Origin of the sequence: Streptomyces sp. MMCC 100 (assembly GCF_041538145.2) — a bacterium.
GTDB lineage: Bacteria > Actinomycetota > Actinomycetes > Streptomycetales > Streptomycetaceae > Streptomyces.
In genome coordinates this window covers 3,672,176-3,728,711 of the sequence record NZ_JBGORK020000001.1, presented here as the reverse complement: position 1 = coordinate 3,728,711, position 56,536 = coordinate 3,672,176, and the positions used below count along the sequence as shown (strand labels likewise).

The window sequence follows — 56,536 nt, the reverse complement described above, 5'->3', positions numbered from 1 at the left end:
TCCGGGCAGCGGCCCGTTGAACGAGGCCGGTGCCATGGGCAGGAACGGGTAGCTGTTGAGCAGGCCGCCGCCCACCTCGGTGCCGCCGCTGTAGTTGATGATCGGCCGTCGGCCCTCGCCGACGGTCTCGAACAGCCAGCGCCAGGTCGGCTCGTCCCACGCCTCGCCGGTGGAGACGAACGCCCGCAGGCTCGTGAGGTCGCCGAAGGTCCCGTCACTGGCGGCCATGACGGCGCGCATGGCCGTGGGGGCGACGCCCTGCACGGTGACGCCGTTGCGGTCCACGATCTCCCAGAGCCGCTTCTCGCCGGGGTGGTTGGGCACCCCCTCGGTGAACACGACGGTGGCGCCGAGCTGCAGACCGCCCATGATCATCAGCGGGCCCACCAGCCAGCCCATGTCGCTGATCCAGGCGATGACGTCGTCGCCGTGCACGTCGAACCCGTAGCCGAAGTCCGTGGCGGCCTTGACCGCCAGACCCCCGTGGGAGTGCACGATGCCCTTGGGCGCACCGGTGGTGCCCGAGGTGTAGACGATGGTCAGCGGGTCGTTGGGGTCGGTGGCGACCGTCTCGACCGGCGCCGGGGCCGGCTCCAGTTCGTCCCAGTAGACGTCCCGGCCCGCACGCATGTCGACGCCGTCGGCGAGGTGGCGGACCACCACGGTGTGCCTGACCGTGGGCGCGGTGGCGAGCGCCTCGTCGGCAGTCTGCTTGAGCGGCACGCGCTTGCCGCGCCGGGTGGTGCCGTCGGCGGTGACCAGGAGCACCGCCTCCGAGTCCCGCAGCCGGGTCGCGAGCGCCTCGGCCCCGTACCCGGTGAAGGCGGGAACCGAGATGGCGCCGATCATGGCGCAGGCCAGGAAGGCGACGGTCGCCTCGGGGACGACCGGGAGGAAGAGCACGACCCGGTCCCCGCGCGTGACGCCCAGGCCGGTGAGGTGTGCGGCGAAGCGCCGTACCGCGGAGTCGAGCTGCGCGTAGGTCAGGGTTCGCCGCTGGCCGCCGTCGCCCTCGTAGACCACGGCGGTCTTCCCGGCGAGCGGCCCCCTCGCATGGCGGTGGGAGCACACGTGGGCCGCGTTGAGGGTCCCTCCGGTGAACCAGCGCGGGAACGGCTTGCCGTCGCCGTCGTCCAGGACCCGCTCGAACGGCTCCGTGAAGGTGATGTCGAGGTCCTCCACCACGGCCCGCCAGAACCACTCCGGGTCCTCGACGGATGCCCGGTGCAGGTCCTCCATGGTGTCGTAGCCCCAGCTCCGCATGGCGGTGAGCAAGCGGCTGCGCTCGCGCTCGGCCTCCCCGGGCACCCAGACGGGGTGGGGCGGCCTGCCGAACGGACTCGTGTTTCGCATACCGGCTCCTCTCTGCGGGCCGCGCCCTCAAGAGGCGGCGGACGCCGCCTTCTCGGCGGCGGACCGCTTGAGCATCAGGCCGACTCGGCGCGCGTCGCAGACGACCTCGTCACGCTGGTTGATGCCGAGGTGGCGGAAGGTGACGATCCCGGAGTCGTCGCGGCTCTTGGACTCACGCTTGTCGACGATCTCGGTACGGACGTGGATCGTGTCGCCGTGGAAGACCGGCTTGGGGAACTTGATCTCCTGGAAGCCCAGGTTGCCCAGCGTGGTGCCCTGGGTCGTCTCCGGGACGGTGATGCCCGAGACCAGACCGAGAATGAACAGGCTGTTCACCAGTCGCTGGCCGTGGATGCTGTTCTTGCTGTACTCCGCGTCGAGGTGGAGCGGCGCCAGGTTCAGCGTGAGGGTGCTGAACAGGACGTTGTCGGTCTCGGTCACCGTGCGCCGTGTGGCGTGCTCGATGACGGCACCGGGCTCGAACTCCTCGAAGTAAAGGCCGGCCATGGGAATCCCTTTCGCTGTGAGTACCAAGCCAGGAGAACATACAAAATATATTATGCATAGGCAAGACTGGTCGGCAGCTCACAGAGGGCGCGCGGCGCTCGCGGGCAGTGACGGAGGGTCTCATGGCAACCGACGACGCGACATGGCACCGGGACCGGGCCGGTGGACGCCAGGCCCTGCCCATGGAGGTGGCGAGCCGGGTGCGCGAGCTGATCTTCTCGGGCGAGCTGCGGCCGGGCGCGTTCCTGCGCGTCGAGCGCATCGCCGAGGCCGTCGGGGTCAGCAGCACACCGGCCCGCGAGGGCCTGCTCATCCTGCGCAGCGAGGGACTGGTCCAGCTCGTCCCGCACCGGGGCTTCACGGTCTCGGCGTTCAGCCGGCAGGACGTGCGCGATCTCTTCTGGGTCCAGGCGCAGTTGTCCGCGCAGCTCGCCCACCGGGCGGCGCGGCGGATCACACCGGAGCGGATCGCCCGGCTGGACACCGTGCTCGTCGACTACCAGACGGCCGTCGACGCCCGCGCGGAGCAGCGCATCGCCGACCTCGGGCACGTCTTCCACCGGGAGATCAACCTCGCGGCGGACGCGGGCCGCCTCGCCCTGCTGCTCCGCTCCGCCGTCCGCCATCTGCCGAACCGCTTCTACGCCGCGATCGAAGGGCAGGTCGCCGCGACCCGGACCGAGCACCCCGAGCTTCTCGACGCCCTGCGCCGGCACGATTCCCGCCACGCCGGGGAGCTCATGCGCCACCACATCCTGACGGGCGCCGACCGGCTGATCGAGGTGCTCGAGGACCGCGGCCTGTGGCTCGCACAGGGGGACTCGTCCTGATCGGCTGCGTGTCGGCGGTGCGCGGCTGCGGATTCGCCGGTGATTCGACCGGGAGGGGCATCAAGTAGGCCACATTATATATAGTGTTCACTCAAGAGGGCGGGTGTGGCCGACGCAGCTTCCGTGCGCTCGCCTCGCGCCCGATCGCGCCCTCCGACACCGATCGAGGACAGCCTCCATGACCGCTCCCCTCCCGGCCGGCGAACGCACTCCTCTTCGCACCGCCGCTCTCTCCGTGCCCGTCACCGCGGCGCTGGGCTGCCTGGCCACGACCGCGGCGGTCTGGGCGGCGCCGAGCGAGGTCAGGGTCCCGCTGGCCCTGGCCGGTGGCGCGGCCGCCCTGGTGCTGTGCGCCGCGGTCGCCCTGGCCGTGCACGGCATCCTCTCGGCGCGGCTGACCCGCCGCCGCCTGGAGAGTGCGCGGCAGGACGTGGCCCGTCTGCTCAGGGATCAGCGGCGGGGCGTCGAGGAGTCCACCCGGGAGCGCCACCGGCTGCTGGAGGAGTTCGCGCGGGAACGCGCCCGCGTCGGCGAGGAGCTCGACCGGGAGCGCGCCGAACTCGCCGACGCGATGACGTCCGAACGCTCCGCCCTCACCGGGGAGTTGCTCGTCGAACGCGAGCGCATGTCCGCCGAGTTCGCCCGGATCACGGCGCACCGAGCGCCGGGAGCCGGCGGCAGCGGTCCGCGCTGTCCTCCGGGGCGCTGGGCAGCGTCGGCCTGACCGAGCTGCGGCGTCAGACCGAGCGGCTGGCCGACGAGCTGATCGACGCGGTGTGCGGCTCCGGCGAGGCGGACCTCGTCGCCGACTACGCGATGCAGCTCCCGATGCGGGTCGTGTCGGTTCTGTGCGGTTTTCCCGACGAGCAGGGGCCGGGCCTGGTGACCGCGCTCAATGACCTGATGGACGGCCAGGAGCGGGCGAACGACGGCCTGACGCACCTGATCGCCTCCACCACCGAACTCATGGACGCCCGCAGGACGCGTTCGGCGGACGACATGGTCACGTGGATGGTCGCGCAGAGCGGCGACCTCACCGAGCAGGAAGTGCTGGAGGCCGTTCTGGAGATCGCGGTCGTGGCCCATCAGTCGACCGCCGACTGGATCGGCAACTCGCTGCGGCTCATGCTCACCGACGCGCGCTTCGAGGCCTCCCTGTTCGGCGGCCGCAGCAGTGTCACGGACGCCATGACCGAGGTCCTGTGGGAGGACACGCCACTGCAGATCTGGTCCGGCCGCTGGGCATCGCGCGACACGTACCTGGGCGGCAGGCACATCCGCGCCGGCGACCTGCTGCTGCTCGGCCTCCAGGGTGCCAACCAGGGCCCCCACGTACGGACTCCGGGGGCCGCGCAGCACGGCGGCAACAACGCGCACTTCTCCTTCAGCCACGGCGCGCACCGCTGCCCCTTCCGCGCACAGGAGATCGCGGAGGTCATGGCGGGAACGGCCATCGAGGTGATCCTGGACCGGCTGCCGGACATCGACCTGGCGGTTCCGGCCGAGTCCCTGACGCGGCGCCCGTCCCCGTGGCTGCGCGGGCTGACGGCACTGCCGGTGGTGTTCACGCCCACTCCGTCGCTGCGATCACGCGGCTGAGCGGCCCCGTTCCGTGCCGCCGACAGCGGGAGGCCCGCGCTATATGATGTTGGCTGAGGCATCAGGCTGACAGTGGGGACGGGACCATCCATGGCGCGCGACCGCGACTCCAGGCGGCAGCAGCTCTCCGAGGAGGTGGCGAGCTACGTTCGCGAGCTGATCATCTCCGGTCGGGTACGGCCGGGTGAGTTCCTGCGCATGGAGCCCATCGCCGAGGCCGTCGGGGTGAGCAACACCCCCGTGCGGGAGGGTCTCCTCTCCCTGAGCAGCGAGGGCTTCATCGAGCTGGTCCCGCGCCGCGGCTTCGTCGTCACCGCCTTCTCCCGGCAGGACGTGCGCGACCTCTTCTGGGTGCAGGCCCGGCTCAGCGGCGAGCTGGCGGCCCGTGCGGCGCAGAAGATCACCCCGGAGCAGCTCGACGAGCTGGACAGCATCATCAAGCAGCAGGACGACGCCGCCCAGGCCGGCGACGAGGAAGCCATGGCCGAACACGGCCACGCCTTCCACCGGCTGATCAACCTCGCCGCCGACTCCCAGCGCCTGGCCCTCCTGCTCCGCTCCGTCGTCAAGCACCTGCCGAACCGCTTCTACAGCAGAATCGAGGGCCGTGCGGCCGCCATCCGCGAGGAGCACCCGCTCATCGTCGAGGCCCTGCGCCGGCGCAGCTCTCGCGTGGCCCGGTCGCTGATGGAACAGCACACCCTGGACAGCGCGGATCACCTCATCGAGATGCTGGAGGCCCGCGGTCTGTGGCAGGACTCGGACGAAGAGGCCTCCTGAGCGGCTCGCGCCTCCGCCGGACGCCGCGACTCGACCTCTCCGCCCGAATTCACGATTGAATCGTGAACGAAGGGGGAAATTCCTCCGAGTGAATGGAGCTGTTCCCCCGTCGCTGCAAGACGGGGGAACAGCTGCATTTCATCGACTTCGGGTGAGGAGCGGGGAGGCGTCACCCGTCGAACGGTTCCCGTCAGCCGATGTCGACCCGCGTCGCGGCGCGGGACTTCTCGCCGCCGTTGCAGGAAACGACCTGGCCGTTGAAGACCCGGGTGCTGGAACAGCCCTCGTTGTCCGTGACGGTGACCGTGACCGTCCGCGACCCGGCCTTGGTGAACGTGTGGCTGGTCTCGGGCGTCCTGGTCGTCCTGATGGTGCCGTCGCCGAAGTCCCAGTGGTAGCTGACCACGGAACCGTCGGAGTCGCTGGAGTCGGAGGCGGAGAAGACGCCGGTCAGGTCCGGGGTGTCGACGGTGTCCACCTCGGCGACCGGCCCCTGGTTCGGGGTGATCACGCTGGACGGCCCGTCCGCGAAGAACACCCCGGAGTCCACCGCCCGCTGACCGGTCGGCGCCACCCTGCCGTCGGTCTCGTCGACGTCGTAGGTGTGCACCCTGGCGGACAGGCCCAACTGCAGCACGTCGATCAGGAAGAGCCGTTTCGCGTCCGGGCTGTGCACGACGCGGCCGGGCATGCTGAAGGCCGGGCCCGGGTAGGGCGAGCCGGAGAGCGGGGTCAGCGCACCGTCGCCGGCGATCGAGAAGCCGGCGATCTTGTTGCTGCCGGCCTCGGGGAGGTACATGCGCTTCGAGTCCGGGGTCACCGCTCCGCCGTGCGGCAGGTCGCCGGTCGCGTAGGGGGAGCCGGGGGTCGGGGTGAGCGTGCCGTCCTCGGCGATGGCGTAGCCCGAGGTGTTGGCGCCCTGTTCGTTGGTCGCGTACAGGAAGCGGCCGTCGGGCGTGATGTTCGGCAGGGCCGGGCCCTTGCCGGTGGCGAGCGGTTCCCCGATCCGGGTCGGGGAGCCGTCGGCGCCGATCCGGAAGGCGGTCACGGTGTTCGACGTGAAGCTGGTCGCGTACACGAAGCGCCCGTCCGCGGAGACGACGGGTTGGCTGAGGAAGCTCGTCCCGGGGATCGTGGCCGGGGCGCCGGTCTTCGTCAGGGCACCCGTCGAGCCGACCGCGAGGGTCTGGACGGTGCCGCTCTCCTCGCCGCCAACCGTGGCGAACAGTCTCGAACCGTCCGGGGAGAAGGCCACCCCCACCACCGCCGCGTCGTACTCGGCGTAGGCGCCGGGGATCTCGGTCAGGGCACCGTCGGCGCCGATCGCGTACCCCTTGACCGACTTCTTCGAGAGACTGGCGACGTAGGCCCTCTTGCCGTCGGGGGAGACGACGATCGCGAAGCCCGTGTCCCCGGCGAAGGGCGAGCCCGGCGCCTTGGACAGCGTGCCGTCGCCCGCGACACCGAAGACGCCGATGTTGCCGGTGCCCGTGCCGCCGACGAGCAGGAAGCGGCCCGGGACGGAACCGGACGCGGAGGCCGCCGCCCCGGTGGCGGTCGTCCCGGCGGACGGCGCACCGGCCGCACTGGACGGGACCAGCCCGACGGTGGCGGCCAGCGCAGTCACGGCCGAGGCGGCCAGCGCGGTCGCGTTGACGCCGATGCCCCACATCACCTGGGCGAGCGCCCCGCGCCGAGGGACCGCGTACGCAGCAGGTCCAGGTCCATCAAAGGCTGCGGCGTCCGGCGCTCGGTGACCAGCAGGGCGAGTACGCACAGGGCCGCGCCCGCCAGGCAGTGCGGCACAGGCGGGGCGAGGAACGAATGCTCGCCACCTCGTACGAGTCCGTAGGTGAGCAGCAGCGGAGCCAGCGTCGACAGCACCACGCCCGGGAGGTCCAGCCGGGTGAGCAGGCCGGACGGCGGTCGCTCGCGTGGGGCAGGAACGGCCGCGGTGAGCGCGAGGGCCAGCGCGCCGAACGGCACGTTCAGCAGGAACACCCAGCTCCAGCCCCAGGGCTGGGTGACGAGGCCGCCGACGGCGGGGCCCGAGGCAAGTGCCACGGCGACAGTCGCCGTCCACAGGCCGATGGCCGGCGCGCGGCGTCGCTCGGGCAGGTCCGCGGCGACGACGGCGAGTGTCGCCGGAATGACAAGAGCGGCACCCGAGCCCTGCACGGCGCGGGCCGCGATCAGCGCCCCGCCGCTTTCGGCGAGGGCCGCGGCGGCCGAGGCCGCGGTGAAGCGGCGAGACCGGCGGCGAGGACGCGGCGCCGTCCGAGCAGGTCGCTCAGCCGTCCGCCGGGCAGCAGGAACGCGCCGAACGTGAGGGCGCAGCTGCTGGCCACCCACTCCAAGCCGACGACGGAGAGGCCCAGTTCGCTCTGGGCGGTGGGCAGCGCGACATTGATGACGGTGTTGTCGAGGGTGGTGACGAACCCGGCGACCAGGACAAGCAGTGTGGCAAGGCGTGTGCGGCCCAAGGCCGGCTCCTCGTGTGGATGGGGGCCGCCCGCCCGGGGCACGGGGTCAGGGCGCGGATCCACTGTTTTCGGCCCGCTGGCGCCGCGACGAACGGCCATGTGCGGGGGCCAGGCCCTCGCCTGCCGGTGTGGGTGGGTGAACTGGGCGGGATGGCAGCCCGCCGCCGCTCATTCCGAGCACCGCTCGTGATTGAGGTCGAGGGAAGCTGACGAGTTTTCGGTCATTCCCTGGATCGAATCGACCGAACCTAGCCCTACCGAGGTCAACATATATTATGTTTCCTTTCCCTCTCTCGGAGGCCCCCATCCCCCAACTGCGTCTGGCGGTTGCCCTTCCTCTGCTTCCTCTGCTTCCTCTGCTTCCTCTGCTTCCTCTCGGAACTCCCCCATGTGCCTCACCCACTGGAGCCGTAGCATGTCCGAAGAAGAGCCCCCGCAGACGCCCTGCTCACCGATCACCTCGCGCACTGGGCCGCCGTGAAACCGCACACCCGGGCCTTCACCTTCGCCGACTTCCCCGAGGCCGACTCCCGAGGCCGCCACCACTCCCTCACCTGGCGCGCCACCCACCTGGTCGGGCGGCCGCCGCTGACCTATCCGACCTGGTGGAGGAGGACCACAGCAGCCCGGCTCCTGCGGACCTGTGAAACATCCGTCAACACGATCGCCCAGCGGGTCGGGTACACCTCGCCGTACGCCTTCACCACGCTTTCAAACGCCAGTACGGCACGATCCCGGGCACTTACCGACGCGCCACACCGGCTCAAGAGGATGATCACGCTCTCCCGTACGCATGCTTGACGCTCGGCCGCACTCCAGGCGGGGTGCGGCGAGACGTGCGCCGGCGGACGGGCTATGCACCGTCGTTGCCGTCGCGCAGGGAACGAATCATGCTCTGCAGGCTGCGGAACGCGCTTGACTGCTCGGCCTCGGTCATGCCGGCCAGCATTCTGACCTCGACGGACCGGACCGCCACGGTCGCCTTCTCCAGACTCCGTCGGCCGCGCGGCGTGAGCCGCGCGGGAAGAACCTTCCCGCGCGGCGCCTCCGCGGGCCTGGTCACGTAGCCGTCTCGCTCCAGGGTCTGGAGCAGCACGTTCATCGTCTGCCGTGTCACGAACGCGCCACGCGCAAGCTCGGAGTTCGACAAGCCCGGCCGTTGGGCCAGCAACTCGAGGCAGGAGTAGTGCGTCACGCTCATCCCGAGTGGCCTCAGCACCTCCTCCATCGCCGCGCGCAGGGCGCTCGAAGCCTCCTTCAGCAGGTAGCCCAGTGATTTGTCCAGGTCGACGCCGGCATCGTTTTGACTCATGTCAGTATTCTGACATAGATTGACCTGTGTCAGTAACCTGACACGAAGAAGAGGAGCATCACCATGCCCGCCACCGGCCCCGACTTCATCTCGCTCCAGGTACGCGACCTCGACGCTTCGCAGGCGTTCTACGAGCAGTACCTCGGCCTCGTCCGACCGCAGGCCGGACCTCCGCACGCCGTGGTCTTCGAGACGAAGCCGATCGCGTTCGCAGTCCGCGAGGTCGTGCCCGGCACCGATCTGGCGTCCGTCGCCCAGCCCGGCATCGGTGCCGCGATCTGGCTCCACGCCACCGGCGTCCAGGCCATCCACGACGCTCTCGTCGCCGACGGACACGCCATCGTCTCCGCACCGATCGACGGCCCCTTCGGCCGGACCTTCACCTTCACCGACCCTGACGGCTACCACGTCACTCTCCACGACCGCGCCTGATGCCCGGGTAGCGGGTGGAGGCCGAGGTCGAGGTCTTCCGAGGACGAGGTTTCCAGCCCGCTCGTCCGGAAGACCTCGGCTTGGCAGTGGTCCGCCAGCAGCCTCACCCCGACCACGCGGGATGCTCTTCTCGTCGGCGTCGCCCGGCCAGGGCACCTGTACCAGAGGCCACTTGGACCGGAAAAGCGCAACGTGGACATGGACCGCGGAGGCAGCTACCTTCACCTGGCCTTCGGCGGCCGCCCACGATCAGCGCATCCTGACCAGGGAGAGACGCATGCCCCAGCTCGCTCTGTACACGTTCGGCGTCCTCAAGTCGCCTCTCGCCCATCCCGCACCCCTCACGCGCGAGTTCTACGACATTGGTGAAGCCGTCTACCCGGAGTTCAGTCAGCACCCCGGATACCTCGCGCGTGCCGAAGTGGCAGACGGCGCCCCGGGCGTGCTCTTCGAGGCGGACTGGGGCGCATGGGGAAAGTTCACCGTACCGGCCTGGTACGGCAAGGGCCGTACGTCGGACACCACGGCCCTGGCCGCGACCCTCTCCCTCTGGACCGACCTGGGCTCCGCCTTCGACGCCGTCTACACCGGTCTGCACCGTAAGGCGCTGAACAGGCGTTACGACTGGTTCGAGAGGACAGGGCACCCGAGTCACGTGTTCTGGTGGGTCGCCGACGGCGTGATACCCACCTGGCAGGACGGGGTCTCCAGGCTGGAGCACCTCCACGACCACGACTCCGCGCCCGACGCCTTCACCTTCCACTACTCGTTCGCCCCGGACGGAACTCCAGCCAGCATCAAAGACGTCGGGCTGAAGAACGACCAGGTTCGCTGACGGTGCTTGTCGCGAGGTGCCACGTCGAACCGTTGAACCAGCTCGTCGCGGTGGGGGATTCGGCACCCACGGTTGCCGACCGGCCCGGGGGCACATCTTCGACGACTTCGTTGTCTTCAAACCGGCCCGTGCAGGCCGAGTTCCTCGCCCTGTAGAGGTACGAGGCCACCGAGGCGTGGCGCGGGCGGCTTCAGGGCTCCGTGTCGCTACCTTCAAGGGGAACGAACCGGTGCATACATTACGGATCCGGGCATGGCTCACTGTTGGGAGGCAGGCGTGGCCGTCATGCATCATCTGGCCGCGACGCCGTGGCCGGTCGCCGTACTGGCCGCGGACAAGGTGTCCGAGGGGGACCTCGCCGCAGCCCGGGCACAGATGGGGTTCTCCCTCGCCTGGCATATCGTCGTCGCGTGTCTCGGTGTGGGCCTGCCCGCGCTCACGCTGATCGCCGAGTGGTACGGCATCCGTACGGGAAACCCTGCCCATCGGCTACTGGCACGCAGGTGGGCTCGTGCGATGGGCGTGCTCTTTGCCGTGGGCGCGGTGTCCGGCACGATCCTCAGCTTCGAGATGGGGCTGCTGTGGCCGGGTCTGATGGGAACGTTCGGGCAGGTCATCGGGCTGCCCTTCGCGCTGGAGGGCATCGCCTTCTTCATCGAGGCGATCTTCCTGGGCATCTACCTGTACGCCTGGGACCGGCTGCCGCCCCGACGCCACCTGCTCACCGGGCTGCCGATCGTGGTGGCGGGCGTCGCCTCGGCGTTCTTCGTGGTCTGCGCCAACGCATGGATGAACCAGCCCCGTGGATTCGTGCTGCGCGAGGGGCACGTCGTCGACGTGGACCCTTGGGCCGCCATGCTCAATCCCGCGAGCCCGCCGCAGACCGTGCACATGATCCTCGCCGCGTTCATGGTGGCGTCCTTCCTGACGGCCGCGGTCTATGCGGTCGCACTACTGCGGGGCCGCCGGGACGCCTATCACAAGGCGGGGTTCTACATCCCTTTCACACTGGGGGCGGTGGTGACGCCCTTTCAGCTCGTCGTGGGGGACTGGGCCGCACGGTTCCTGGCGGAGTTCCAGCCGGCGAAACTGGCGGCGATCGAGGGCGTGTTCACCACCGGTTCCCACGTGCCGCTGACCCTCGGCGGCATCGCACGGGACGATGCCCTGCACTACGGGCTGGAGATCCCCAACGGCCTCTCCCTGCTGGTCGGCTACTCCCCCAGCACCGTCGTCCAGGGCCTGGACAAGGTGCCACGCAGCCAGTGGCCGGCGGTGACGGGGGTGCACTGGGCGTTCGACACCATGGTGGGGATCGGATTGTTCCTTCTGGCCCTGGGTGCCTGGCTGTTGCTCTCCTGGTGGCGCGGGCGCCGGACGCGGGGCGAACTGCTCGACCAGCGCGGGTCCCGGCTGTTTCTGACGTTTGCCGCGGTCAGCGGTCCGGCCTCGGTGGTCGCGCTGGAGAGCGGCTGGTGCGTCACCGAACTCGGCCGGCAGCCATGGATCGTCTGGGGAATCATGAGCGTGCGTGATGCCGTCAACCCGGCGCCGGGCCTCATGACCGGACTGTGGCTGGTGCTGATCGTCTATGCCGGTATGACCGTCGCCACGGTCTATGTGCTCCGCCGCCTCGCCAAGGGCACTGCCGTGCCCCTGGCACCGCAGGAGCAGGACGTCGAGAGCTATCCCGTCGTATGACCGGCGCACGGCCTCCCGGAGCTCCGCGCCGCCCTCGTCGTCCACGTCGTCCACGTCGTCCGGGGCGCTCCCCCGCTCGCCGCTTCCACCATCTGAACCGCTTCTCGCGCCGCCCAGTCGGCCAGCACCGGAGGTGACCGTGCTCGCAGACACGGCTCTTGCTGTCATGTGGGTGGGCCTCACCTGCTACGCCCTGTTCGGCGGGGCGGACTTCGGGGCCGGCGTGTGGGACCTGCTCGCCGGCGGATCCCGGCGCGGGCTGCCCCAGCGCCGTCTGATCGAGCACAGCATCGGCCCCATCTGGGAAGCCAACCACGTGTGGCTCATCTTCGTGATCGTGCTGCTGTGGTCCGCGTTCTCCCCCGTGTTCGCCGCCGTCATGTCCACGCTCTACCTGCCGCTGACGCTCGCCGCCCTGGGCATCATCGCGCGCGGGGCCGCCTTCGCCTTCCGCAAGGCGAGCACCGAGCTGTGGCAGCAGCGGCTTTTCGGGGCGTTCTTCGCTCTGTCCTCCCTGGTCACGCCGTTCTTCCTCGGCGCTGTCGCCGGGGCGGTCGCTTCCGGACGGGTACCGCCGGGCCTGGCCGCCGGCAACGTGATCACCAGCTGGCTCAACCCCACGTCCGCCCTCGGCGGCGTCCTGGCGGTCACCACCTGCGCACATCTCGCCGCGGTGTACCTGTGTGCCGACGCCGCCCGCGACGGCGAGCGGGCGCTCGCCTCGGTCTTCGCCCGGCGTGCCGTCATCAGCGGTCTGGTCAGTGGCGCCGTCGCGGGCGCCGGGATCGCCGTGTTGCACGCCGACGCCCCCGAACTCTTCCACGGTCTGACCCATCGCGCGCTGCCGCTCGTCGTCCTGAGCATCGTCGCCGGTCTCCTCGGCCTCGCCCTGCTGCACCGCGACCACTTCGTGCTGGCCCGTCCCGCCTCGGCGCTGGCGGTTGCCGCGATCCTGTGGGCGTGGGGCGCGGCCCAGTACCCCGCGATGCTGGTCGGCGGAACGACGGTCGAGCAGGCCGCCTCGGACGCCGCGGTCCTGGCGGCCTGCCTGGTGGTACTGGCCGCCGGAGCCCTCCTGCTCGTCCCCTCGCTGTGGCTGCTGTACGCCACCTTCCAACGGCGCGCACCTGCCGCCGGGCCCGACTCCTCACCCTCCTAGCCGATGGCGCCGCTCTTGGCGAGCAGGGAACGGCCGAATTCGGTGATCAGGGCGTAGTGGCCGTCGAAGAGGCCGGGTACGGCGGTGCGGAGCTCGGCGACGTGGTCCGCGTACGTCGGGCGGTCGTCGTCGCCGTCGGCGGCGGCGGCGGCCCAGAGCGACCCGAGGACCTCCGACCCGTGGCGCACCGCGACGGCCAGCCGTTCCGCGTACCGGTCGTCGGCGGGCAGCCGTACGACGCCATCGGTGCTCCACAGGTCATCGACGACCTCGACGCCGACGTCATCAGCCTGGAGGCCGCCCGCTCCCACATGCAGGTCGCCCGGGAACTCGCCGCCCACGGCTACCCCCGCGAGGCCGGACCGGGGGTCTACGACATCCACTCCCCGCGCGTGCCGAGCGCTGACGAGGCCGCGGACCTCCTGCGGACCGGCCTCAAGGCCATCCCCGCCGAGCGACTGTGGGTCAATCCCGACTGTGGCCTGAAGACCCGCGCCTGGCCCGAGACCCGGGCCTCCCTGGAGAACCTTGTCGCCGCCGCCCGCACCGTCCGAAGCGAGCTGCCCACCTCCTGACCCAAGAAGGCAGGGGCCGGGACACCCCCGGGTGTCCCGGCCCCTTCCGAGAGCACCGCCACGACCAAGGCAGGACGGCGGCCCATCAGTGCGCGGCAAACCGCGACAGGTGTTCGTGGACGGCAAGCCCATGCTTGCCATGTCCCGCGAATTCGAGAGTCTGCCGGCCATGCGCAGACTGGTGTCGTCTGTGGTCGGCTGGCGCGGTCGTACAGACACGCGTCACCTTCCGTGCACCAGCGCTGGACCCACTTGAACGCTGTGGTGCGGAAAATGCCCATTTCGTCAGCGACGTGGGCGGCGGGGCGGCCGGACCGGCCCGGTCGACCAGGGCCGTCGGCCAATGGATCGTCAGCCGAGCGCTGAGGTGGGGCGCGTACACCTCTGCCATGTGCGGGTGTTGGCTGGATCGGGTGCCCGAGCAAGGTGGTGGCGCACGCCTGCATGCCGCGGCTCCACGCCCACCACCGACTCGCCCCGGGGGAGGGCGGGGAGCGGCGCCCGCGAGTCGGTCGGCCGGGTGGCGCTAATCAGTTCGTGTAGACCTCGGCTCGGTCGATGCTCACGAAGGACGCCCCGGACTGGGAGCCGTGCTCCCCCGTCACCCTGATCCGCAGGGTGTGGCTGCCGTTCGCCAGCCGCGGACTGACGTACTGCACCGCTTCACCGACACGGATCGAGTTGTGGAAGTCCACCCGCTGCTCGGGCCCGCCGTCGATGCTGACGGCCGCGTAGCCGTTGCCGGTGTCCTTGACCGAGAGAAGGGCGACTCGGGTGCCTGTGAAGGAGAAGGTGGCCGTGTTGCCGGCCCGGTCGCTCCAGTGGTCGTCGCCCCAGAAGCACTGGGTGGCGCAGCCGGTGCCGGAGTTCCAGGCGCCGGTGTAGGTGACGCCGCCGGGACCGCTGGAACGGCCGTCGTCGTTGATCCAGTAGTTGCTCGAGCCGGGATCGCCCGAGGGCAGGTCCTGAGTGGCGCCCATCGCCAGCGGACGGCCGAAGTCGGGGCTGCCGTCGGCCCGCCAGGTGAACTTCTGCGCCCGCGTGGTGCGGTTGTCGTAGGTGTAGGCCGACGTGGTCTTGGCGTGGTAGACGATCCAGTCCTCACTCCCGTCGGGGGACGTGAAGAAGGCATGGTGGCCCGGCCCGAACACGCCTCGGTCGTCGGCCCGGGAGAACACCGCGCCCTGGTGCTGCTGCCAGTTCCCCGGCACCAGCGGGTCGGCGTTCAGCGGCATCGACATCATCCAGACTTGGTAGTCCGGCTTGCCCGTGTCGCAGGTGGAGTATGTCATCCAGACCCGGCTGTTGCGGTAGAGGAACTCGGGTCCCTCCCGTACCTCGGGGCAGCCGCCCGCGGCGTTGATCGCGACCGCGTCGCCGGAGACAGTGTAGGGGTTGGACATCGGGGCGATGTTGAGCCCGTTGTGCTGGTACTGGTTGATACCGCTGTAGGCGAGGTAGAGCCTGCCGCCGAGCTGGAGGATGCCCGCGTCGATCGCGAAGTCGTCGGCGTGGTTGGGCGGGGCGAGCTTGGCCTTGAAGTGGTACGGGCCGGCGGGGTCGTCGCGTTCGGACTCCAGGACGTACAACCGGTGGTGGTCGTCGACGCCGTCGTCGGCCGTGTAGTAGAGGTACCAGCGGTCGCCGAAGCGGTAGAACTCCGGAGCCCAGATGTTGCGGTTGCGGGACGGGTCGGCGTCGGTCCACACCGTGACCGGGTCCGCGGTCAGCAGGGTGCCCAGGGAGGGGGAACGCCACATCTTGATGCTGTCGCCCTGGGTCGTGGTGAGGTAGTAGGCGCCCTTCCAGTGCGTCATGAACGGGTCGGGCCCGCTGTTGAGCGGATTGCGGAAGGTGCCCGCCGCGGCGGCTCGCACGGGCGCGGCGTCGGTGTCCGCCGCGGCGGTCGCCGACACGGACAACAGGCCGGCCAGGACAGCCAGGAGGGCGGCCAGCACGGCGACCGTACGGTGCGAGGCCGGGCCCCGGCCGAATGTGCCGGATGCGCCGGATGTGGGGGTGGCACGCATGGACAGCTCCTTGGGTCAGGAGGGCTTCCCGTGGCTGGGGAAGCGTGACGCGCAGGCACTTACAACGATGTAACAGTGAGGTGACACGGTAGGGAAAGGCCTCTCAGGGTGTCAACGGAGCGCAGGCGAGCGGCATATGCCGAGGAGGCAGCCATCGCAACGTCGCGATCCACGTATTACGCCCGGCAGGCGAGGCCACCCGGCCCCTGCTGCCCTGGGCCCCGCCAAGCACGCGCCCCGTCGATGCGGGCCTGCCCGTCCTCGAGCACCTCTACGACGACGCCCACCTCTACGGCCGCACCTCCGTGGCCAACCACCTTGGTGACATCGCCGCCGGCCGACCCACCCGCGAGGGCGACACCTTGAACTTGTCCGCCGCTCTCACCACCACTGCGACCGCCCAGGTTCACGTGATGATCACGATCACCACAACGGGGCCGAAAGGCCGACCACGCGAAAAGGTGTCCTTCCTACGTAGCGCCACAGCCGAGCCGGGCCAGACACTGCGGCTCGCCAAGGCGCACCCGCTTCACTCGACCGCACGCTGGAAGTTCTCCCCGGGCTCCTACTCCCTCGCCCTCCAGGTCAACGGCCACCGCTTTCCCTCCGTCGCCTTCACCGTCCTCGACAGCTGACCCACCCCGGCCTCTTCCTGACCCGATCGACCACCCAAGGCCGCCCGCAACACCCCCTGCGGCCGGGGCGGAGCTGTCCGCAACCCCCCACGGGAGTGATTCGCCCCGATCGAACGAGTTTCAGTACCGACGGCCCAGAGCCCGCACGCCTCGCCCCCGGCATTAGAACTTGCGTTCGCCACATGTCCCCTATCGGACCGTGACGGGACCGGATCCAGCGCGTTTTTAGAGCATCAGTGCCCCACCGACGCCCAGACGGAGGAACGCCATGCGCCCTGCCCCCGCCCCCTTGCAGCAGCCTCCCGGAATCGAACGGCGGCCCGGCGTGGCCAGGCCCAGCGTTGACGGCACGCTCACCTCAGCACGTCCGGACACGGGGCGGGCTGCATGAGTGAGTCCACCGATGCGTCATCAGCCGACAATGTTCCGGGACCGCGCACCACCCCCACGGCGCCCGCCACCGCGCCCTCCGCGTCCGTGCCGCCGCCGGCGGGCGCAGCGGCCGCGCCTGCTCTCGAGCCGCAGATGCGGTACGTCGACCTGACCGGCAGCCGCGAGGCAGCCGGCCGCTCGATCCGGATGCGCGACATGGCCCGACGCCTGCCCCAGCTGGTGCGCCGCTCGCTGGCTCTCGCCTGGCGCGTCGACCGCCGGGCGACCGTCGGCCTCCTGCTGTGTCAGGCCGTCACCGGCGTGATGCAGGCCCTGGGACTGGTCGCCATCGCCGGTACCCTGACCGCCCTCCTGCGGGACGGAGACGTCTACCACCGGCTCCTTCAGGCCTGGCCGTCCGTCGCCCTGCTCGCCGGGGCCGCCGGCGTGCGCGCGCTCCTCGGCATCACCGTGAACTGGCTGTCCTCCCGGCTGGGCCCGCTGATGTCCCGCGAAGCCGAGCAGATGCTGCTCACCGGCTGCGCCGAGGTCGAGCTGTGCGCCTACGACGACCCCGACTTCAACCGCGACCGCGAGGCCGCCGACCGCGGTGCCCAGGTCACCGGCGACCTGATCAACGAGGGACAGGACCTGATCGCCTCGGCCGCCGCCTTCCTCGCCGGGGCGATCGTCCTGGCCGGCGTGCACTGGGTCCTTCTCCCCCTCCTCGTCGCAGCCAGCCTGCCGCAGGCCCTGGCCCAGGTCAGCGCCGCGCGCGTCCGCTACCTGGCCAACCTCCGCAGCAACGGCGACAACCGGATGCTGTCGGTGCTGCGCTGGCACATCTACACCAAGGACGCCGCCGACCAGATCCGCGCCGGCACCATGGCCGACTTCCTCTCCGGCCGGTACCGGCACACCGTCGCCCGGATCAACCGCGAGGACCGGGCCGCGGCCGACCGGGGCGCCCGGATGTCCCTGGTCGGCGCGATGTGCGGAGGCCTGGGGTCGGCGGTGGTGTGGGCGGCGGTCGTGTGGCTGCTCGCCACCGGCCGGATCACCGTGGGACATGCCGGCACAGCCGTCTTCGCCCTGCAGACCGTCGGCATATCGGTCCGCGGCCTGGTGGCCGTCGGCGCACGCGCCGTACGGACCGGGCTGTACATGGACGACTGGAGCGGCTTCCTCGACAAGGCCGGCGGCTTCCGCATGCGCCGGGGCCCGCACCGCCCCGAGCCGCCGGAGGCGATCGAGGTCAAGTCGGTCACCCACCGGTACGCCGGCAAGGACCGCGACGCTCTGTCCGACGTCTCCCTCACCCTGCGCCGCGGTGAGGTCACCGCGCTGGTGGGCTTCAACGGCTCGGGCAAGTCGACGCTGTCGAAGCTGGTCAGCGGCCTCTACCTGCCCACCGACGGGCAGGTGCTGTGGGACGGCGTCCCCACGGGCGATGCCGACCCGCAGGCCTTGTGGAAGCAGGTCGCCCTCGTGCCGCAGGACTACGCGCACTGGCCGCTGACCGTGCGCGAGAACGTGACGCAGGGACAGCCCACAGCGCGCGGCGACGTGGCGGTCCGCGAAGCGTGCGAGGCGGCCGACGCCGACGAGGTCGTCGACAAGCTCGGTGCCGGCCTGGACACCCTCCTGGCGCGCGAGTGGCTCAATGGGGAGGAACTCAGCGGCGGGCAGTGGCAGCGCATCGCCCTGGCTCGAGCGTTCTTCCGCCAAGCCGGGCTGCTGGTCCTCGACGAGCCCACCGCGAACCTCGATCCCCGCGCCGAGTACCGCATCTTCCAGCGGCTGCGGACCCTCGCCCGGGACCGGGCGGTGCTGCTGGTGACCCACCGCATCACCAACGTCGCCATCGCCGACCGCATCGTGGTTCTCGACGAAGGCAGGATCGTTCAAGAGGGCACCTACGCCCAGCTCTCCCAACAGCCTGGATTGTTCCAGCAGTTGCTGTCCTACCAGATCGCGTCCGAACCGGACGGTGACAAGCACGAGGCACCCGCGTGAGCGGCGCCGGCGCCACCTCGGCGCGCCCCTTGGAAGCGCTCGCCCCAGCGGCCGCGGACCTCCCGCCCTTCCTCCACCGTCCCGAGGTGATGACGTGTCGCTCACCCGCTCCGCCATCCGCACGACCGCCGAGGCGTACCCGGCCCGGCATCCGCACGAGCGGGGATCCCTCGCCGGGCTGCTGTGGTCCTGGCCGGCGCCGACGACCCGGCCGACCGTGCGACGCTCCCCGGCCACGTCACGTGCAGCGCGGCGGTCATCGACCGTGAACAGCGCGTTCTGCATATCGGTCACAGGGGCACAGGGCTGCTCCTCAACCCGGACGGCCATGTCGAGGACGACCGAACGCTCCTGGCCGCGGCGCTGCGCGAAGTCTGCGCGGAGACCGGCCTCCGGCCGGGCGACCTGTGCCTGAGTCCGCAGTTCCCCGGCGCTCCGATCGACATCGCCGTCCACGACATCGACGCCAATCCCGCCAAGGGCGAAGGTGCACACCAGCACTTCGACTTCCGCTTCGTCTTCTACCTCGTACCCGAGCAGCACCCCCGGCTCGCCTTGCAGGACGAGGAGGTTACCGGCGTCACTCCCGACGGGATGCAGGGCCGCGTGGCCGCGACGATCGCGTTCGTCGGCATGGGGGCGGGCCTCGCTCGGCTCCCTGCTGGGCGGCTTTCTCGCGGCGGAGTGGGGACTGCGCACCGGCCGGGTGTCTGCCTCGTCCGGGTCGCACTACGGAAAAGCCCTCCCCGGGCCCCGCCGTCGCGGCCCGGGGAGGGTGCTTCCGGTCCTCTCGGTCTACGGCTGCCCGTCCGGGCGCGTCGCCGGCGGGTACCCGGTGGGAAGGTCCACGGGCGTGCCGTAGACGCGCATCTCGGCGGCCGCGGCGAACGGTTGGCCGTTGAGCGCGTTCAGCGCCGTGAACCTGACGTAGGTCGCGCGCACCGGGTCGAAGGTGCTCCGCTGCATGACCGCCGAGTCCACGAGGGCTCCACGCGTGACGGTCGTCCAGTGGGTGCCGTCGTCCGAGACGGCGACCTCGTAGTCCTTGACCCGGCCGTTCTGCCCGCCGCTCTGCCGTCCGAGGTAGCCGAAGCCGTCGACCGTGGCCTCCGCGCCCAGCTTGAGCGTCACCCAGTGCGGGTAGGGGGCGTTCGCTTCCGTGTAGTCGGTGTGCCAGATGGTGTCCGCGGCACCGTCGAGGACGTTCGACACCGGGCCCTCCCCCGCCCCCGAGGAGCGGTTCTCCGAGTCGGCGGACGCCGTCATGGAACCGGGTGAGAGGAGGGGGACGTCCGAGACCGCGGCCCTGGAGCCCGCCGCGACGGTCTTCGTGGCGCCGGCGTTGTCGTAGACGGCCGTGGTCCGCCACGTGGCCGTGGTGCCGGCGGCGCCCACCGGGGGTGTGAGCAGCCAGGTCGTGGTGACGGTCCGGCCGGGCTCGACGGTGTCGAAGACGTTGCCGTCCTTCTCCTTCACCTCCGCCTTCCAGCCGGCGGGCAGGCCCTCCATGGTCAGGGCGACGTTCGTCGCGTCGCTCTGCTCGTTGTTGGTGAAGCCGGTCGTGTACTCGCCGGGCACTCCCGGGCTGAGGTCGGTGCCGGCGGGGGTGGTGACGCCGGCGCAGGCCGGGCCGCCCTCCACCGGGCCGAGGTCGGTGACCCGGAAGTCGTCGAGGACGAAGTCCGTGCCGGAGGCGCTGCCGGTCCTGCGCAGGCCGACCCAGGTGTCACCGCAGCCGGCGACGATCTCCTTCGAGTAGGTCGCGGTGTCCAGGGCGGGAGCGAACGTCTCGCGGGTGATGTCCTTCGACACGACCTTGCCGTCGCCGACGGTGTCCGCGCCCGTGACCCAGGCCCACTGGTCCTCCAGGTTGGTCTGGTAGGTGAAGGACACCGCGTACTTGTGGCCCGCGGTGAACGGCACGGTGGCCGGCACCGTGCGGTAGACGAGCCCGCTGTTCTCGCTGTGGGACTTCAGCGAATGCCTGCCGCCGACGACGTCGTCGACCGCCTTGCCCTTGAGGGTTCCGGTGTCGTAGGGCCGGTAGGTGTTCTTCCAGGATTTCTGGCTGTAGGGCTCGTGCAGGTCGCTGATGCTGGTGCGCGGGTCGGTGACGCCGCCCGCGTCGCCCTTCACGAACGGTCCCCAGCCGGGCTGGTTGCCCTCGAAGTCGTCCTGAGCCACCACTCCGCCGGATCGCGGCAGCGGCTTCGTGGTGTCGGCCATGACCCGTACGTCGTCGAGGACGACCGCGGCGTCTCCGGCCGCGGCGGCCAGGGACACGGTGGCCGTGCCGCCGCGGGGCGCGGTGAAGGCGACGGAGGCGCGCTGCGCGTAGGTGTCGCGTTTCTCGTCCGACGCCATCGTGTTGCGGGCCGGTGTGGTGTCGAAGGTCTTCTCGGCCGTCGTGCCGCCGTGGGTGACGCGGAGGGTGGTCGCGCGGCGGTGGCCCGCGGCGATCTCCACGTCGGCGCTCAGGGTGTAGCGCTTGCCGGGAGTGAGGCCGGTGACCTTCTGGGAGACGCCGGACGCGCCGGTGCCGAGACGGGCGACGTTGTCCCCGTTTTCGGCGCGCGCCGTCTCGGCTCCGCCGCGCGGGTTCCAGGCCTTGAGGTCGCCGGCGTTGAAGCCCGGGTCGGTCAGGCCGGTCCCGGCGCCGTACCGGGGCACGGGCTGCGGTGCCTTGCCTCCGTCGGGCACGAGGACGTAGGGGGTGTCCTTGTCGGCGGTCAGGGTCACGCGGCCGTCGTGCGCCGTCACGCGGGCGGTCTTCACCCGGCCCTGGTCGGTGAGCTTGTAGAGGGTGAAGTTCCGTGTGCCGGCGAACTGTTTCGTGAGGTCGAAGGTGTGGGTGCCGCCGGACGCGCTGTAGTGGTACATCTTGTCGGCGCTGCTGGGCGACGTGGCGCCGTCGCGGTTCTGGGTGTCGTCCCAGGGCAGCAGGTAGGTGTCGCCCTGGAGGACGGTCGCGTCGCCCATGGTGACGCGGCGCTGCCCGTCGGTTTTGGTGACCGTCACGCCGCCGGTGAGGCGGGCGCTCTTGCCGAAGTCCCAGTCCAGCACGTCGTAGTGCTGGAGGAACTTGGTGGGCAGGTTGTCGGTCCAGATGGTGCGGTAGAAGGTGTTCCAGTCGTCCTGGCCGGTCCAGCCCTCGAACTCCTTGATGCTGGAGCCGCCGAGCAGCGGGTCGACGTTCCACACGTCGCGGTCGCCGTTGGCGAGGAACCGCACGATGTTGCTGTTGATGCCCTTGTTGGTGGCGCCGCCGTAGTTCTTGTCGCTCGCCCAGTGCGACCAGACGGAGTCGCCCTCGAACTTGTAGGCCCACTCGGTGGCGACTTCGAAGCCCATCTTGCGCAGCTCGGAGGCGAGTTCGTCGGCGAGCCAGCCGCTGGAGTAGTAGACGTCGATGTAGACGCCCTTGAGCTGCGGGTAGTCCTTGCGCAGCTGCCGGAAGCGGTCCAGGACCGCGCCGGTGCCCAGGTCGGTGCGCTGGTCGATCTGGTAGGACTGGTTGAGCCAGTCCCATCCGTTCGCCTGGCCCTTGATGAGGACCTCGCTGAAGTTCTTCGCCTGGGGGTACGCCTCGGTGACGTTGACGTGGACGGCGAAGTCGGCGTTGTAGCGGTCGCCGTCGCGGATGAGCCGGTTGAGGTCGGCGCGGCCGCCCGCCCTCACGTTCTCGTTGCCGCCGTAGTCGGGGTGGGCCGAGTCGTGGCCCTCGCTGGCGTAGCCCTTCTCCAGGACCCACTGGCCGAGGTCGTCCGTCGCCATGGAGATCCGCTTGACGTTGTCGAGGGTCTTCAGGAACGGGTTGGTGGCCTGGCTGGCGAAGTTGAACGGGATGTGCTGGACGACTCGTTCGGGCACCCGGTCGGCGCCCAGGGGACGGGTGGTGGCGGCGCGTTGGGCGATGGCGCCGTCCTGCCAGTCGACCTGGCCGTCGCCGTTGGCGTCGGCCGCGAGTACGACCGTGGTCTTCGGCAGCTCGTACCGGGCCACGCGGGCGTCCTCGGCGCCCTTGGCGGCGTAGGTGTAGTTGCCGACGGAGAGTTCGGCGCGGCGGGCGCCGCCGCCGGCGTCCACGATCCGTGACTGCAGCCGGGTGTTGCCGTTGTCGTTGTTGGCCTGGGCCGAGTCGTCGGTGGCGTTCGTGATGAGCCCCGCGGCCAGTTCGGCGTTGCTGACGAAGCCGTAGGGGGTGCCCGACGGTGCCGCGTCCGGGGCGGTGGCGCCGGTGATGTCGATGAACCGGTCGGCGGTCGTCGTGGAGTCGGCCGAGATCTTGGTGCGGGCGAGCTGTGCCCCGCGGTCGCCGGAGTCGACGGACACGAGGGACTGGCCGGGGATCGCCAGCTGGTCGACGGTGGCGGCGGCGCTGCCGGAGATCTTCTCCACGGCGAAGACCACGCTGTGCCCGTCGGTCACCGTCAGGGAGGAGGTGATGGTGAGGCCGGGCAGGTCGGCGAAGGTGGACGTGTAGGTGGCCTTGTCGCGGCTCGCCCTGGACGTCGTGGTGGCCTTGTGCGCCGTGCCGTTGATCGTGAACGAGTCCAGGACCGCCGCCCTGCCGTCCATGGTCCTGCCGTTCAGGTCGTACGAGATGACCTGGGGGAACTCCTTGGCCACCGTGACGGTCAGTCCCGCGCGGGAGAGCTTGACGCCGGTGGCCGGGTGGTCCGGGGCCGGCGGAGTGACGGGGCTCCAGGCGGTGTCGCCGGGCGCGCCGGATTCCGACGCCGTGGTCTCGCCGGCCTGTGCGTAGGCGGGTATGGCGGCGGCCGGCACCAGGCCCAGGGAGAGCAGCAGGGCGACCGAGGCCGCCGCGCCGGGTCTGATGACGGGTGGATACAGGCGCTTTCGGGACGAGCGTGAGGTCATGAACTCCACCTATCGGATGCCTGCGGAGGGGATCTGCTTCGTCGGAGCGGAGGCGACTCTAGGGAATGGCAGCGATAACACTAGAAGACAGTGGACGCTTCTAGTACGGGGGTTATCGATGCCAGAGGTCTGCAGTTCCGGCGCATCGCAGTTTCCGCGCCGCCGCCGGCCGTCCCCGGAAACCGGTCGGCCACTCCCCCACCGCGATCGACCGAAGGGCAGGACTCCCCCCTTGCGCATGCCCCCACGCCGGCGAGTCGCACTGCTCGCCCCGCTCACGGCGGCCGTGCTCGGCCTCGCCACCGCGGCCTCGCCACCGCGGCCGCGCCCACCGCCTCCGCCGCCACCGGCTCCACCCCCGGCAGCCACACCAACGGCCGCCTGATCCCAGTCCGAACGCCCCGTGCTGGAAGGGCCGTTGCGGCACGCCCGGCGCGGGGTGTGGGCGGGCGTGGGCGGGGCGGGCGTGGCGGGGCGGGCGTCGGCGGCGCGTGGCCCCGGGTCACTCGAACGTCTCGACGTACTCCTCCACCGGCCCCAGCTCGGGCCGGTCGCGGATCTCGACGCGTTCCCCGAGTCGCTCCAGCTCCAGGATCGTGACGGTGTTCTCGCCGCGTACGGTCAGGGGTGCGGGCAGGTAGAGCGTCACCTGCGGGCCGATCTCCCAATAGCGCCCCAGGAGCGTGCCGTTGACCCAGGCGAAGCCCTTCCCGAAGTCGGGGAACGCAAGGAACGCGTCGGCGGGTTCGTCCACCGTGAACCGGGCGGTCGCGAACCCGGCGGTGCCCCGCGGGGGTGCGCAGGCCGCCGCGCGGGCCACGTCCTCGGGGGTCCACTCGTCGAGCGGCAGCCGGTGCATCGTCCAGCCGTGCACCAGGCGGCGTTCGACGCGGACACCGCCGAGGATGCCCTTGCCCTGGCCGAGCAGCGGCCCGTAGTTGATCCGGCCCTGGTTCTCGACGAGCAGGTCCAGCCGCACCCGCTCCCCGGTGCCCTCGACGGCCAGCGTCCCGGTCTCACGGTCCAGTACGCCCGCGGGCACGCCGTCCAGGAAGACCTGGGCCCGGTCGTGGAGTCCGGTGACCGTCAGCTCGTTGGTGCCGCGGGGCAGCTTCGGGTGCGCGCGGTAGAGCACCAGGCCGGACGCCTGTCCCAGCTCCTCGAAGCTCAGCGGGTGCGGCGAGGCGCTCGCCGGGGACACCGCCTCCAGGGCGTCGAGCAGGGCGGCGCCGGGGACGACGGGCAGGGTGCGCGGTGCCAGCAGGGGCGGGTCGGCCGGCAGCGGCCGGGGGGCCATGGCGCCGGTCGCGGCGTGGAGGCGGTCGCGCAGGGCGAAGAACTTCGGGGTGAGCGCCCCGTGTTCGGCGATCGGCGCGTCGGAGTCGTAGCTCGTCACGGTCGGCTGCAGAGTGGCGCCGTCGTGGTTGGCTCCGGCCCACAGGCCGAAGTTGGTGCCGCCGTGGGCCATGTAGACGCTGACCGAGCCGTCGGCGTCCATGATGTCGCCGAGGGTGCCGGCCGCGCTCTCCACGGAGCGGATGTGGTGCTGCTCGCCCCAGTGGTCGAACCAGCCGTTCCAGAACTCCGCGCAGACGAACGGCTCCCCCGGGCGGCGCGCGCGCAGCAGTCCGGCGGCCTGGGCGGCGCGGGAGCCGAAGGTGGCGGCCGCGAGGTGGCCGGGCACGGTCCCGCCGTCCTGCATCAGCTCGGTCGGCCCGTCGGCGGTGTACAGCAGCTCGGTGATGCCGCGCTCGACGAGGGCGTCGCGCACCCAGCGCACATAGGCGTGGTCGTCGCCGTAGCTGCCGTACTCGTTCTCGATCTGCACCGCGGCGACCGGCCCGCCGTGCGCTGCCTGCAGTGCGGCGAGCCGGGGGACGAGGTCGTCGAACCAGCGGGCCACTTCGTCGAGGAAGGGCTGGTGGGAGGAGCGGGCCCGCATCCCGGGTGTGCCGGTCAGCCAGGCCGGGAGGCCGCCGTTGTCCCACTCCGCGCAGATGTAGGGGCCGGGCCGCACGATCACGTCGAGGCCGGTGTCATGGGCGAGCCGGACGAACCGTTCGACGTCGTGCCGGCCGTCGAAGCGGGCCCGGCCCCGGACGCGCTCGTGGAAGTTCCAGGCGACGTAGGTGTCGACGGTGTTGAGGCCCATGGCGGCGAGCCGTTCGAGGCGGTCCGCCCACTGGTCGGGGTGGACCCGGAAGTAGTGGAGCGACCCGGCGAGGATCCGGTGCGGGCGGCCGTCGCGCAGGAGTCTGCCGTCGGGGTACGTCAGCAGGGGCGAGGAGCGGCGGGCGGGTCCTCCTCGGGTCGCGGGGCCGGCCTGGGTGGGGAGGCTCACTGATGTCCTTCGGTGCGCTGCGGCGGTCGTCGTCGGGTCGGTCCGGGGCGGGAGGGTCACTTGACGGCTCCGGCGGTCATGCCGGCGCGCCAGAACCGCTGGAGGGCCAGGAAGGCGATCACGAGCGGGGCGATGGACACCAGCGAGCCGATGACCACCAGCGCCGGCGGCACCGCGACGTGGCTGGCGTTCCACCCGACCAGGCCGACGGTGACGGGCTGGAGACGGTCGTCGCCGAGGACCATGGCGGGCAGCAGGTAATTGTTCCAGATCTCGACGAACTGGAACAGGAAGATCGTCACGAGGGCGGGCAGCATCATGCGCGTCGCGAGGGTGCGGAAGATCCTGAACTCCCCGGCCCCGTCCAGCCGTCCGGCCTCGATCACCTCGTCCGGCACCTGCGCCGCGAAGACCCGGGACAGGTACACCCCGAAGGGGCTGACGATGCTGGGCAGCAGCACGGCGAGCGGGTTGTCGATCAGGTGGATGCCGGAGAACATCAGGTACAGCGGCAGTGTGAAGAGCACCTTGGGCACCAGCACGGCGGCGAGCACCGCGCCGAACAGGACACCGCGGCCCCGGAACTCGTACTTGGCGATCGTGTAGCCGGCCAGCGCGGACAGCGCGGTGCCCACCAGGGCGCCGATGCCGCAGTAGGCGACGCTGTTGAGCATCCAGCGCCAGAAGATGCCGTCGTCCTGGGCGCTGAGGCGGGCGAGGTTGTCGAAGAGCCCGAAGCCGTCGAACCAGACCCCGCTGCCGCTGAACTGTCCGCCGAACGGCTTGGTGGCGGCCACCAGCAGCCACCACAGCGGGAAGAGGAAGTAGAGGGTGGACAGGGCCAGCAGCAGCATGACGGCGGTGCGGCTCAGCGGGGTCGTCTCGCGGCGCGGGCGCAGCCGCGACGGCCTGGTGGAGATGGTGCTCACGCCTGCTCACCCCGGTTGGTCAGCTTGAAGAAGACGAAGGACACGACGCCGACGAACACGGCGAGGACGACCGACTGGGCGGCCGCGTAGGGGTAGTTGCCGGCGGCCACGGCGGCCTGCGCGGACATGATCGGGGTGAACGTGGAGGAGATGGTGCCGCTGGAGACGGGTTGCAGCACGACCGGCTCGTTGAACAGCTGTGCCGAGCCGATGATGGAGAAGACCGTGGTGAGCACGATGGCGCCGCGCACGGCCGGGATCTTGACGTTCCAGGCGATGCGGAGCGCGGAGGCGCCGTCCATGCGGGCGGCCTCGAGCACCTCGGCCGGGACGGACTGCAGCGCGGCGTAGATGATGACCATGTTGTAGCCGGTCCAGGCCCAGGTCACGATGTTGGCCACCGACCACAGCACGGTGCCGCCGGAGAAGAAGGGGATGTGCAGGCCGAGCGGTTCCAGCAGGTGGTTGACCGGGCTCGACTGGGGCGAGTACATGAAGGACCAGACCAGCGCGGCGCTCACCCCGGGGATCGCGTACGGCAGGAAGCCGACGAGCCGGAAGAAGCCCTTCGCGCGGGCGGACCTGGAGTCGAGCAGCAGCGCCAGCCCGAGCGCGAGGCCCAGCATCACCGGCACCTGGACGACGCCGAACAGGGCGACGCGGCCCAGCGAGGAGGTGAAGGCGCCGTCGCCGAAGGCCTGTGCGTAGTTGCCGACCGGGTCGAAGACCTTCGTCGGTGCCGTCAGCCCCAGGCCGGAGCGGTGGACGACGAACAGGCTGCTGACGGCCGCGTAGACGATCGGCGCCAGGTACATGGCGGCGAAGAGCGCCGCGAACGGGACCCAGAACAGCAGCGGCGTGCGCCGGTGCCCGGCCCGGCCGCGGGCCCGGCCCCGGGCGGGGGCGGATCCGCGGCCGGGGCGCCGGGGTGCGGCGCGACGCCCGGGTGCGGTGTCCTCCGCCATGGCGAGGTTGGTCATGAGGGGCACTTTCTTTCCTGCGGCGGCGGGAAGGTGGTCGTGCGGTGCGGGGACGGGGCTCGGGCCGTTCCGTGGTCCGGCCGCGCCGGCCCCGGCGGTCACGGGGAGACCGAGAGGCCCTGGCGCTTCAGTTCGGCCACCGTCTTGTCCTGTGTGGTGCGCAGCGCCCCGGTGATGGTGCCGGAGCCCGCCCACGCCTTGCCGAGGCCGTCGTTCAGGTCGGCGGAGGTCTTGGTCATGACCGGGCCCCAGGTCCAGCCGGCGTTGACCTTCGGGGCCGCGTCGGCGAAGACGTCGTAGATCTTCTGCCCGCCGAAGTACGGGTCGGCGGCCGTCAGTTGCGGCAGGCCGGTCAGCGTCCTGGCGGCCGGGTACAGGCCGGCCTTGTCCACGAGGATGCCGTAGGCGGTGGAGTCGGTGCTGAGCCAGTGGGCGAACTCGGTGGCGGCCTTCGGGGTCTCGCAGCCCTTGAGGACGGTGGTGGCCGATCCGCCGGCGTTGCCGGTCCGGTCGTCGCCGGCGCTCCACTGCGGCATCGGGGCCACGGCCCACTGGCCGGCGCCGTCCTTCGCGCCGCCCTTGATGACGCCGGCCTGCCAGACGGCGCCGACGACGGTGGCGATGCTGCCGTCGCCGAGGCCCTTGTACCAGGCCTGGTCGTACATCGGGGCGCCGCTGATGACGCCCTTGCCGACGAGGCCCTGCCAGTAGTCGGCGACCTTGCGGTTCTGCTCGGAGGCCAGGGTGACCTTCCAGGAGTCGCCGTCGACGCCGAACCAGCTGGCGTCGGCCTGCCAGGCCAGGCCCGCGTAGTCGTAGTCCAGGTACGGGGAGGAGATGTACGTGTGGGGGTCGGCGGCGTGGATCCTCTCCGCCGCGGCCGTGTACTCGTCCCAGGTGGCCGGCGGCTTCAGGCCGAGCGAGTCGAAGACCTTCTTGTTGTAGAACAGGGCCATCGGGCCGCTGTCGACGGGGATGCCGTAGACGGCGTCGGCCACGGAGACGGAGTTCCAGGCCGCGTCGAAGAAGTCGCCCTTGCCGGACTCCGCGTACTCGGCGACGTCCTGGAGGGCGCCCTGGGCGGCGAAGCTCGGCAGTGTCTCGTAGCCCAGCTGGGCCAGACAGGGCGCGTTGCCGGCCTGGACGGCGTTGAGCGTCTTCTGGTAGCCGCCCTTGGCTCCGGGCTGGACCTGCTGGTAGGTGACCTGGACGTCCGGGTGGGTGCGGTTGAACTCCTTGACGGCGTCGGCGTATCCGGGGGCCCAGCCCCAGAACGTCATCGACGCCTTGCCGCCGGACTCGGTGTCCGAGCCGGAGCCGGAGCCGGAGCACCCGGCGAGCAGGAGTGCGAGGGTGACCGCACCGGCCACGGCTGCCGACCGCACGGGGAGCTTCTTCACGGCTTCTCCTTCGCAGAGACGGGGGGAGAGGTGGGGAGAGCGGCCGTCCGGCTGCCCCGGCGGCCCGTAGCGGGCTCGCGCTGATGTGCCGGAACTATGGCACAGGATGTTATCGATGCCAATAGTGGTCTGCCAGGGGTTTGTCGTGCGCACGCTTGCCGGATGGTGTGTGATGAGGGCGTTATCATCGGGCCGGAACAGGGAGGGGAGCATGAAGAGCGAGAACGCAGACGGCAGCACCGCACGGCCCCCGGGCATGATCGACGTGGCGCGGCTCGCGGGGGTCTCCCCGCAGACCGTGTCCCGGACCCTCGCGGGCCATCCCAACGTGCAGGAGAAGACCCGGGCGAAGGTGCTGGCCGCCGTCGACCAGCTCGGCTACCGCAGGAACAACGCCGCGCGGATGCTGTCCTCCGGCCGCAGCCGCACCATCGGCGTCGTCATGCTCCAGACCAACTTCTACTCCCGCACGGCCGTCCTGTACGGCATCGAGAGCGCGGCGTGGGAGGTCGGCTACTCGGTCTCCACCGCCACCACCGCCTCCCTCGACACCTCCGCCATCGAGACCGCCCTGTCGCGGCTCACGGACCAGGGCGTCGAGGGGATCATCCTGGCGGTTCCGCTGGCCCACGCGAGCAAGCGGATCGAGCAGCTCACCAGCTCGACGCCGACCGTCACCATCGACGGGTCGCGCACCTCGGCCACCGAGGTGGTGGCCGTCGACCAGTCGCTGGCCGCGCGCCTGGCCACCCGCCACCTGCTGGAACTGGGGCACGAGACGGTCTGGCACGTGGCGGGGCCGAGCGAGTGGCTCGACGCGTCCAGCCGCACCCGGGGCTGGCGCGACACGCTGGAGGAGGAGGGCAGGTCGGTCCCTCCCGAGCTGGAGGGCGACTGGTCACCCGCGTCCGGTTACCGCAACGGCCTGATCCTGGGCCGGATCCCGGACGTCACCGCGGTGTTCGTGGCGAGCGACGAGATGGCGTTCGGAGTGATCCGGGCCCTGCACGAGCTGGGCCGGCGGGTGCCCGAGGAGATCTCCGTGGTCGGTGTCGACGACATCGCCCTGGCCGAGTACTGCTCACCTTCGCTGACGACCGTGGCCCAGCCGTTCGAGCAGATGGGCGGCCTCGCCGTGGCCCATCTCCTGCGCCACCTCAAGGACCCGGGCGCCCCCTCCGAACCGGCGTCCGTGGAGCCGGCCCTCATCGTGCGCGGCAGCACCGCGCCGGCCGGGACGAGCGGCACGTAGGAAGGCCCGCACGCTGCGGTAGGCAGCCGGGCGGTTCCCGCGAGGGGGGCCGCCCGGCCGTCTTTTGTCGGCGCATGGCATCGATGCCCGTCGGCGACGTCCGTACGACGGGCGCCCCGGATGACTGGTGTTATCGATACCATTCGTCTACCGTCTCCCTCACCTCACCCGGTACTCCACGGGTGCACGGCTCGGAATCCCCCACAGGCCCACGGATCCGTGAGGAAGCCGTCGGGCGACCTCATGACCTCGCGTCCCGCCTCTGCGCGGCCGTCACGGCGGACAAGCCACGCGGTCGCCCCTTCGCGGCCGATGACGTCACGCGAAACCGCCTCGTCCCGAGCGGCCGGCTCCACCGAGAAGCCGGGGAGCACCTGTGCCACGCCCCCCGCACCCCCCTCATCGCCCTCGCCGCGACCGCGGCCCCGGCACTGCTCGGGAACCTCCCGACGCACGCCTCGGCAGCCCCGATTTCGTCGACGTCGCGTCCGGCTACTTCTACGTCTGCTACGGCTCGCGAGTCGTCGAGAAGGGCGGCGGAGTTCGGCCGGCGCTGGTCCATGAAGGGGACGGTGGGGCCGGCAGGCCGGCCGACTGCTCGTCGAGGACACGGCCCACGGAACCGGACATACGCACAGCCACGTCGTGCTGCAATCCGAACTGGTCGTACGCCGGTCGACGATGGCGGTCCCGCACGCTGACCGTGTCCGCTCGGAGCCGTGGGGAACGTGTGCGTCAGCGTGCGGAACCTGCTGCCGGTGCCGCGCGTCTCTGCCCCCTGAGGGACGGCTCGGACACGGCGACGACCGACCCGCCTCGGGCCGGGGCCTCACCGGGAGGCGGCTCCGGCACGCTGTCCACTCTGTTCGGCCAGGTCGAGGGCGATGTCGGTGATCAAGTCCTCTTGACCGCCGACCATGCCGCGACGCCCGACCTCCACAAGGATCGTGCGCGTGTCGACGCCGTAGCGGCGCGACGCCGCTTCCGCGTGGCGGAGGAAGCTGGAGTACACGCCTGCGTAGCCGAGCGTGAGCGTCTCGCGGTCGACGCGGACCTCGCGGTCCTGGAGGGGCCGTACGACGTCGTCGGCGGCGTCCATGAGCGGGAAGAGGTCGCATCCGTGGTGCCAGCCCATGAGGTCGGCGACCGCGACGAACGCCTCCAGGGGGCAGTTGCCGGCGCCGGCGCCCTGCCCGGCGAGGGAGGCGTCGACGCGGGTGACGCCGTTCTCGACGGCGACGACCGAATTGGCCACGCCCAGGCCGAGATTGTGGTGGGCGTGGATGCCGATGCCGGTGGCGGGGTCGAGTACGTCGCGGTAGGCGCGGACGCGGTCGCGGACGCCGTCCATGGTGAGCCGGCCGCCGGAGTCGGTGACGTAGACGCACTGGGCGCCGTAGGACTCCATCAGCTTGGCCTGGCGGGCGAGTTCCGCGGGTTCGGCCATGTGGGACATCATCAGGAACCCGGCCACGTCCATGCCCATCTCGCGGGCGGCGGCGATGTGCTGGGCGGAGATGTCGGCCTCGGTGCAGTGGGTGGCGACCCGGACGGAGCGAATGCCGAGCGCACGGGCCTGCCTCAGATCGTGCAGCGTACCGATGCCGGGCAGGAGGAGCGTGGTGGGAACCGCGTGGGTGACGGCGCCGACGACGGCTTCGATCCACTCCCAGTCGGTGTGGGCGCCGACGCCGTAGGTGATGCTGGAGCCGGACAGACCGTCGCCGTGGGCGATCTCGATCGCGGCGACCCCGGCAGCGTCGAGGGCGGCGGCGATGGTGCGGGCCTGCTCGACGGTGTAGCGGTGGCGGACGGCGTGCATGCCGTCCCGCAGGGTTACGTCCTGGACGTACAACGAGGTCATCGGGATGCCACCTCCGTGGCGCGGTGCGCGGCCATGCGCTCGGCGGTGCGCAGGGCGGCCGAGGTCATGATGTCGAGGTTGCCGGCGTAGGCGGGCAGGTAGTGGGCGGCGCCCTCCACTTCCAGGAAGGCGGAGACCTTCGCGGCCCCGCCGGAGCGGGAGCCGGCGGGCAGCAGGGAACGCAGCGGGTCGTCGTCGAGGACGCGCTCGAACTGCACCTTCTGCTTCAGCCGGTAGCCGGGGACGTACGCCTGGACGCGAGCGACCATCTCCTCCACCGAGGCGGTCACCGCGACGTCGTCGCACTCCCCGACCAGGCAGTGCACGGTGTCCCGCATGATCAGCGGAGGCTCCGCCGGGTTGAGGACGATGATGGCCTTCCCGCGGGCTGCGCCACCGACCTGCCCGATGGCCGACGAGGTGGTCTCGGTGAACTCGTCGATGTTGGCCCGGGTGCCGGGACCTGCCGAGCGCGAGGAGATCGAGGCGACGATCTCGCCGTAGTGCACCGGCGTCACGGCGGCGACGGCCGCCACGACCGGGATGGTGGCCTGTCCCCCGCAGGTGACCATGTTGACGTTGGGCGCGTCCAGGTGTGCGTCGCCGTTGACCGGCGGCACGACGTAGGGGCCGAGCGCGGCCGGGGTGAGATCGACGACGGTGCGGCCGAGGGCGCGCAGGACCTCGTCGTGGCGGCGGTGGGCGCCGGCGGAGGTCGCGTCGAAGACGACCGACACGTCCGCGAACTCGTCCATCGTCACCAGGCCGTCCACGCCCTCGTGTGTGGTGGCCACCTTCAGACGGCGGGCGCGGGCCAAGCCGTCCGAGTCGGGGTCGATACCGGCCATGGCGGCGATCTCCAACGACTCGGAGAGCCGCAGGATCTTGATCATCAGGTCGGTGCCGATGTTGCCCGACCCGATGACGGCGGCCTTCGTGGTCATGCTTGTGCTCCTTCCGCGGTGGCGGACGCGAACACGGCCCCGACCGTGCCGAGCCCTTCGATGTGTGCCGAGAACGCGTCGCCCTCGGCCGCGGTCGCCATGGGCCCGAGGGCGCCGGTCAGGACGACGTCACCGGCCTTCAGCGGGTCGCCCAGGCCGGCGAGGGTGGAGGCGAGCCAGAGCGCGGCGGTGAGCGGACTGCCCAGGCAGTCGGCGCCGGTGCCCTGCGAGACGGTCTCGCCGTTCCTGGTCATGCTCATCCGCACACCGCGCAGGTCGACTCGGTCGAGTGGTACGGGGGTGCCGCCGAGGACGTACAGGCCGCTGGAGGCGTTGTCGGCGACGGTGTCGACGATGGTGATGTCCCAGTCGGCGACACGGCTGTCGACGATCTCCAGCGCGGGCAGCGCGAACGCGGTGGCGAGGAGCAGGTCGGCCACCGTCGGGTCCCGGTGCGGCAGGTCCGCGCCCAGCACCAGCGCGACTTCCGCCTCGACCTTCGGCTGCAGCAGCCGGCCGGGCGCGATCGGCTGTCCCTCGGGGACTGCCATGTCGGCGAACAGCACACCGAAGTCGGGCTGGTCGACACCGAGTTGCCGCTGCACGGCGGGCGACGTCAGACCGATCTTGCGGCCCACCGGTCGTCGGCCCGCGGCGACACCGCGCGCGACGTGGAGGCGCTGCACGGCGTATGCCGCCTCGATGTCCGCCTCGGGCAGCATCGAACGCACCGGAGGACAGGGCGCGCCGGTGCGCGTCGCCTGCTCCAGGGCGGCCGCAGCCTCGGTCACGGCGTCCGTCGGCTCGGGAGCACTCATGTGTGCCTCCCCGGAACAAGGGTGCGGTGACGCGGAACGGACATGGGGACCTCCTGGTGCGGGGCAGCAGGCGTGGACAAATGGCTTCCGCGGGGGCCTCAGCAGGGCTGACAGCTTCCTCCGACAGGCACCAGGTATAGAGGCGTCCTGCGACGTGCGGCAAAATTCGTTCCATGACACGGAACAGCACTCAGGGGAACATGCTCGACAAGGCCGCCATGGTTCTCGGCTGCTTCCGATCGCAGGACGGCGCCCTGCGGCTCACCGAGATCACGTCACGCACCGGGCTGTCGAAGACGACCGCGTTCCGTCTCTGTGCCGACCTCGTCCGTCTCGGAATGCTCGAACGGGACGCCGAGAGTTACCGGCTCGGCGGCAAGTTGTTCGAACTCGGTTCGCTGGTGACGCGCCGGCACGGCCTGCGGGAGACGGCTCTGCCCTTCCTGCAGGACCTGTTCGAGGCCACGCGCGAAACCGTCCACCTGGGAGTCCGGGAGGGGCACGAGGTGGTCTACGTCGAGCGGATTCACGGGCACGAGGCCCTTGCGCTGCCCTCCCGTATCGGCGGACGGCTGCCCCTGACGTGCACGGGGGTGGGCAAGGCGCTGCTGGCGTTCTCCGGTGCGGAACTGGCCGAGGAGGTGCTGGCGGGGCCGCTGCCGCGGCTGACCCGCCACTCGATCACGGACCCGGTGCGGCTGCGCTCCGCCGTCGAGCAGATCCAGGTGTCCGGACTCTCCTACGAGGAGGAGGAGGCGGCCCTCGGAGTGAGCTGCATCGCCTCGCCCGTCTTCGACGGTCCCACGGCGGTGGCCGCCTTGTCGGTGGCCGTACCCCGTGCCCGGTTCCGCCCCGCCCAGTTGGCGCCCGCGGTGCGGACGGCCGCGCTCGGCCTTTCCCGTGTCCTGCGTTCGGGCCGGAGCGCACCCTGACGGCGCCCGGCCGCGGGCCGTATCCGGCCCACCATGTAGGCTCCCCGTGTGATTCGGGAGAGAGCGGTGGCACTTCATCGCCGCAGGTCTGTGAGGTACTGAGGTGGCCGGCAACCTTCGTGCCGCGCAGAAGGAGTCGACGCGCAGGCTGTTCCTCACGACGGCCCTGCGGCTGTTCACCGAGAAGGGTTACGCGGCGACGACCATCGACGACATCGTCGAGGCCGCGGGAACCGCCCGAGTGACCTTCTACGCGCATTTCCCCTCGCGCAGCGATCTCATGCGCAGCCTCGTCGAGGAGCTCAACAGCTTCCGGTTCGACCCTGCCGACGCGCCGGGCGAGAGGTCGCACCGGCGGAGTCTGATCACTGTGATCGCCGAGGGCGACGCGGAGGCCCTGGCCGGGTGGCTGCGCATGATCGCGAGCCGCTGGGACGCCATCGGCCCGTATCTCAAGGCGGCTCACGACGCGGCCATCGTCGACTCGGAGCTGGGCACGGCGGTCAACGTCTGGCTGGAGGAGGGACGCGCCGACGTCGTCGAGGGCCTGGGGCTGGCCGGGAGGTTCGACGAGCCCGTCAGGCGAGTACGCGCCGACCTCGTGATGACCCTGCTCGACCACGTCGCCCGGAACTGGACCGACGCCCGCTGGGAGTCCGACCGGGAAACGGCGCTCCAGGTGCTGATCGAGAGCTGGGTGTCCCTGCTCGGGGTTCCCCCGGGTCCCGCACGGGACTGACCGGACGTGCCCCGGGCGGGTGCTGGAGCAGGCGGTGGAGCGGGCTCGGGGCCGGGCACGGATGCCCGGACCCTCACCCGTCATTCGCATGCTGCGCCCGGTCAGACGAGGGTTGATTCCAGGGTCTCCGGCGCGAACAGTTCCTCTGGTTCCAGTGGGCGCGCGGCGAGCCCCTGATCGTAGGAGTAGCGCAGGAAGGTACGGAGCGTCTCCGCGTTGGGTGCCAGTCCGTAGGGCCAGAAGTCGTTCCCGAGCAGTGACTTGGTACGGGCGACCTCGTCCAGCAGCCAGGGCAGCATGTACCGCAGGGCCGCCGTCTCCGTGAAGTTCTCCTCGCACAGCCGCTTGGACTCGGTGAACGCGTCGTAGAGCGACCGGGCCAGCCAGCGGTTGCGCTCGTACACCTCGCGGCGCACCACCACGACGTGCATGATCGGGAAGATGCCGGTCTCGGCGAAGTACTTCTCCTCGGCCGGGCCCGACGGTTCGAACAGCCGTCGCACGCGCCCGTCGCCCGCGGTGAAGCTGCGCGGCTCGCGCGGAGTGTAGAGGGCGTCGATCTCACCGGCGGCCAGCATCTCGGAGAGGGTCTGTCCCGGGCCGATCGGCTCGACGCGGATCTCCGGCGGCAGGTCGACCTTCAGCTTCTCCGGGCGGCCCGGGTCGTGCAGGCCGCCGGTGCGGTAGGTCACCGACTCCACCGGCACGTCGTGCCGGTCGGCGAGGATGCCCCGGATCCACACGTTGGCGGTCAGCTGGTACTCGGCGATGCCGACCCGCTTGCCGGCGAGGTCCTGCGGCTTCTCGATGCCGGAGGCCGCGGAGACGTAGATGCCGCTGTGCCGGAAGAAGCGGGACGGGAACACCGGCAGGGCGATGAACGGAGCGTCCCTGGTCAGGCTGATCACATAGCTGGACAGGGACATCTCGGCGGCGTCGAACTCGCGGAAGCGCGCCATGCGGAAGAAGGTCTCCTCCACCTGCTGCGGCAGGTAGGTGAGGTCCACTCCGGCGGGGCGGACGCGGCCGTCGCGCAGCGCCTCGGTGCGGTCGTACCGCTCGCAGGCGAGGGTGAGGGGGATGCTCAAGGTCGGCTCCTGGTGGTGCGGGCGCGGCTGGCGGGACTCAGCGGTTACGGGTGAGGAACGCGCCGACGATCCGGTTGAACTGCTCGGGCTGCTCGAACATCGGCCAGTGGCCGGCGTCGTCGATCATGTCGAAGGAGCCGTTCGGCAGCAGCTCGGCTGCCCGCCGTCCGACCTCGGCGGGGGTGGTGGGGTTCTGGTCCGACCACAGCACGAGCGTCTCGTGCGGCAGCGACCTGAGGTCGGCCTCGGTCAGCAGGTACTTGCGGTTGGGTTCGCCGGGTGCCTCCGCGGACATCCGGGGCATGGTGCGACGGCTGTCGGGCAGCGTGTAGATGCGCAGGCGGGTCTCGACCAGTTCGTCGGTCACCGTCTCCGGGTGTGCCATCAGCCACTCCAGGCGGGTGCGCACGCTCTCCCGGGTCGGCTCGGCCAGCGCGCGGCGGGTGACCTTCTCGACCTGGCGGCCGACCTCCGCGCTCTCCTCGGCGCGTGCCTCGTCGTCGAGCAGGATGCCCGCGCCGGTGACGTGCACGAGCCTGTCCACCCGGTCGGGATGGGTCTTGGCGGTGTGCAGCGCGATCCAGCCGCCGAGGCTCTGGCCGACGAGGTCGGCCTTCTCGATGCCGAGCGCGTCCAGGAAGGCGATGACGTGCGCGGTGAACGCGGGGCAGGTGTACTCGACGTCGTCGGGCTTGTCGGTGAAGCCGTGACCGAGGGCGTCGATGGCATGCACGTGCAGGCCCTGCTCCGCGAGGGCCGTGACGTTGCGGGCCCAGCCCTCGACGTGACCGGTCAGCCCGCCGATCATGACGACGTGGTGGTCTCCGGAGCCGGCTTCCAGGGTGCGAGTACGCCACGGGCCGGCCTGGTGGAACCTGACTTCGGCGCCGAGTGCGTCGGTCCAGAGGGACATGGTGGTCTTCCTTTCGAGCCTTCGAGCCTTCGAGCCTTCGAGGCTTCGGGGTAAGGGGGCCGCTCGCCGTGCGCCGAGGAGGCGGGGCGGGCGGAGGGGGTGTTCCGGGGCGGGGGTTCCGGGGCCGGGGACCGATATGTCGTCCCCGGCCTCAGGGGCGGCACGGCTCAGCCGTCGGCGCCCGCTCGGGGCGCGGTGTCGAGAGACATCCGGTGGGTGTAGAGCTCGGCGTTCGGCACGCCCAGCAGAAACAGCAGGTTGCGCATCACCAGCGGGTTGAGGCCGAGTGCGACCAGGGCCGCGGCGTCGAGCCGGAGTACGGCGTCACGTTCGGGCCCGCTCAGCGGGTACCGCGCGAGGACGGAGCGCGGGTCGGCGCGCAGGCGCTCGGCGACTCCCTCGGTACGTGCGACGTCGCGGGCGAGCCGGCCCAGTCCGACGGTGCTCACCGCGCCACCTCCATCTCCATGACGCCGATGCCGGTGACCCACGGGTACATGGGCGCGTACGCCAGCAGCCGGCCGCCGGCCTGTCCGGCGCAGGCGCGGGCGACGACCCAGGTGCGGATCTCCAGTGCGCCGTTGCCGGCTTCCCGGTCGATCTCCTCGTCGGTCAGGCCCACGATCGAGTCCAGGTCGCCGGCTTCCATGCGGGCCAGGAAGGCGTGGTCCCATTCCTCGTTGATCCGCCCCATCTCCGGTGTGCCGACCCAGTGGGAGACGCCGCCGGTGCCGATGACGGCGACTCTGATGTGGCCGGGCAGTTCCTCGATCGCGGTGCGCAGCGCCGAGCCGAGGTCGCGGCACCGGCCGAGGGAGGGCAGTGGCGGGGTGTTGCAGTTGACGAAGAGCGGGACGATCCGGCGTTTCTCCATGCCGAGGCGCAGGACCGGCACCATGAAGGCGTGGTCCAGGCGCATGTCCCGGCTGTGGGAGAGGTCGAAGCCGGCGCCGACGAGGGAGGTGTGCAGGGCCAGGCCCACCTCCTCGTCACCGGCCACGGGCACGCCGGGGATGCCGTGCTCGTTCCACGGCTCGTGCCGCTCGGCGGCACCGAGGCAGAAGGTCGGGTAGTGCTCCAGGCCGAACGTCTCGTGGTGGTCGGTGGCGATCAGTACGACCACGTCCGGGTCCGCCTGCTCCAGGCCGGCGGCCATCCGCCGCCAGGCCGCGTCCAGCCGGGGGCTGTGCTCCGGGTCGGCATCGGGGTTGCGGAGGATGCCGCTCACGTGCGACGTGGCACCCGTGTAGACGAGCGTTCCCATCAGGCGTCCCTCCCTTCGGTGGTGAAGGCGAACACCGCGTCGTGCAGGGGTTGTTCGGTGCTGCGGCGGATCTCGACGCAGAGCATCGCGCCGCAGCCGGGGCAGGCGTAGGCGTGGGCGCGGAGGTCCTCGTGCAGGGTGATGCCCGGGCCGAGGTCCCCGGCGGTCAGCTCGGCGTGGGCGGCTCCGGTCTTCCAGTTCCCCGCGGCGGGTGCGAGGACCTGGCCGCAGTCGCAGGCGGTGACGGGCCCGGTGGCGCTGTCGTGGACCACGAGGTGCTCGCCGAGGTGGGCGACCGGCTCGGCGGAGAGGCCGGCAGCGGTGCCGGGCCGTTCGACGGGCCAGGCGGTACGGGTGGCGCGCACCTCGGCACGGAGCGCGGCGGACGCCGCCTCGTCCGGTTGTCCGTCCCTGACGACGACGCCGTAGTGGCGGGCGGCCGACTCGGGCGAGACAAGCCCGAGTTCGACCTCGCGGGTCACCTCGCCGGGGTCGGCGTCGAGCGGGTCGCCCCAGCCGCCGCCGCCGTTCCAGGTCCAGCCGACGACGTCGCCGGCGAAGACGGAGATGAAGCCGGGCTTGGCGGGAAGGGTGATCCGCTCGCCCTCCAGCGTGTCGAGTCCTTCGAGGCCGGTGACACCGCCGGGCAGTTTGGCGGCGATGTCGGAGCCGCGGACGACCTGGAAGTGGTTGCAGGCGCCGGGCATGCCCCCGTGGATGCCCTGCGAGGTCGGGGACTCCACCCCGTGGGCGGACAGCACGCCGTGGATGGCGTCGGTGTCGTACGGGGTCCAGACGGAGCCGCCGGTCAGGCCGCCGCGCTGCCGACCGGCGCCGCCGGAGTCGGGCTGGGCGAAGCGGCCGAGGAAGAGGAAGGGGTAGACCGCCTCGTCGCTCTCGACGTTGGTGACCCGGTACATCAGGGAGTTGTGGGGGCCGGCGAAGTCCACGCCGCGGTTGCCCGCGGTGGCGCCGCCGCCGCCCATCATCATCTCGGTGAGCGCACCGCCGAACGGTTCGCCGAACTGGTCGACGCCCACCATGTGCAGACAGGCGCAGGAACCACTGGTGACGGCCATCGCCTCGGAGCGCAACTCGTCGCTGGAGCTCACCAGTTGGGACAGTGCGGCTCCTGCGGTGGCCTCGACCATCCACGCTCCGCCGAGGGTCGCCGAGCCGCAGGGCGCGGGGTGCTTGGCGTTGACGACCAGCCCCTCCTCGGCGACCGCGCGGACGGCACGCAGGGCGCCGCTGTTCCACGGGATGTCGTGGCACAGCGCCGGCAGGACGGTGGCCAGTACACCGCCGCGCAGTCCGGCCTCGGTGCAGTTGATGAAGCCGGGGGCCTGCGGGCTGGACTTCGAGTAGTCGAAGACGAGGGTGTCGTCCCGCTTGGTGAGTTCGACCTCGACGTTGTAGAGGCGGTTCTCGTGACCGTCGTGGTCGAGGTAACTGCGGGCCCGGAAGGTGCCGTCGGGCAGGGTGCGGATGCGTTCGCGGACGCGCTGCTCGGACAGGTCGAGCATGGTGGTCATGACGGAGGCCAGCGTGTCGGGGCCGTACCGCTCGGCGAGGCGGATGATGCCCTGCTTGCCGTGGTGGTTGGCGGCGATCATCGCCTTGAGGCCGAGGCCCAGACTGGCCGGGAGACGGGACGCGTTGAGGATCAGGTTCCACACGTCACTGCGCAGCCTGCCACCGTCCACCAGCTTGGTCGGGGGCAGACGCAGACCCTCCTGGTAGACCTCGGTGGCGGACGGTGAGTAGCTGGACGGGGTCATGCCGCCGACGTCGAGCATGTGGGCGCAGGCACCGACCCAGGCGATGCGCTCGCCCCGGAAGAAGACCGGCTCCAGCATCGTGACGTCGGGCATGTGGAGGGCACCCTTGTAGGGGTCGTTCGTGATGAACGAGTCGCCCTCGTTGATGCCGGGGTCCTCGCCGCAGTCCTCGATGATGTGGCGGACCACCAGCTCCATCGAACCCGCGTGGAAGACGATGTGCGGGCCGAGGCTGGCGATCTCGCCGTCCGGCAGGTAGATGCCGGTGTTGCAGTCGTTGGCCTCGGTGACGAGCGGGGAGCCGGAGACGGCCTTGAGGACGGTGGACTGCTGCTCGACGATGGCCGTCAGTTTGTGGCGGATGACCTCGAAGGTGACCGGGTCGACACCGCTCGAGTCGATCCCGGCCGGGGCCGTGGCGGGGGACGGCGCGTCCGTGACGGTCATGCGCGGGACTCCTTGGCGTCGATGGTGATCACGATGTTCTCCAGGTCGTCGAGGACCGCGGTCTGACCCGGGCCGACGAAGACCGTGGTGTTGGGGTGCTCGATGACGGTCGGGCCGGTGACCTTGTCGTCCGGGCGGAGCGCCCCGGCCCGGACGATGTCGGCGGTCACCGTGCCCCAGTCGCCGCCCAGGTGGATGCTGCGGGAGAGCGGCGCGTCGGTGAGCCCGCTGCGATCGGCGGCGACGTGGGAGAGCCGGGGCTTGTCGATCTCGCCGCGGCCCTGGACGCGGAACGAGACGATCTCCACGCCGGCGCCGAGGAACACCGCCTCGCTGCCGTAGAGTTCGGCGAACTGCCTGCGGAAGCCCTCCAGCAGCTCCGTGAGGTGGTCCTGGCCGAGGTCGCCCGCGGGGACCGGCACGTGCAGACCGTGCACCTGCATGCGGAACCGGATCTCCGCGGAGCGCTGAACCGTGATCCGCCCGGCCTCCGCGCCGCTCTCGACGAGCGCGTCCCGTGCCTGTTCCTCCAGCCGGTGGAAGTTGGCGTTGATCCGGTCGACGTCGAAGATCCTCGCGGCGTCGTGCCAGGAGGCGGACCGCATCGGATCCGACAGTTCGGTGGTGATGTGCAGGTCGCTCATCACCGCGCCGTACGCGGAGTGCACCGGGGCGGTGGACGGCACGATGATCTTCTGCGCGCCGAGTTCGGCACCGAAGGCGTGGCAGTGACAGCCGCCGTTGCCTCCGTAGGCGAAGATCGCGAAGTCCCGCGGGTCGTGGCCCCGGCCGACGGTGAGGGTCTCCAGCAGGTCGGCCATGCGGTGGTCGGCGATGGACTTGATGCCGGCCGCGGCCTCCGCCACGGAGATGCCGAGCGGCTTGGCCACACGGTCGTGAACGGCGCGTTCGGCGGCGTCCTTGTCCAGGGCGAAGGTGCCGCCGACGAAGTAGTCCGGGTCGATGATGCCGAGGACCACGTCGGCGTCGGTGACGGTCGGCTCGGTCCCGCCACGGCCGAAGCAGACCGGCCCGGGAACCGACCCGGCACTGGACGGCCCGACCAGCAACTCCCCTTGTGCCACACGTGCGATGGAGCCGCCGCCCGCGCCGATGGCCGTCACCTGCACGGCGGGCTTGAGGATGTGGTAGCCCTGCACCTGCTGGAGCGGTGTGACCGTGGGCTCGTGATCGACGATCATGCCGACGTCGAAGGACGTGCCGCCCATGTCGGTGGTGAGCACGTTCGGTATGCCGAGCCGCTCGGCGAGTCTGGCGCTGGCCAGCACGCCGCCGGTCGGCCCGGAGGTGAGCACCGACACCGGAGTCCGGCCGCAGTGCTCGGGAGTGATGACGCCGCCGCCGGAGTCGAGCACGCGGAACCGGCCCTTGAAACCCCGCTCGCGCCAACTGGCGGCGAGGTCGGACATGTAGTCACGGACCAACGGGCCCAGGTAGGCGTTCATCGCGGTGGTCGCGGTGCGCTCGTACTCCCCGAGCACGGGCGCGAGTTCACTGGAGAGCGACAGATAGACCCCCGGCGCCGTCTCGCCGATGATCTCGGCAATCCGCCGCTCGTGGGACGGCTCGCGGAACGACCACAGCAGGCACACCGCGATCGCCTCGACGCCCTGGCCGACCAGTGCCTCGACGGCCCGGCGTACGTCGTCCTCGTCGAGCGCGGTGACCACGTGCCCCTTCTGGTCGACCCGCTCGGTCACCTCTTCGATCCGGGTGCGCGGCACGATCGGATCCGGCAGTTTGCGCTGTGCGTAGTGGACGACCTCATCGGAATCAAGGCCGGTCCATGAGCCCATCCCGCGCTGCATCAGGACCGCGTCACGAAACCCGCGAGTGGTGATGATGCCGGTCTTGACGCCCTTGCGTTCGATGAAGGCATTGGTCGCCACGGTCGTCCCCAGGCCGAGGTAGCGAACCTGGTCGAGCAGGGCACCCTCATCGAGGCCCAGATCCTTCTCCGCCAGCGCCAGCGCGGTGTTGACGCCGACCGCAGCTTCGGCAGGCGTGGTCGGCGTCTTGTAGAGCCGGGCCGCACCGGACTCGTCCAGCACCACGCAGTCGGTGAAGGTGCCGCCGATATCGACACCCACGAAATAGGTCACACCAAGTCCTCTTTCTGAAAGACCGCCCGAGGTCAGAGCGCGACCGGTGGCAGAGACGACATCGGTGGCGCCGTGCCCCGAAACCTCTCACCAGCCAAACGCCCAGTCAAGTGACCAGATGGAATGTATGGTCAACGCACGGCTCATCCACCGTCCCCTCGGGCGGGCGTTCCCGCCGGCACGCGAGCGGCTCAAAAGGCCCCCTCTGACCTGCGACTACGGCGACGGACACGACTAACTGCACGTCTTCCGCGCCCTCTCCAGCGGCGCCTTCAACGACCCCGTCCACGCATGGTCGACCAAGGGGTGCTGTGGGAAGGAAGCAGGCGAGCACGTTGCTGTGCCCGCGCTGCGAGAGGCAGCGGTCGGATGCTCGGTTGTCCAGAAGGTGGGAAATCGTGGAGGTTGGCCGGATCGCTGTGTTATGGATGAAATCAGGCTGAAGTCATGGGCGCGGTCCGCCTGGTGACGGGCCGTCTGGTAAAGGGCGAGGTCGGCACGGAGCGAATGCCCGTCGTCCCAGCCGCCCGCAGGGGCGATACGACCACGGCCCGATCGCGAACACCCAACGGCTGCCCGCCGGCGCGTCGTTCCGCAAGGGCAGCGCACCGCATCCGTGTCGGCGGGTGAAACCGAAGAGGTGTGGACCGACGTGTCCAGCCCCTGCGGCTACGCCCGCGTACACGGAACTTTCAGTAGTCCTGTGAGCCGTCGGGGGGCGTAGCAGGGGCGTGGGGCTCCAGGGTGCGGGAATGGACGCGTTGCAGGTGCATGTGGCGGGTGAGGCGAATGCCGGGTCGGATGAGGAGCTCGATGCTGCCGATGAGGAAGCACCAGGTACCGGCTGTGGCCCACTGCTCGGAGAAGAACATGATGCTGCCGGCGATGAACCACAGGGCGATGAGGACGTCGTTGGCGATACTGGCGGCTTCGTAGCGTCGCCCGATGACGAGCTCCTCGCGGCCCAGGTGGACGACCAGCGACGTGCCTTTCGCAGTGTTCCTCATGCCTCCACGTTACGGACGCTGCGGGCCGAAACGCGGAGGTGGGCGCTTGTGTCCGGGACGGTGCCCGGCGGTCGCCGTGGCCGGCTGCGCATACGCTCGCGCATCCGGTCGCGCTCCCCCTGTGCGGAGCGTCTCCCAGGGCTGCCCTCGCGTCGAGACCGTGGTCGCCGGCTCGATCGGGGGCCCGTGGGCCGCCTGGACTGCTAACCGCTGCTCGCGCGCACCACGAGCCGGTGGGGAATCACGATGTCGAGGGGTGGCACGGAGGAGGCCGGGCTGTATATGCGGTCGGCGAGGCACTGCAGGGCCCGCTCGGCGATCTGCCGCTTGTCCGGGACCACGGTCGTCAGCGGCGGATTGGCGTAGCGGCCGTCCTCGATGCCGTCGAAGCCCACGAAGGCCACTTCCTCCGGGACGCGCACCCCGCGCTGGTGGGCCACGTGCATGGCGCCGAGGGCGAGTTCGTCGGTGAACGCGAAGACCGCGTCCGGCCGAGCGCCGGCGTCCAGCAGAGCGGTCATCGCTTCCGCGCCGTCCTTGCGGTGCAAGGTCGTCACTGGCTGTTCCAGGGCGGGGTCCGGGTTCAGCCCGGCACGCCGCAGGGCGTTGCGGTATCCCTCCAGCCGCTGCTGGGCCGTCTCGTTCCGCAGGTGCGGTTGCGGGCCGATCGCCGCGACGCGTCGGCGCCCCGATTCGAGCAGATGGGTCGTCGCCTCGTCGGCCGCGAGGACATTGTCCACGGCGACACGGTCGGCGAGCCCGTGCGGCCGGCGTTCGCCCAGGAGCACGACGGGCACGTTACGGGACTGTCCGGTCAGCTCCTGCGGACCGAGGGCCCAGGGGCTGGTGATGAGGCCGTCGACCAGTCTGCCGCCGGTGCCCTCCAGCAGCCGCCGCTCCGCGTTCGGGTCCCCGGAGGTCTGGTCGATGACGACGGTCCATGATCGCTGTTGGGCGGCTTCGACGACCAGGGCCGCGAGTTCGCCGAAGTACGGTGAGTAGAGCTCGGGAATGGCCAGGCCGATCAGGCCGGTGCGGCCGGCGCGCAGGTTGCGGGCGGCGACGTTCGGCCGGTAACCCAGCTCGTCCAGCGCGGCCTGGACGCGTGCCCGGGTCTCCTCGGCCACGGACGCCGAGCCGCTGACGACATTGGAAACAGTGCGCGTCGACACCCCCGCGAGGGCGGCGACATCCTTCAGGCGACTACTCACAGCCGACATCCTCGCACGCCCCGGTGACGGTAACCAGAATCTTCCCGAAAGCTATTGCAACGTCGCATTCAACGTCGCAACATGGTCGCAGCCCACGCAGCCCACGCAGCGCAAGGAGGCGCACCATGAACGTGTCCGTTTTCCCCGGTGTCGACGTCGCCGCCCTGGACGTCGACGTGTCGGCGGACGTGGCAGCCCTGTACACGGACGGCATCACCGCACGCAAGGGCGCTTTCGCGCCCCAGTGGGCGGATCTGCTCGGCGAGGATGTGGCCAAGGCGTTCGAGGAGGCCCGCTCCCGGCCCGGCGGTGCGGTCGGCCGCGGACCGAACCGGTACTACGTCGAGATCCACCCCGAGCAGATCAGGGGCTTCGTGGAACTGGTCGACCATCCCTGGGTGCGCTCCCTGTGCACGGCGACACTCGGCCCCGACTACCGCATCGTGGAACTCGGCTTCGACGTCCCGCTCGAGGGCGCCGTGAACCAGCCCTGGCACCGCGACTTCCCCATACCCGAGGAGACCCGCCGCGAGCGGCGTCTCACCTCGCTCGCCTTCAACGTGACCACGGTGGACACCGAGGAGAACATGGGCCCTTTCGAGATCGCCCCGGGCACTCAGTGGGACGACAGCGAGGAGTTCGAGCACGGCATGTTCCCGCCCCGCTCGCACTACGACCGCTATGTCGAACGGGCGGTGCGCAAGTACCCGCGACGCGGTGACATCTCCGCACGGACGGCCCTGACCATCCACCGGGGCACGACCAACGACTCCGCCAAGTCCCGACCGGTGCTGGTCCTGGGCGTCGACGGGCCGGAGGCGACCAACGGCGACCGGCACGACACGGCCGTCACCCGCGCCTACTGGGAAACGCTCCCCGAGCGGGTGCGCCGCCACCTCGACTGCCCGGTCGTGGACGAACTGACGCCGGTGACGCAGATGCACACCATCGAAGGTCTGGTCATGGGCGATGCCTGAGGCCACCGCGGCCGTCGCCGAGGACACCAGCACCCGTTCGTCCGGCCGGCAGCCCGCCCAGGTCTACGCGGTCGCGGCGGTGTCCGCCCTGGGGGGTCTGCTCTTCGGCTACGACACGGGCATCATCTCCGGCACGCTGCTGTACCTGCGCGAGGAGCTCGGGCTGTCGTCGCGGGGGCAGGAGATCGTGGTCAGCGTGATCCTGGTCGGCGCGATGGTCGGCGCCCTGTGCTCCGGCCGGCTCGCCGGGCGCTTCGGACGACGCCGGGTGGTTCTGTGGGTGGCGGCGGTCTTCGCCGCGGGCGCCGTGGGGGCCGCCCTCGGACCTCCCGGCAGCTGGGAAGGCAGATGGTCCAGCCGCGCCCCGAGCCCGGCGCGATTCAGTGTCGCGGCACCATGAACACGATCGACTCGCCTGCCGGCCAACCACAGCGGCAGCGTGACGTTCCGCAGCACGACCAGCCCCACGTCCACACCGACCGTCGCCCGCTTCACGGCTGACTGCGTCGCTCGGCGGCGTCGAACGCGGGGGCGAGCGGGGCCAGCGCCGTGCGGAGTCGGTCGGGCAGTGAGCCGGAGGGCACGACCAGTCCTCCGGCGAAACTCTCGGCGCCCTCCGCCTTCCCGGCCGGCCGGAGCCAGCCTTCCAGCGCGATGCGCACCGCCGCGGTCACGCTCGCCGCAAGGACGCGGGCCGTGAGCGCTTCGGCGTCGCCCAGGCGTTCGGCGATCACCGCCGTGAGAGGGGGCTCGATGCCGGCGGTGGTATCGAGGAACGCGTCGCGCAGCGCGGTCCGGGTGGTGATCAGCAGCAGCGCCTGGTGCTCGTGCTCGCCGGTGTTCGTGTACTGCTCGACCACTGCCTCGGTGACGGTGTCGGCCAGGCGCACTCCTGCGGGCCGGGCTGCGACCGCCGCCGCGATGCGCGCCTCCCGGTCCGCGGTGACGGCGGAGACGATCGCCTGCTCGCGGCTGGCGAAGTAGTTGTTGTAGGTGCGTGGCGAGACCCCGGCCGCTTCGGCGATGTCCTCGACCCGCACCTGGTCCGGTCCGCGCTCCATGGCCAGGCGCAGGGCCGCTTCGCGCAGCGCCTCGCGCGTGGCCTGCTTCTTCCGTTCCCGCAGCCCTGGTGGTGGTGTCGTCACGGTGTCAGCGTTCCACACAGCTCTACGTACGCGCAAAATTGCGTGATACGTAAACTTGCGTGCACGCACGTTTCCTGTCAGCCTCGACCCGACCGGGACCGACAGAGAGGACGTCACCGTGCGAGCAAGAGGAATGACCTACGACACCGGATTCGTCGTGCACGGCCAGACATCCCGCGAGCACTTCGACCCCGCGGTGGTCCGGCGCGAGCTCGCCATCATCCGCGACGACCTGCACTGCAACGCGGTCCAGATCATCGGCGGCGACCCGGACCGACTGGAGTCGGCCGCCGGTGCCGCCGCCGAGCTCGGCCTGGAGGTCTGGTTCTCGCCCTATCCGCTGGAGCTGGATTCGGAGCAGATCCTCACACTCTTCCGTGACTGCGCCGAGCGAGCGGAACGGCTCCGGCAGCAGGGGGCCACAGTCGTGTTCGTCGCAGGGGTCGAGCTGAGCGTGATGAACCGCGGGTTCCTGCCCGGCGAGAGCCCCGAGGAGCGGGTCGAGCAGCTGATGAGCCGACCCGAAAGGCGCGCCGAAGCGATGCGCGAGCTCGGCGTGCGCATCAACGCATTCCTCCGCGAGGCCGCGGCCACGGTCCGCGAACGCTTCCAGGGCAGACTCACCTACGCATCCATCCAGTTCGAGCAGGTCGACTGGACTCCCTTCGACATGGTGACGTTCGAGCTGATCCGCTCCGCCGAGGTCGCCGATCGGTTCCGGGACGCGGTGCGCACCCTGGCCCAAGGCCCGAAGCCGCTCGCCGTCACCGGGTTCGGCACCGCGGCCTACCGCGGCGCGGGAGACCGCGGTGGACGGGTGCTGGAAGTGGTCGATCACGACCCGGAGACCAAGGCCCCGGTACGGCTGAACGGCACGTACGAGCGTGACGAGGCCGGCCAGGCCGCCTATCTGAGCGAACTGCTGGAGATCTTCGAAACCGAGGGCGTGGACAGCGCGTTCGTGTTCCTGTTCGCCTTGCCTGGCTACCCGCACCGCCCGGACGGCGACCCCAGGGACGACTTGGACCGGGCGGGCCTTGGCATCGTCAAACTCCTCGAAGAGCGCCGGGGAGAGACCTACCCCGACATGGCATGGGAGCCCAAGGCCGCCTTCACGGCAGTGGCGCAGCGGTATCGGAGGTGACAGGCCCCGAGCACGGTGACCACGCCTCGGGATCTGACCGCGGCGCCGTGCAGATCCCGAGCGGAATGGAAGCGGTACTGGAAGCGGCGTTCACCGAACTCGCCGCAGCCCTCGCGCCGGTCTGCCGACGCCGCGACCCGCGGACAACGGAGTGTCGCACCTGCGCGGACCAAAAATGCGCTGTTCCTGGGCAGTCGATGTGCCCAGAGGTCGGCACCGATGTCCGGTCCAGCTGAGGCCGTGGGTTCGGGGTCAGTGGCCCATCATGGCGGTGGGGTCCGTGGGCTTGACCTTCTTGCGGGGCAGCAGCGCAGCGGGAACAAGACACACGGCGACGAGGATGGCCGCCACCAGGAACACCGAGGCGAACGCGTCACCCATCTGGGAACGCACCTCGTCGGGGGAGGTCGCGGTGATGTCCTTGAGTCCGTTGGTGAGGAGCACCGAGAACAGAGCGGTACCGATCGAGGCGGCCACCTGCTGGACGATGTTCATCAGGGTCGATCCGCGGGCGACCGTGTGGTCCTTGAGGGTGGCCAGCGCCGACGCCATGATCGGCATCATCGAGGCACCCATTCCGAGACCCATCACGAAGAGCGCGGTGATGACATAGGCGTAGGAGGTGCCGGCGCTGAGCTGTGTGAACATGCCCATGCCGACCGTGATCACCAGGATGCCGGTCAGCACGATCTTGCCGGGGCCGATGCGGTCGGCGAGCATCCCGGCGATCGGCATGGTGATCATTGCGCCGATGCCCTGCGGGGCGAGAAGCACTCCGGAGTCGAGCGCCGACTCCCCGCGCACCTGCTGGAAGTAGAGCGGGAACAGCAGGCTGGCACCGAAGAACGCCATGGCGAACAGCGACATCGCGATCACGGCGATGCTCATGTCCCGGTTGAGGAAGAGCCTGAGGTCGATCAGCGGGTGGATGTTGCGCCGCTGCAGCGCCCAGGGGACGAACGCGCCGAGGAGAACCAGACCGATGACGGCGGGCACGAGGACCTTGGCAGCCCAGACCGTGCCGGTCTCCGGGATGGACGAGACGCCGTACAGGAAGGTCGCCAGTCCCGGGGAGAGCATGAGCATGCCCGGCCAGTCGAAGGTCTCGGACGGCTCCACACGGTCCTTGGGCAGGACGATCGCGGCATAGACCAGAGCTATCGCGCCGACCGGCAGGTTGATCAGGAAGATCCAGTGCCAGGAGGCGACGTCGATCAGCCAACCGCCCAGGATGGGGCCGAAGATCGGGCCCAGCAGCATGGGGATACCGAGTACGGCCATCACCCGGCCGACCCTCTCGGGGCCTGCCGCGCGCGTCAGGATCGTCATGCCGAGTGGCATCAGCATGCCGCCGCCCAGACCCTGGAGGACCCGGAACGCGACCAGCATCTCAAGGGAATTGGCGGCCGCACACAGCGCGGAACCGGCCGCGAACAAGGTGATCGCGAGCAGGTAGAGCCGTTTGGTCCCGAACCTGTCGGCGGCCCAGCCGGTGAGCGGGATGACGCTCGCCAGCGCCAGCGTGTAGCCGGTCATGGTCCAGGCCACCTGGGCAGAGGTCGCCTCGAACTCCTTCTGGAACGTCTGCAGTCCGACCGAGACCACCGTGATGTCCAGGATCGACATGATCCCGCCGAGCACGATCACTCCTGCGACGAGGAGGACCTTGCTGTCGAGCTTGTCGCGGGCTTTGCCCTCCGGAGAGCTGGGGTCGATCCGTTGCGACGTGGTCATTACTCAACCTTTCGAAGAAGGAGACGGAACCACACCAAGCCACTTGGCCGCCGGCCCCCCTCGCCCGGCGTCTCCGGGCGGCGGCGACTGTGCCGCACTCCGGCAGAGGCGGAGAAGGGCTCCGCACTCCACCGGACGGCCTGAATCCGGCCGAGGAGCGGGGCGCGACCGGCCGCACCGGCGGTCGGGATCCATGCGATCCGTTGTGGAACACTAACGCTACTTCCCCAGCCGTGAGGCTCCGCCGGAGACCCTGTCTCAGGAAGCGTGTGCGGACTTGATCGACAGGCTCGCGGACGCCGGACTGGACGGCGTTGCCTCGCCTGGGGGCGTGGCGAGGGTGAGCAGGACTGCGATGGTCCAGGCCGCCGAGTACCAGGCGCTGTTGACATGCAGCCTGAAGTGGGTGGCTGGCCCGTCGGCTGACGCGGGGTCGATCAGCTCGGCCCGTTGCTCGCGCTCGAGCCGGCCCGCACCTTCGACTCAGGTCACAGGCCCGGCACACATCGCGGCTTCATACATGGTCCACAGGTAAGTCTCACGGAAATACAGGGCTCATGGGCGAGTGTCACGGTCATGAACGCACATCGTCCCCGTACCCCCGCCGCCGAGCGTACCCGCCGCTGGTTCATGAACCGATCGCTGCTGCTCGGCGGTGCCGCCGCCGTGGCGAGCATGACCGGCTGCTCCGCCGGGTCGTCCGATGCGACCGACTCCGCGTCCGGCGCCGCGCAGAGCGGGATGCCGTCCGGCGGGCCCGGCGGCGCCGGAGGCATGGGTCCCGGTGCCACCGAGGTGAAGTACGCCGACTTCAAGGGTGTCACCACCGACGGGAAGGCCGTCGACGACCTTTTCTCGATCCACTCCACCGGTGTCTCGACGGATGCCGTGGTGAAGGCCGCGCAGGCGTTCCTGGACGGACTCAGCGCCAAGGTGCGCCGGGCATCCGTGTTCGACGTGGACGACGACGAGTGGCTGGCCTGGAGCAACGTCGACGGCTACGAGCGCGAGGGTGCCCGCATGGGCGACCTGACCGACAAGCAGCGGAACCTCGGGTACGCGCTGCTCGGAACGGCGCTGTCCGCCGACGGACTGACCCAGACCCGCAACATCATGAAACTCAACGCCTTCCTCGGCGACTACAACGGGGGCGGCAAGGAGACGCTGACCGAGGGGCACTACTACTTCACTTTCATGGGCACCCCGTCCACGACCAAGCCCTGGGGCTTCCAGTACGAGGGCCACCACGTGGCCATCAACTACTTCGTTCTCGGCGACCAGGTCGTCATGTCCCCGACCTTCATGGGCTCGGAGCCGACCTCGGCCACCTACAACGGTGAGAAGATCACCCTCTTCAAGCCGGAGACCAAGGCTGGTCTGGAGATGCTGCGGTCCCTGACCCCGGCACAGCGCAAGAAGGTGATCTCCGTCGACGAGAAGGGCGGCACCGACATGGTGGCCGGCGTCGGCCAGGACAACCTGAAGCTGGCCTACCAGGGCCTGGCCGCCAAGGAGTTCACCTCCGCCCAACGGCAGAAGCTGCTCGACCTGGTCGGCGTCTACGTCGGCTACATGGACGACGGTCACGCCTCGGTGAAGATGACGGAGGTGGAGGAGCACCTCGACGACACGCACTTCTACTGGATCGGCGAGACCAAGGATTCGTCCGCGTTCTACTACCGGGTACACAGCCCGGTCGTACTCATCGAGTACGACGCCCAGTCCCCGCTGGCCTACGGCGAGAACGCCCAGATGGGCGCCGGCGGCCCGCCCAGCGGCATGCCGAGCGGCCAGCCGAGCGGGATGCCCAGCGGTGGTCCAGGCGGTGGTGGCGGCATGGGCGGCACCCCCACCCAGCAGCACATCCACACCATCATCCGCACGCCCAATGGCGGCGATTACGGCGTGGACCTGCTCAAGCTCCACCTGGAGACCGACCACTGAGGCATGTCTCGCACCGCCTCACAACCAGTCCCGCACTCACGGTGGCGGCCCGCTGCACCCCGGGTACGTGCGGCCCTTCGCAAGCCCGGGGCAGGGTCTACCGGAAGGTCGACAGGTTGCGCTCGACCCACTCGCCGAAGGACCTGGCCGGACGGCGCAGGACGTTCTCCACGTCGGGGCTGATCACCTGCTCGGCCGGCAGTGGGAGGCCGAGGACGTCCAGGGTGCCGTCGATGACTTCTTCGGGCATGAACTGCGCCATGTGGGCGTGGGCCTGTTCGCGGGACAGTTCCACGAAGGTGACTTCCTCGCCCAGCGCCCGGGAGATCACTGCGGCCTGCCGGCGCGGGCTGACGGCCTCGGGCCCGGTGAGTTCGTACGTACGGCCCGCGTGCCGCGCGACCGCCTCAAGGCCCTGGTCGAGGCCTGGGTCGACCAGCGCGAGGTCGCCGCCCGATACGGCTGCCCCACCGGCACCCTGGCCGTCGAACTCGACAAACGCGCCGACGGGACCCTCGATGCAGAGGCCGGCACGGTGATACGGCGCCTGCTGGAGTGGACCGGACACCAGTTCCGCGCCCTGGGTATGCCCGACCCGGACGACCTCGCCGTCGCCCTCGTCTCCGCCTATCAGGGCATGTCGCTCCTGGCCAACGCTCTGCACGACCCGGACATCATGGCCCGCCAGGGAGCCCGCCTCCTCCACTGGCTCGACTCCCTCGAGGACCCGCACCGGACCACCTGATCCGGAGGGCGCTCATCGGCCGGACTCGCCCGCCCCCATCTCCGTGGTCGGCCCACTTCGATTCGCCCAGGATGTCCTGAAGCATCAGGGTGTTCACGTAGACCAGGACGGACGGACCGGCCCAGGTCGCCCCTGGGGCAATACCGGAAGGCCGATCGGGCGGATCCCTCGGTAGCAGTCCGGCCGTCTTCGGCGTCACCTTGTCGAACGCCCCGTCAGCAGCCGGTGGCGCAGGCCGGCGTCGTCGACGCGGTCGAAGGCCTGCGCGTAGCGGGCGGTGAGAGCGACGGTGACGGGTGCCCGCATCGGCCGAGGCCGGGGCGATGCCGGCGTCGATTGCGCGGCCGGCGCTGTCGCGGAGGGTCTCGGTGAGGTCGTGATGCAGGCGAGTGCCCCCGGTCGGCCCCGGGCGCTTGGGTCGGCCCCGGCGCGCGAGAGTGACCCAGGCCGATCCCTGACACTTCTCAGCGATCAGGTGCCGGCCGGGCGCAGCGAACTCGTCAGGCCGCGAGGCCGTCGCTTTCGGTCGGCTCGTCCTGAGCCATCAGGCCGGCCACCCACAACGGCATCAACCAGTGCACCACAAGGACCGCGATGACCACCGGCGCCGCATACGCCGTGGGGGCGTTGCCGTCGGCCGCACCCGCGACCAACAGGCCGACGGCGGTTGCGGCAAGGAGCAGGGTCGTGGTCCGGTGGGCGCGGGCTTGCACTCGGGAGCGTTCGGCGGACTGACGCTCGTCCAGTGCTCGTTCGCGCAGTTCGAGCAGACCACGGGTGGCCGCATTGATTGCCCCGGTCGCGACCATCCACGGCAGCAGCAGCACCGCCACGGCGACGAAGGGCCAGACCGGTTCGCCCTGCGCGAGGTAGGGGTAAGTCATCAGCCCGCCGATGGCCGCGGTCAGCACCAGGTGCGCGCCGACGACCAGGCGCCGACGGGCGGCCGTGGCGTACAGCGGCAGGCCTCGGCGGTCGTTCATCAGCCGCAGCATGCTGCGGTCGTAGCGCGTCAGCCGTGTCGTTGTCATGACGTCTTCCTCCCGTAGAACTCATCCGTGAGCGGCCGGAACGGTTCGAGGGAGAACAGCACCTCCACCGGCAACTCGAAGAACTTCGCGAGCTTCAGTGCCAGGTCGAGGCTCGGGTTGTACTGCCCCCGCTCGATGTATCCGATGGTCTGGTAGTGCGCCCCCACCGCCTCGGCCAGGCGCTGCCGCGACACCTTCCGTTCGGCGCGCACCACGGCCAGCCTGTTGTGCACCTGCTCACTCATGTATAAGAAGTACTACATACAGAAGGAGGACTGCAACTTCAGCGCCTTTGATGGTGTTGCGGGTGATCGCGAGGAACGGATTGGTGTCACTTCTCGGTCAGTTGCTGGATGGCCTTGAGTGCCTGACCCGCTCCGTTCTCGGTCGCCAGATGTTGCGCGGCCCTTGCGGCGGCTCGGCTGTGTGCCTGCTGCTTCACTACTTGGCCGAGTGAGTCGGCAAGCCGTTCGGCGGTGAGGGACCGGAAGGGTATCGGGTCGGTGGCGGCGCCGAGGGCGGCGAGTCGCCTGGCCCAGAATGGCTGGTCTGCGGTCACCGGGACGGTGACCGCGGGCACTCCGGCGCGCAACGCGGCGGCCGAGGTCCCGGCCCCGCCGTGGTGGACCACCGCGGCCAGCCGGGGAAGCAGAAGGGCGTGCGGTACGTCTCCGATGGTGAGCACGTCGTCCCCGTCGGCGGTCAGCCCGGCGCTGCCGGCTTGGAGGATGCCGCGCAGCCCGGCGCGGCGCAGGGCTCGTACAGCGATCTCGCTCAGCCGTTCTCCGTCGCCGGACGCCATGCTGCCGAAGCCGATGAGGACGGGCCGGGGTCCGGCGGACAGGAAGTCCTCGAGTTCGGTAGGCAGCCGTTCGGCCGCATCGTGATGGGGCCACCAGTTGCCTGTGACTTCCAGGCCGGGGCGCCAGTCGGAGGGACGGGGCACCAGGGCTGTGCTGAAGCCGTGCAGGATGGGCCAGTTCGCCTGTTCCTGTCGTCGACGCGTCTCCGAAGGTGAGGCCGGGGGCAGCCGGAGGCGGAGGCGCAGTTCTGTGACCGCCTGTTCGTAGACGCGGTCGGCCATGCGCAGTGCGATGCGTCCGGTTGCCCGGTTCGCGAGACGGCCCAGCGAGCGGGAGCCTGTGACGACGGGCGGGAAATCACCGGTCGGTGCGGTGGGCTGGAGGTACACGCCGAGGCTCGGGGTGCCCGTGGCCTCGGTGAGGTGCCAGCCGAGCGGGGCCGTGGTGGTCGACAGCAGGAGCAGGTCCGCGCCATCGTCCATCGCGTCGGCGAAGCCCTGGCCCAGTTCGGTAGTGAACGCGGCAGCGGTACGCATCAGTTCACGCTTGTCTGTGCCGCCGCCACGCACCCGTGTGTCGGAGGGAAGGCTGCGGAATTCCAGCCCTGCGTCGCGCACGAGGGGCGCGAAGGCGTCTGTGGCGGCGAGGGCGACGTCGTGTCCGGCCCGGCGCAGTTCGGCACCCAGGCCCGTGTAGGGCGCGACGTCGCCGCGTGATCCGGCGGCGGCGATCAGAATTCTCATCGGTCCTCCTTGGAATCGGAACCGCCACATGCGTGGCGGGCCGCGTTGGCGTGGACCGCCCTGTACATGTAGGCGGCCAGGCCCGGGCGTTGCTGCGAAGGCGGTACGACCAGAGCGAAGGCGCGCGGGTCGGCGACGAAGTCGTCCGCGATCCGCCGATGCATGTCGGACGGGCAGGCGGTGAACCAGCGTGCGATGTGCAAGCGGTGCTCTTCGGCGAGGTCCATGGCCCGCTCGCCGTCGCTCGGCTCCCCCTCGTCGAAGGCGGCGAGCAGCTCGGCGCGCCAGGCGGATGCCTCGCCCATGAGCCGGCGCCAGTCCTCCTTGGTGTGGGCGTCTGCGCGCGCCATCGCCTCACGCTGTCCCTCCGAGTGCGCCCACTTCAGCTCCGCCTCGGTGGCATAACTCAGGTCGAAGGCGACCTCACCGAAGACCTCGAAGCGTTCTTGGGGAGTCAGAGACACGCCGGTCTTCTGGACTTCGATCGCCCGTTCCGCCACCTCGGCCAGCCGCTGCAGCCTGACGATCTCCTCACTCAGCCGCCGCTGCCGGGCCCGGAGCCGCTCTAGCGGGTTCACCTGCGGATCCTTGAAGATCGCGGCGATCTCGTCGAGGGCGAAGCCGAGTTCGCGGTAGAAGAGGATCTGCTGGAGACGGACCAGGTCGGCCTCACTGTAGAGCCGGTAACCGGCGTGGCTGCGGTCACTGGGCGAAAGCAGTCCCGCCTTGTCGTAGTG

The 56,536-nt window shown here is 70.6% G+C and carries 48 protein-coding genes and 5 pseudogenes (2 of these 53 cut by a window edge); 22 read left to right on the top strand and 31 right to left on the bottom strand.

From position 1 onward, the window contains the following. Positions 1-1,353, bottom strand: the 5' portion of a protein-coding gene (locus tag ABS735_RS17400; RefSeq protein WP_373905259.1) for an AMP-binding protein. It extends 594 nt beyond the left edge of the window; 1,353 of the gene's 1,947 nt are visible here — the first part of the coding sequence; the start codon lies at positions 1,351-1,353; the stop codon falls past the left edge of the window. A 27-nt stretch (positions 1,354-1,380) separates the two neighbouring features. Next, positions 1,381-1,860 (bottom strand): MaoC family dehydratase, encoded by a 480-nt coding sequence (locus ABS735_RS17395; protein WP_373905260.1) that lies wholly within the window; start codon positions 1,858-1,860, stop codon positions 1,381-1,383. A gap of 122 nt (positions 1,861-1,982) precedes the next feature. On the opposite strand from ABS735_RS17395, the gene ABS735_RS17390 reads away from it, so the two are divergent. From ABS735_RS17390 to ABS735_RS17375, 4 genes and pseudogenes are all read left to right on the top strand, one after another. Next, positions 1,983-2,690, top strand: coding sequence for a GntR family transcriptional regulator (locus ABS735_RS17390; RefSeq protein WP_373905261.1), 708 nt, complete (start codon positions 1,983-1,985; stop codon positions 2,688-2,690). 178 nt (positions 2,691-2,868) lie between these two features. Then, on the top strand, positions 2,869-3,414 hold the full coding sequence (locus ABS735_RS17385; protein WP_373906232.1) for a hypothetical protein: 546 nt from the start codon (positions 2,869-2,871) through the stop codon (positions 3,412-3,414). Then, positions 3,366-4,289: pseudogene (locus tag ABS735_RS17380) on the top strand (cytochrome P450 family protein); the annotation flags it as partial. The gene ABS735_RS17385 and the pseudogene ABS735_RS17380, both read left to right, overlap by 49 nt. Positions 4,290-4,379: 90 nt before the next feature. Continuing rightward, positions 4,380-5,069: a GntR family transcriptional regulator gene (locus tag ABS735_RS17375; RefSeq protein WP_373905262.1), complete on the top strand. Its 690-nt coding sequence runs from the start codon at positions 4,380-4,382 to the stop codon at positions 5,067-5,069. 190 nt (positions 5,070-5,259) lie between these two features. Here the strand turns inward: ABS735_RS17375 and ABS735_RS17370 are convergent, their stop codons facing one another. Genes ABS735_RS17370 through ABS735_RS17360 form a run of 3 tightly spaced genes read right to left on the bottom strand, consistent with a single transcriptional unit; the run spans position 5,260 to position 7,552 of the window. Further along, positions 5,260-6,741 (bottom strand): beta-propeller fold lactonase family protein, encoded by a 1,482-nt coding sequence (locus ABS735_RS17370; RefSeq protein WP_373905263.1) that lies wholly within the window; start codon positions 6,739-6,741, stop codon positions 5,260-5,262. After that, positions 6,741-7,247, bottom strand: coding sequence for an MFS transporter (locus ABS735_RS17365; protein ID WP_373905264.1), 507 nt, complete (start codon positions 7,245-7,247; stop codon positions 6,741-6,743). Before ABS735_RS17365 ends, ABS735_RS17370 begins: the two co-directional genes overlap by 1 nt. 14 nt (positions 7,248-7,261) lie before the next feature. After that, positions 7,262-7,552 carry an MFS transporter gene (locus ABS735_RS17360; RefSeq protein WP_373905265.1) on the bottom strand — a complete coding sequence of 97 codons (291 nt, stop codon included), beginning with the start codon at positions 7,550-7,552 and terminating at the stop codon, positions 7,262-7,264. Between the two features lie 477 nt (positions 7,553-8,029). On the opposite strand from ABS735_RS17360, the gene ABS735_RS17355 reads away from it, so the two are divergent. Then, entirely contained in the window at positions 8,030-8,353 is a 324-nt protein-coding gene (locus tag ABS735_RS17355) for a helix-turn-helix transcriptional regulator (protein ID WP_373905266.1), read from the top strand. A 52-nt stretch (positions 8,354-8,405) separates the two neighbouring features. Here the strand turns inward: ABS735_RS17355 and ABS735_RS17350 are convergent, their stop codons facing one another. Then, on the bottom strand, positions 8,406-8,864 hold the full coding sequence (locus tag ABS735_RS17350; RefSeq protein ID WP_373905267.1) for a MarR family winged helix-turn-helix transcriptional regulator: 459 nt from the start codon (positions 8,862-8,864) through the stop codon (positions 8,406-8,408). Between the two features lie 63 nt (positions 8,865-8,927). On the opposite strand from ABS735_RS17350, the gene ABS735_RS17345 reads away from it, so the two are divergent. The 4 genes from ABS735_RS17345 (at position 8,928) to ABS735_RS17330 (ending at position 12,991) form a co-directional block, all read left to right on the top strand. Then, positions 8,928-9,296, top strand: a complete 369-nt coding sequence (locus ABS735_RS17345; protein WP_373905268.1) for a VOC family protein — start codon at positions 8,928-8,930, stop codon at positions 9,294-9,296. 277 nt (positions 9,297-9,573) lie between these two features. Further along, positions 9,574-10,131 (top strand): DUF3291 domain-containing protein, encoded by a 558-nt coding sequence (locus ABS735_RS17340; RefSeq protein ID WP_373905269.1) that lies wholly within the window; start codon positions 9,574-9,576, stop codon positions 10,129-10,131. Between the two features lie 285 nt (positions 10,132-10,416). Then, a complete protein-coding gene (locus ABS735_RS17335; RefSeq protein WP_373906190.1) occupies positions 10,417-11,832 on the top strand; it encodes a cytochrome ubiquinol oxidase subunit I in 1,416 nt (471 codons plus the stop codon). Between the two features lie 139 nt (positions 11,833-11,971). After that, positions 11,972-12,991, top strand: a complete 1,020-nt coding sequence (locus tag ABS735_RS17330; RefSeq protein ID WP_373905271.1) for a cytochrome d ubiquinol oxidase subunit II — start codon at positions 11,972-11,974, stop codon at positions 12,989-12,991. Here the strand turns inward: ABS735_RS17330 and ABS735_RS17325 are convergent. Then, positions 12,991-13,122, bottom strand: a pseudogene (locus ABS735_RS17325) (diaminopimelate decarboxylase); the annotation flags it as partial. The gene ABS735_RS17330 and the pseudogene ABS735_RS17325 sit on opposite strands and share 1 nt — an antisense overlap. Before the next feature lie 123 nt (positions 13,123-13,245). Here ABS735_RS17325 and ABS735_RS17320 point away from each other — a divergent pair. Further along, a pseudogene (locus ABS735_RS17320) lies at positions 13,246-13,566 on the top strand (5-methyltetrahydropteroyltriglutamate--homocysteine S-methyltransferase); the annotation flags it as partial. 530 nt (positions 13,567-14,096) lie between these two features. On the opposite strand, the gene ABS735_RS17315 reads toward ABS735_RS17320, so the two are convergent. Then, positions 14,097-15,596, bottom strand: coding sequence for a family 43 glycosylhydrolase (locus ABS735_RS17315; RefSeq protein ID WP_373905272.1), 1,500 nt, complete (start codon positions 15,594-15,596; stop codon positions 14,097-14,099). Between the two features lie 461 nt (positions 15,597-16,057). On the opposite strand from ABS735_RS17315, the gene ABS735_RS17310 reads away from it, so the two are divergent. The 4 genes and pseudogenes from ABS735_RS17310 to ABS735_RS17295 form a co-directional block, all read left to right on the top strand. Beyond that, entirely contained in the window at positions 16,058-16,231 is a 174-nt protein-coding gene (locus tag ABS735_RS17310; protein WP_373905273.1) for a hypothetical protein, read from the top strand. 525 nt (positions 16,232-16,756) lie between these two features. After that, positions 16,757-18,619 (top strand): ABC transporter ATP-binding protein, encoded by a 1,863-nt coding sequence (locus ABS735_RS17305; RefSeq protein WP_373906191.1) that lies wholly within the window; start codon positions 16,757-16,759, stop codon positions 18,617-18,619. A 183-nt stretch (positions 18,620-18,802) separates the two neighbouring features. Beyond that, positions 18,803-19,135, top strand: a pseudogene (locus ABS735_RS17300) (NUDIX domain-containing protein); the annotation flags it as partial. A 63-nt stretch (positions 19,136-19,198) separates the two neighbouring features. Beyond that, positions 19,199-19,481, top strand: a pseudogene (locus tag ABS735_RS17295) (hypothetical protein); the annotation flags it as partial. Here the strand turns inward: ABS735_RS17295 and ABS735_RS17290 are convergent. The 5 genes from ABS735_RS17290 to ABS735_RS17270 all read right to left on the bottom strand — a co-directional run bounded on the left by ABS735_RS17290 (position 19,415) and on the right by ABS735_RS17270 (position 29,150). Continuing rightward, positions 19,415-23,500, bottom strand: a complete 4,086-nt coding sequence (locus tag ABS735_RS17290) for an endo-alpha-N-acetylgalactosaminidase family protein (protein WP_373905274.1) — start codon at positions 23,498-23,500, stop codon at positions 19,415-19,417. The pseudogene ABS735_RS17295 and the gene ABS735_RS17290 sit on opposite strands and share 67 nt — an antisense overlap. Before the next feature lie 502 nt (positions 23,501-24,002). Continuing rightward, positions 24,003-25,778 carry a glycoside hydrolase family 35 protein gene (locus ABS735_RS17285; RefSeq protein ID WP_373906192.1) on the bottom strand — a complete coding sequence of 592 codons (1,776 nt, stop codon included), beginning with the start codon at positions 25,776-25,778 and terminating at the stop codon, positions 24,003-24,005. 119 nt (positions 25,779-25,897) lie between these two features. Continuing rightward, positions 25,898-26,770: a carbohydrate ABC transporter permease gene (locus tag ABS735_RS17280; protein WP_373905275.1), complete on the bottom strand. Its 873-nt coding sequence runs from the start codon at positions 26,768-26,770 to the stop codon at positions 25,898-25,900. Next, on the bottom strand, positions 26,767-27,750 hold the full coding sequence (locus ABS735_RS17275; protein ID WP_373905276.1) for a carbohydrate ABC transporter permease: 984 nt from the start codon (positions 27,748-27,750) through the stop codon (positions 26,767-26,769). Before ABS735_RS17275 ends, ABS735_RS17280 begins: the two co-directional genes overlap by 4 nt. A gap of 98 nt (positions 27,751-27,848) precedes the next feature. Further along, positions 27,849-29,150 carry an ABC transporter substrate-binding protein gene (locus ABS735_RS17270; protein ID WP_373905277.1) on the bottom strand — a complete coding sequence of 434 codons (1,302 nt, stop codon included), beginning with the start codon at positions 29,148-29,150 and terminating at the stop codon, positions 27,849-27,851. Positions 29,151-29,361: 211 nt separating this feature from the next. Between ABS735_RS17270 and ABS735_RS17265 the strand changes: the two genes are divergently transcribed. Then, positions 29,362-30,402, top strand: a complete 1,041-nt coding sequence (locus ABS735_RS17265; RefSeq protein WP_373905278.1) for a LacI family DNA-binding transcriptional regulator — start codon at positions 29,362-29,364, stop codon at positions 30,400-30,402. 829 nt (positions 30,403-31,231) lie between these two features. Here the strand turns inward: ABS735_RS17265 and dmpG are convergent. The 3 genes from dmpG to mhpD are packed head-to-tail and all read right to left on the bottom strand — an operon-like array spanning position 31,232 to position 34,028. Continuing rightward, on the bottom strand, positions 31,232-32,266 hold the full coding sequence (gene dmpG, locus ABS735_RS17260) for a 4-hydroxy-2-oxovalerate aldolase (RefSeq protein ID WP_373905279.1): 1,035 nt from the start codon (positions 32,264-32,266) through the stop codon (positions 31,232-31,234). Then, positions 32,263-33,210, bottom strand: a complete 948-nt coding sequence (locus tag ABS735_RS17255; RefSeq protein ID WP_373905281.1) for an acetaldehyde dehydrogenase (acetylating) — start codon at positions 33,208-33,210, stop codon at positions 32,263-32,265. The genes dmpG and ABS735_RS17255 overlap by 4 nt, the downstream gene beginning before the upstream one ends. Next, the gene (gene mhpD / locus ABS735_RS17250) at positions 33,207-34,028 is read right to left on the bottom strand and encodes a 2-keto-4-pentenoate hydratase (protein ID WP_373905282.1); all 822 of its coding nucleotides are present in this window, start codon (positions 34,026-34,028) and stop codon (positions 33,207-33,209) included. The genes ABS735_RS17255 and mhpD overlap by 4 nt, the downstream gene beginning before the upstream one ends. A gap of 200 nt (positions 34,029-34,228) precedes the next feature. Here mhpD and ABS735_RS17245 point away from each other — a divergent pair, with 200 nt between their 5' ends. Beyond that, positions 34,229-34,960, top strand: coding sequence for an IclR family transcriptional regulator (locus tag ABS735_RS17245; RefSeq protein WP_373906193.1), 732 nt, complete (start codon positions 34,229-34,231; stop codon positions 34,958-34,960). A gap of 103 nt (positions 34,961-35,063) precedes the next feature. Continuing rightward, positions 35,064-35,699 carry a TetR/AcrR family transcriptional regulator gene (locus ABS735_RS17240; protein WP_373905283.1) on the top strand — a complete coding sequence of 212 codons (636 nt, stop codon included), beginning with the start codon at positions 35,064-35,066 and terminating at the stop codon, positions 35,697-35,699. Between the two features lie 101 nt (positions 35,700-35,800). On the opposite strand, the gene ABS735_RS17235 is transcribed toward ABS735_RS17240, so the two are convergent. From ABS735_RS17235 to ABS735_RS17200, 8 genes are all read right to left on the bottom strand, one after another. Beyond that, the gene (locus ABS735_RS17235) at positions 35,801-36,787 is read right to left on the bottom strand and encodes a substrate-binding domain-containing protein (protein WP_373905284.1); all 987 of its coding nucleotides are present in this window, start codon (positions 36,785-36,787) and stop codon (positions 35,801-35,803) included. A gap of 37 nt (positions 36,788-36,824) precedes the next feature. Then, entirely contained in the window at positions 36,825-37,700 is an 876-nt protein-coding gene (locus tag ABS735_RS17230) for an alpha/beta fold hydrolase (protein WP_373905285.1), read from the bottom strand. 167 nt (positions 37,701-37,867) lie between these two features. Continuing rightward, positions 37,868-38,149 carry a hypothetical protein gene (locus tag ABS735_RS17225; protein ID WP_373905286.1) on the bottom strand — a complete coding sequence of 94 codons (282 nt, stop codon included), beginning with the start codon at positions 38,147-38,149 and terminating at the stop codon, positions 37,868-37,870. Further along, a complete protein-coding gene (locus ABS735_RS17220; RefSeq protein ID WP_373905287.1) occupies positions 38,146-38,964 on the bottom strand; it encodes a DODA-type extradiol aromatic ring-opening family dioxygenase in 819 nt (272 codons plus the stop codon). Before ABS735_RS17220 ends, ABS735_RS17225 begins: the two co-directional genes overlap by 4 nt. After that, complete coding sequence (locus tag ABS735_RS17215) at positions 38,964-41,192, bottom strand: hydantoinase B/oxoprolinase family protein (RefSeq protein ID WP_373905288.1); 2,229 nt, start codon at positions 41,190-41,192, stop codon at positions 38,964-38,966. The genes ABS735_RS17220 and ABS735_RS17215 overlap by 1 nt, the downstream gene beginning before the upstream one ends. Next, entirely contained in the window at positions 41,189-43,315 is a 2,127-nt protein-coding gene (locus ABS735_RS17210) for a hydantoinase/oxoprolinase family protein (protein ID WP_373905289.1), read from the bottom strand. Before ABS735_RS17210 ends, ABS735_RS17215 begins: the two co-directional genes overlap by 4 nt. A gap of 692 nt (positions 43,316-44,007) precedes the next feature. Continuing rightward, complete coding sequence (locus tag ABS735_RS17205; RefSeq protein ID WP_373905290.1) at positions 44,008-44,322, bottom strand: YrhK family protein; 315 nt, start codon at positions 44,320-44,322, stop codon at positions 44,008-44,010. Between the two features lie 203 nt (positions 44,323-44,525). Further along, a complete protein-coding gene (locus ABS735_RS17200) occupies positions 44,526-45,533 on the bottom strand; it encodes a LacI family DNA-binding transcriptional regulator (protein WP_373905291.1) in 1,008 nt (335 codons plus the stop codon). A gap of 125 nt (positions 45,534-45,658) precedes the next feature. On the opposite strand from ABS735_RS17200, the gene ABS735_RS17195 reads away from it, so the two are divergent. Both ABS735_RS17195 and ABS735_RS17190 read left to right on the top strand, forming a co-directional pair. After that, entirely contained in the window at positions 45,659-46,510 is an 852-nt protein-coding gene (locus tag ABS735_RS17195; RefSeq protein ID WP_373905292.1) for a phytanoyl-CoA dioxygenase family protein, read from the top strand. Further along, entirely contained in the window at positions 46,503-46,910 is a 408-nt protein-coding gene (locus ABS735_RS17190) for an MFS transporter (protein ID WP_373905293.1), read from the top strand. The genes ABS735_RS17195 and ABS735_RS17190 overlap by 8 nt, the downstream gene beginning before the upstream one ends. A gap of 91 nt (positions 46,911-47,001) precedes the next feature. Here ABS735_RS17190 and ABS735_RS17185 read toward each other — a convergent pair whose 3' ends face one another. Next, positions 47,002-47,655 (bottom strand): TetR/AcrR family transcriptional regulator, encoded by a 654-nt coding sequence (locus ABS735_RS17185; protein WP_373905294.1) that lies wholly within the window; start codon positions 47,653-47,655, stop codon positions 47,002-47,004. 133 nt (positions 47,656-47,788) lie between these two features. On the opposite strand from ABS735_RS17185, the gene ABS735_RS17180 reads away from it, so the two are divergent. Next, positions 47,789-48,799 (top strand): hypothetical protein, encoded by a 1,011-nt coding sequence (locus ABS735_RS17180; RefSeq protein ID WP_373906194.1) that lies wholly within the window; start codon positions 47,789-47,791, stop codon positions 48,797-48,799. A gap of 252 nt (positions 48,800-49,051) precedes the next feature. On the opposite strand, the gene ABS735_RS17175 is transcribed toward ABS735_RS17180, so the two are convergent. After that, positions 49,052-50,533, bottom strand: coding sequence for a DHA2 family efflux MFS transporter permease subunit (locus ABS735_RS17175; protein WP_373905295.1), 1,482 nt, complete (start codon positions 50,531-50,533; stop codon positions 49,052-49,054). A 576-nt stretch (positions 50,534-51,109) separates the two neighbouring features. Here ABS735_RS17175 and ABS735_RS17170 point away from each other — a divergent pair. After that, entirely contained in the window at positions 51,110-52,477 is a 1,368-nt protein-coding gene (locus ABS735_RS17170) for a DUF3500 domain-containing protein (protein ID WP_373905296.1), read from the top strand. Positions 52,478-52,574: 97 nt separating this feature from the next. Here ABS735_RS17170 and ABS735_RS17165 read toward each other — a convergent pair whose 3' ends face one another. After that, positions 52,575-52,772 (bottom strand): hypothetical protein, encoded by a 198-nt coding sequence (locus tag ABS735_RS17165; protein ID WP_476755836.1) that lies wholly within the window; start codon positions 52,770-52,772, stop codon positions 52,575-52,577. 96 nt (positions 52,773-52,868) lie between these two features. Between ABS735_RS17165 and ABS735_RS17160 the strand changes: the two genes are divergently transcribed. Further along, complete coding sequence (locus ABS735_RS17160) at positions 52,869-53,222, top strand: TetR family transcriptional regulator C-terminal domain-containing protein (RefSeq protein ID WP_476755835.1); 354 nt, start codon at positions 52,869-52,871, stop codon at positions 53,220-53,222. A gap of 500 nt (positions 53,223-53,722) precedes the next feature. Here ABS735_RS17160 and ABS735_RS17155 read toward each other — a convergent pair whose 3' ends face one another. The 4 genes from ABS735_RS17155 to ABS735_RS17140 form a co-directional block, all read right to left on the bottom strand. Next, a complete protein-coding gene (locus ABS735_RS17155; protein ID WP_373905298.1) occupies positions 53,723-54,253 on the bottom strand; it encodes a hypothetical protein in 531 nt (176 codons plus the stop codon). Continuing rightward, positions 54,250-54,498, bottom strand: a complete 249-nt coding sequence (locus tag ABS735_RS17150) for a helix-turn-helix transcriptional regulator (protein ID WP_373905299.1) — start codon at positions 54,496-54,498, stop codon at positions 54,250-54,252. Before ABS735_RS17150 ends, ABS735_RS17155 begins: the two co-directional genes overlap by 4 nt. Before the next feature lie 86 nt (positions 54,499-54,584). Next, on the bottom strand, positions 54,585-55,799 hold the full coding sequence (locus ABS735_RS17145) for a glycosyltransferase (RefSeq protein ID WP_373905300.1): 1,215 nt from the start codon (positions 55,797-55,799) through the stop codon (positions 54,585-54,587). Continuing rightward, positions 55,796-56,536, bottom strand: partial view of a MerR family transcriptional regulator gene (locus tag ABS735_RS17140; RefSeq protein WP_373905301.1) — the 3' portion only. 60 nt of this gene lie beyond the right edge of the window; the window shows 741 of its 801 coding nt (coding positions 61-801); its start codon lies beyond the right edge, outside the window; it ends in the stop codon at positions 55,796-55,798. Before ABS735_RS17140 ends, ABS735_RS17145 begins: the two co-directional genes overlap by 4 nt.

What these genes read in the sequence shown, in the direction of transcription:
- ABS735_RS17395 (WP_373905260.1), bottom strand. Translation starts at nt 1,860, where the DNA reads ATGGCCGGCCTTTACTTCGAGGAGTTCGAGCCCGGTGCCGTCATCGAG.
- ABS735_RS17190 (WP_373905293.1), top strand. Translation starts at nt 46,503, where the DNA reads ATGCCTGAGGCCACCGCGGCCGTCGCCGAGGACACCAGCACCCGTTCG.
- ABS735_RS17265 (WP_373905278.1), top strand. Translation starts at nt 29,362, where the DNA reads ATGAAGAGCGAGAACGCAGACGGCAGCACCGCACGGCCCCCGGGCATG.
- ABS735_RS17290 (WP_373905274.1), bottom strand. Translation starts at nt 23,500, where the DNA reads ATGACCTCACGCTCGTCCCGAAAGCGCCTGTATCCACCCGTCATCAGA.
- ABS735_RS17155 (WP_373905298.1), bottom strand. Translation starts at nt 54,253, where the DNA reads ATGACAACGACACGGCTGACGCGCTACGACCGCAGCATGCTGCGGCTG.
- ABS735_RS17255 (WP_373905281.1), bottom strand. Translation starts at nt 33,210, where the DNA reads ATGACCACGAAGGCCGCCGTCATCGGGTCGGGCAACATCGGCACCGAC.
- ABS735_RS17175 (WP_373905295.1), bottom strand. Translation starts at nt 50,533, where the DNA reads ATGACCACGTCGCAACGGATCGACCCCAGCTCTCCGGAGGGCAAAGCC.
- ABS735_RS17390 (WP_373905261.1), top strand. Translation starts at nt 1,983, where the DNA reads ATGGCAACCGACGACGCGACATGGCACCGGGACCGGGCCGGTGGACGC.
- ABS735_RS17370 (WP_373905263.1), bottom strand. Translation starts at nt 6,741, where the DNA reads ATGTGGGGCATCGGCGTCAACGCGACCGCGCTGGCCGCCTCGGCCGTG.
- ABS735_RS17170 (WP_373905296.1), top strand. Translation starts at nt 51,110, where the DNA reads ATGAACGCACATCGTCCCCGTACCCCCGCCGCCGAGCGTACCCGCCGC.
- ABS735_RS17230 (WP_373905285.1), bottom strand. Translation starts at nt 37,700, where the DNA reads ATGTCCCTCTGGACCGACGCACTCGGCGCCGAAGTCAGGTTCCACCAG.
- ABS735_RS17215 (WP_373905288.1), bottom strand. Translation starts at nt 41,192, where the DNA reads ATGACCGTCACGGACGCGCCGTCCCCCGCCACGGCCCCGGCCGGGATC.
- ABS735_RS17180 (WP_373906194.1), top strand. Translation starts at nt 47,789, where the DNA reads ATGACCTACGACACCGGATTCGTCGTGCACGGCCAGACATCCCGCGAG.
- mhpD (WP_373905282.1), bottom strand. Translation starts at nt 34,028, where the DNA reads ATGAGTGCTCCCGAGCCGACGGACGCCGTGACCGAGGCTGCGGCCGCC.
- ABS735_RS17150 (WP_373905299.1), bottom strand. Translation starts at nt 54,498, where the DNA reads ATGAGTGAGCAGGTGCACAACAGGCTGGCCGTGGTGCGCGCCGAACGG.
- ABS735_RS17205 (WP_373905290.1), bottom strand. Translation starts at nt 44,322, where the DNA reads ATGAGGAACACTGCGAAAGGCACGTCGCTGGTCGTCCACCTGGGCCGC.
- ABS735_RS17385 (WP_373906232.1), top strand. Translation starts at nt 2,869, where the DNA reads ATGACCGCTCCCCTCCCGGCCGGCGAACGCACTCCTCTTCGCACCGCC.
- ABS735_RS17345 (WP_373905268.1), top strand. Translation starts at nt 8,928, where the DNA reads ATGCCCGCCACCGGCCCCGACTTCATCTCGCTCCAGGTACGCGACCTC.
- ABS735_RS17340 (WP_373905269.1), top strand. Translation starts at nt 9,574, where the DNA reads ATGCCCCAGCTCGCTCTGTACACGTTCGGCGTCCTCAAGTCGCCTCTC.
- ABS735_RS17350 (WP_373905267.1), bottom strand. Translation starts at nt 8,864, where the DNA reads ATGAGTCAAAACGATGCCGGCGTCGACCTGGACAAATCACTGGGCTAC.
- ABS735_RS17305 (WP_373906191.1), top strand. Translation starts at nt 16,757, where the DNA reads ATGCGGTACGTCGACCTGACCGGCAGCCGCGAGGCAGCCGGCCGCTCG.
- ABS735_RS17145 (WP_373905300.1), bottom strand. Translation starts at nt 55,799, where the DNA reads ATGAGAATTCTGATCGCCGCCGCCGGATCACGCGGCGACGTCGCGCCC.
- ABS735_RS17220 (WP_373905287.1), bottom strand. Translation starts at nt 38,964, where the DNA reads ATGGGAACGCTCGTCTACACGGGTGCCACGTCGCACGTGAGCGGCATC.
- ABS735_RS17245 (WP_373906193.1), top strand. Translation starts at nt 34,229, where the DNA reads ATGCTCGACAAGGCCGCCATGGTTCTCGGCTGCTTCCGATCGCAGGAC.
- ABS735_RS17195 (WP_373905292.1), top strand. Translation starts at nt 45,659, where the DNA reads ATGAACGTGTCCGTTTTCCCCGGTGTCGACGTCGCCGCCCTGGACGTC.
- ABS735_RS17375 (WP_373905262.1), top strand. Translation starts at nt 4,380, where the DNA reads ATGGCGCGCGACCGCGACTCCAGGCGGCAGCAGCTCTCCGAGGAGGTG.
- ABS735_RS17315 (WP_373905272.1), bottom strand. Translation starts at nt 15,596, where the DNA reads ATGCGTGCCACCCCCACATCCGGCGCATCCGGCACATTCGGCCGGGGC.
- ABS735_RS17275 (WP_373905276.1), bottom strand. Translation starts at nt 27,750, where the DNA reads ATGACCAACCTCGCCATGGCGGAGGACACCGCACCCGGGCGTCGCGCC.
- ABS735_RS17335 (WP_373906190.1), top strand. Translation starts at nt 10,417, where the DNA reads ATGCATCATCTGGCCGCGACGCCGTGGCCGGTCGCCGTACTGGCCGCG.
- dmpG (WP_373905279.1), bottom strand. Translation starts at nt 32,266, where the DNA reads ATGACCTCGTTGTACGTCCAGGACGTAACCCTGCGGGACGGCATGCAC.